The sequence below is a fragment of the Pseudomonas sp. ABFPK genome (genome assembly GCF_001586765.1).
Classification (GTDB): domain Bacteria; phylum Pseudomonadota; class Gammaproteobacteria; order Pseudomonadales; family Pseudomonadaceae; genus Aquipseudomonas; species Aquipseudomonas asiatica.
Window position 1 is genome coordinate 1 of record NZ_LQXW01000089.1, and the last position, 57,671, is coordinate 57,671.

The window sequence follows — 57,671 nt, forward strand, 5'->3', positions numbered from 1 at the left end:
ACATGCGGGTGGGGTTGAGTGGGCGTGTATCGCAAGAGCCTGTGCCGCGTCGGCTGGAAGACATGAGCGAGGCTTGATATTGCCGGGGCTGCTTCGCAGCCCATCGCCTGCAAGCCAGCTCCCACAGAGGTCACGCAGATCGTGAGATCTTCGTTGTACCTGTGGGAGCGGCTTTAGCCGCGAAGAATCCAACGCGGTGCATGGCACCGGCTGCGCCGGTGTTCGCGGCTAAAGCCGCTCCCACAGGTCCCCTGCTAATTCAATGAGTTATGTGCAGTTCGATGAGAGCTGGCTTGCCGGCGATGGGCCGCAAAGCGGCCCAAAATTGTTTGACTGACAGGCATTACGAGGGTGGTGTTTAAGCAGCCCTTTTCGTGTCAGGGCCGAGTCAGGGGTGCGCATTCATGGTTGTCGAAAGCCGGTTGCTCCCGCGCCCATGGACCATGCAATACAGCGCACCGGCCAGGATCAACCCCATCGCCCAACTGATATCCGCCCCCAGCCACTCGGCCACGAAGCCCGTGTAGAACGACAGTTTCATGAACGGGATGGTACCGATGATCGACACGGCGTACACCGCCAGGCTTCGACGATTGAAGCAGCCATAACGCCCCTTGGCGTCATACAGCGCCCCCACATCATAGTGGCCTCGGCATACCCAGTAGTAATCCACCAGGTTGATGGCGCTCCATGGGATCAACAGGTACAGCTGGCCGATCAGGATGTCGGCAAAGAACGTATCGAAATTGTACTGGGTGGCGATGGCGATCATCGTTGCCGCTGCGGTCAGCCCAGCCATTACCAAGGCCTTGGCCGTCGCGGTCACGCGCCGGATGGTCTTGAAGGCACCAAAGATCGTGACCGACGACATGTAGGCGCTGTACAGGCACAGCACGTTGTACTGGATCACCCCCAGCGCTATCACTGCCAGCGCCAACGGCGCCCACGGGCCGAACAAAGCGGCAATGGCTGTGGCCGGGTCATGCCCCAGTGCCGAGGGCAATTCCACCGCCACCAACGCGCCCAGTGCCATCATGGCGAAGGAGCCCAGCGCACAACCGCAATAGGTGGCCCAGAACGTGGCGCGTGGGTTGACGTTGGCCGGCAGGTAGCGCGAGTAATCGGCTACATAGGGGCCATACCCCAGCGTCCAGGAGGCCGACTGGGCCACGATCAGGTTGAAGGCGGTGAACGAGAAGCCGGTACTCACTGCCGTCGTGGTTGCCATGTCGCCGGGGTGCAGCAGGATCAGCACCAGGGCGCCGGCAAAAACCAGTGTGGACAACAGGCTCATCCACGCGCCCAGGCGGTGGATCAGCTCGTAGCCGACAAAGCCGATGACAAAGGTCAGCAAGCCGACCACCACGATCGCCTGGTCATCGCTCATGGGCACCAGCGCCTGCAAGGCATTGCGCATCAGCACGCCGCTGGCGGCGAGGAACAGGACTGCGGCCGTGACCATCACCAGCAGAGGGAGCGCGGCACCGTGGACACCGAACTGGGCCCGGCTCTGGATCATCTGTGGCACGCCCAGGTGAGGCCCTTGGGCAGAGTGCGCGGCCATGAACACGGTACCGATGAGGTTGCCGACCAACAGGGCCAACAAGGTCCAGCCAAGGCTTAGCCCCGATGCAATGCCCAGGGTGCCGACCATCAGCGCGGTTATCTGGAAGTTGGAGCTGAACCAGATAGTGAACAATCGTTTAGGCGTGCCATAACGCTCGGCGTGTGGGACAAATTCGATACTTCGCGTTTCTAGCTTCACGCCGGTCTCCCGATTTTGTTTTCCTGATTATCGGGTAGGTACCGGCGGGATTTGGGTTCAGTAACGAACGCGTCATAGCTGACTGCGCCATGGCTTGCTTGATAACGTCAGGGTACCCAGGCGGCTCATCCACACCGACGCCAGGATCACTGCCCCGCCGATGAACAGCCTGCCCAATGGCTCGTCCTGGTTCCAGATCAGCAAATTGAGCAGCAACCCTACTGGCACATGCAGGTTGTTCATCACCGCCAGCGTCCCGCCCGAAACCATGCAGGCGCCCTTGTTCCACCAGTACAGGCCCAGCGCCGTCGGGCATAGGCCCAGGAACAGCAGCACCAGCCACTGCACATCGGTGGTCGGCAGGTGCTGGGCGTTGCCAAACAGCAGGAAGGCCGGCAACACCACGATCAACGCGCCCAGGTAGAAGTAGCCAAAGCGCTTGTAGTGCGGCAAGTCGCTGGGGTGGCGTGCAACCAGGTGGCGGTACAGCACCTGGCCGGCGGCGTAGGTGAAGTTGGCCAGTTGCAGCAGCAGGAAGCCGATGAAGAACTCGCCGCTGATGGTGTCGAAGCGGATCACCGCCGCGCCGGCCACCGCCACCAGCGCTGCCAGCAGCGCCCACGGGTTGAAGCGCCGGTTCAAGGCGTCTTCGATCAGCGTCACGTGCAACGGCGTGAGAATGGTGAACAGCAGCACCTCCGGCACGGTGAGCACGCGAAAGCTCAGGTACAGGCAGACGTAGGTGATGCCGTACTGCAGCGCGCCGATCAGCAGCATCGAGCGCATGAAGCGCGGCTCGACCTGGCGCCAGCGGGTCAGCGGCAGGAACACCAGGCCAGCCAGCACCACGCGCGCGAGCACGGCAAAGTAGCTGTCGACGTGCCCGGCCAGGTACTCGCCGATCAGGCTGAAGGAAAACGCCTGGATCAGCGCGACGATTATCAGGTAGCCCATGGTTGTCTCTCGTGGATCAAGGCCGCGACCTTAGCGGGTTGCGGCAAATGAGTTCAACCATGAGGAATGTAAGGGCTGTGCCGGCCTCTTCGCGGGTAAACCCGCTCCCACAGGGACACCACAGGCCTCAGGTGCCGTGATATCCCTGTGGGAGCGGGTTTACCCGCGAAGAGGCCGGCACAGGCACCCATGAAATTCCAGGCATAAAAAAAAGCCCGGCCATGCAGGCCGGGCAGGTACACCCAAAGGAGCAAAAACAGGTGTCAGGGTTGGGAATTCGCTAAGCCTCAGGCCACCGCCGCCAGCTTGGCCTTGGCCTGGTTGACGCCCTTCTCGTGGAAGTCAGCGCTCATGTTCAGGCCTTCGGCATGGATGAAGTCGACATCGTGAATGCCGATGAAGGCCATTACCTGGCGCAGGTACGGTTCCTGGTGGTCGCTGGTGGCGCCGGCGTGGATGCCGCCACGGGCAGTCAGGACGATGGCGCGCTTGCCGGTCAGCAAGCCCTGCGGGCCGGTGGGGGTGTACTTGAAGGTGATGCCGGCACGCAGCACATGGTCCAGCCAGGCCTTCAGGGTGCTGGGGATGGTGAAGTTGTACATCGGCGCAGCCATCACCAGCACGTCGGCGGCGAGCAGTTCATCGGTCAGTTCGTTGGAGCGGGCCAAGGCGTCCAGTTCGGCAGCACTGCGCTGTTCTTCGGGCTTCATCCAGCCACCCAGCAGGTTGGCGTCCAGGTGCGGCACCGGGTTCACGGCCAGGTCGCGCACACTGATCTGATCGGCCGGGTGGGCGGCCTGCCACTGCTGGATGAAATCACGGGTCAGCTGACGGGAAACGGAATCCTGCTGGCGGGCGCTGCTTTCGATGATCAGTACGCGGGACATGGGGTGCCTCCATCGGCAAAAAGGGTTGCGATTCGATGGAGGTGAGATTACGGCTTGACCTATCGATAAAAAAGCGTAAAAAGTGGGTTCAATCTATCGATTTATCAGTTTATTCTGCACTGCAGTTCAAGGCGATCCGTAATTTGATGATCTGCCGGTTGAACTTGGCAGTGACATCGACGCTTTTACCGGCCGGTACGCTCACCCGGCGCACCCGTGGTGCCTCGGGGCCATTGCGGAAAGTCACCTTGCACGCGGCCGGTACCTGCCCATAGTTGTTGAGGGTGATGGCGCCAATGTCATAGGCCGTGTCATAGGCGGTGTAGTCGAGCTTTACCCCGGTCAGTTCCTTCTCAACGTCGATGGGATAAGCCATGACCCCGAGGGGCAGGCACATCAGTATTGCCGCACAACATTTCTTCATGGGCCGCTCTCCTTGAAAGAGCGCAGCTTAGGACAACAGGAGCGAAAGATGAAAGCGCCGCGCGTAACCCTTGACCAGTGGCGAACCCTGCAGGCAGTGGTCGATCACGGTGGGTTTGCCCAGGCCGCCGAGGCACTGCACCGCTCGCAGTCATCGGTCAGCTACACCGTGGCCCGCATGCAGGAGCAACTGGGCGTGCCGCTGCTGCGCATCGACGGCCGCAAGGCGGTGCTCACCGAGGCCGGCAATGTCCTGCTGCGCCGTTCGCGCCACCTGGTCAAGCAGGCCAGCCAGCTCGAAGACCTTGCCCACCACATGGAACAGGGCTGGGAGGCCGAGGTACGCCTGGTGGTCGATGCTGCCTACCCCAGTGCCCGCCTGGTACGCGCCCTGGCCGCGTTCATGCCGCAGAGCCGTGGCTGCCGGGTGCGCCTGCGTGAAGAAGTGCTGTCTGGCGTCGAGGAAGTGATGCACGAAGGCATCGCCGACCTGGCCATCAGCAGCTACAGCATCGGCGGCTACCTGGGCGCCGAACTGAGCGCGGTGGAGTTCGTCGCCGTCGCCCACCCCGAACACAGCCTGCACCGCCTGGGCCGCGAACTGACCTTCCAGGACCTGGAAAGCCAGTTGCAGGTGGTAATCCGCGACTCGGGCCGCGCCCAGCCGCGCGATGTCGGCTGGCTGGGTGCCGAGCAACGCTGGACCGTCGGCAGCCTGGGCACCGCCGCTACCTTTGTCAGCAGTGGCCTGGGCTTTGCCTGGCTGCCCCGCCACATGATCGAGCGCGAGCTACGCGAAGGCGTGCTCAAGCCGTTGCCGCTGGATCAGGGTGGCAGCCGCCACCCACTGTTCTACCTTTATTCGAGCAAAGAGAAGACCTTGGGCCCGGCTACGCAGATTCTCATCGACCTGCTGCGCAATTTCGACACCGCGCCACTGGACGTGCCCTTCGCAGCCCCCCCGCAAGCCTGAGAGGACCGCGCCCATGGCCTATTTCGAACACGAAGAATGCACACTGCATTACGAGGAATACGGCCAGGGCGAACCCCTGGTATTGCTGCATGGCCTGGGCTCCAGCTGCCAGGACTGGGAGCTGCAGGTGCCGGTGCTCAGCCGCCACTACCGGGTAATCCTCATGGACATCCGCGGCCACGGCCGCTCCGACAAGCCACGCGACGGTTACCAGATTGCCACCTTCAGTGCCGACCTGCTGGCCCTGCTCGAACACCTGCACACCGGCCCCGTGCACATCGTCGGCCTGTCCATGGGTGGCATGGTCGCCTTCCAGTTCGCTGTCGACCACCCGCAGTGGCTGCGCAGCCTGTGCATCGTCAACAGCGCCCCCGAGGTCAAGCGCCGCACTCGCAGTGACTGGGTATGGTGGCTCAAGCGCTGGGGCCTGGCGCGCCTGCTCAGTGTCAAAACGGTCGGCAAGGGCCTGGCCGAGCGGCTGTTCCCCAAACCGCAGCAGGCCGAACTGCGGCACAAGATGGCCCAGCGCTGGGCACGCAACGACAAGCGCGCCTACCTCAAGAGTTTCGACGCCATCGTCGACTGGGGCGTGCAGGAACGCATCGGCCAGGTTCACTGTCCTACCCTGGTGATCGCCGCCGACCACGATTACACCCCGATACAACTGAAAGAACGCTACGTCGCCCTGATGCCCCACGCCAGGCTGGTGGTCATCGACGATTCCCGGCACGCTACACCCCTCGACCAACCCGAGGTCTTCAACCAGACCCTGCTGCAGTTCCTTGCAGCCGCTTCCACCTCTCAAGGATCTTTGAGCCCATGCTGAAAAAACTCCTGCTCACCGCCTGCTCGGTCGCCTTCGCCACCAGCGTCATGGCCTCCGACAAGACCCCGCACGTACTGCTGGACACCAGCTTCGGCCAGGTCGAAATCGAGCTGAATGCCGAGAAGGCACCGATCAGTACCAAGAACTTCCTCGAATACGTCGACAGCGGCTTCTACAACAACACCATCTTCCACCGTGTAATCCCGGGCTTCATGGTCCAGGGCGGCGGCTTCACCGACCAGATGGTCCAAAAAGACACCAAGGACCCGATCAAGAACGAGGCCAGCAACGGCCTGCAGAACACCCGTGGCACGCTGTCGATGGCGCGTACCTCCAACCCGAACTCGGCCACCAGCCAGTTCTTCATCAACGTCGCCGACAACGATTTTCTCAATCCGGGCCGCGACGCCGGTTACGCCGTATTCGGCAAAGTGACCAAAGGCATGGAGGTGGTAGACCAGATCGTCAATTCACCGACCACCGTCAAGAAAGGCATGCGCGATGTGCCGGCCGATCCGGTCTACATCAAGTCCGCCAAACGCATCGACTGACCGCAGGTTTCACAGGGACGTGAAACCTTCCGGGGTCGGGTAGCACAGGAGTCTTGTCACCCATGCTGTACCGCCGTTTCGAGCAACTGATCGACATCTTCCGCGACGCGCCCAGCGAGTCGCCACCCGGCCAGGTCTGGCCGTTCTACCTGTACTACCTGCGCCAGGTGTGGCCGAGCTTTGTCGCCCTGCTGGTGGTGGGCCTGGTCGCCTCGCTGATCGAGGTGGCGATGTTCAGCTACCTCAGCCGCATCATCGATCTGGCACAGGGCACGCCCAATGCCAGTTTCTTCAGCGAACACAGCGGCGAACTGATCTGGATGCTGGTGGTGATCCTGCTGCTGCGCCCGGTGTTCTTCGGCCTGCACGACCTGCTCGTGCACCAGACCATCAACCCCGGCATGACCAGCATGATCCGCTGGCAGAACCACACCTATGTGCTCAAGCAGAGCCTGAACTTCTTCCAGAGCGACTTCGCCGGGCGCATCGCCCAGCGCATCATGCAGACCGGCAACTCACTGCGCGACTCTGCGGTGCAGGCGGTGGATGCGCTATGGCACGTGCTGATCTACGCCATTACCTCGCTGGTGCTGTTCGCCGAGGCCGACTGGCGCCTGATGTTGCCGCTGCTGCTATGGATCGCAGGCTACATCGCCGCGCTGTTCTACTTCGTCCCCCGGGTGAAGGAGCGTTCGGTGATTTCCTCCGATGCCCGCTCCAAGCTGATGGGTCGCATCGTCGACGGCTACACCAACATCGCCACCCTCAAGCTGTTCGCCCACACCGACTTCGAACAGCAGTACGCGCGCGAAGCGATCCGCGAACAGACAGAGAAAACCCAGCTGGCCGCACGCGTGGTCACCAGCATGGACGTGGTCATAACCACCCTCAATGGCTTGCTGGTGGTCGCCACCACAGGCCTGGCGCTGTGGCTGTGGAGCCAGTCGCTGATCACCGTCGGCGCCATCGCCCTGGCCACCGGCCTGGTGATCCGCATCGTCAACATGTCGGGCTGGATCATGTGGGTGGTCAACGGCATCTTCGAGAACATCGGCATGGTCCAGGACGGCCTGCAGACCATCGCCCAGCCGGTCACCGTCACCGACCAGCCCAACGCACCGGCGCTCAAGGTCAGCCGCGGTGCGGTGCGTTTCGATGATGTGGACTTCCATTACGGCAAGGCCGCCAACGTGATCGAAGGGCTCAGCCTGGACATACGCCCGGGCGAGAAGATCGGCCTGATCGGCCCGTCGGGGGCAGGCAAGTCGACCCTGGTGAACCTGCTGCTGAGGCTGTATGACGTGCAGGGCGGGCGCATTCTCATCGACGGCCAGGACATTGCCGAGGTAAGCCAGGCCAGCCTGCGCGCGCAGATCGGCATGATCACCCAGGACACCTCGCTGCTGCACCGCTCGATCCGTGACAACCTGCTGTATGGCCGCCCCGATGCCAGCGAGGCCGCGCTTCATGAAGCGGTGCGCCGGGCCCGCGCCGACGAGTTCATCCCGCAGCTGTCGGACGCTCAGGGGCGCACCGGTTTCGATGCCCATGTGGGCGAGCGCGGGGTCAAGCTGTCGGGTGGCCAGCGCCAGCGCATCGCCATTGCCCGGGTGCTGCTGAAGAATGCACCGATCCTGATCATGGACGAGGCCACTTCGGCGCTGGACTCGGAGGTAGAGGCAGCGATCCAGGAAAGCCTGGAGACGCTGATGCAGGGCAAGACGGTGATCGCGATTGCCCACCGGCTTTCCACCATCGCCCGGATGGACCGGCTGGTAGTGCTGGACAAGGGGCGGATTGTCGAGAGTGGCAGCCACAGTGAACTGCTGGAGCAGCAAGGCTTGTATGCCCGGTTGTGGCATCACCAGACCGGGGGGTTTGTCGGAGTGGATTGACCCCTGATCAGGCCTCACAGCCCCCTTGAAGCCTGTGCGGTCCATGTAGGAGCAGCCTTGTGCTGCGAAGAGTCCATCAGTGCCAAAGGAGATTTTTTGCCCTACCGGCCTCTTCGCAGCACAAGGCTGCTCCTACAGGTCCTGGATAGCCATTACAAATGGATCAGTCCCGGCGATAGGGCAACATTCCCCTGGCCTCCTCGGCATACGCCCGCACCCCTTCCCGTTCCTGCGTCAGAAAATCCTCCACCGCCCGCCGCAGCCCCGGGTGCAGCAGGTAGTGCCACGACCGCGTCAGCACCGGCTCGAACCCTCGAATCAGCTTGTGCTCCCCCTGTGCCCCGGCATCGAAACGCTGCAGCCCTTCGGCAATGGCAAAGTCCATGCCCTGGTAGAAACAGGTTTCGAAATGCAGCCGGTCGAATTCGTCCAGGCACCCCCAGTAGCGGCCAAACAGGCTGTCGCCCCCCACCAGGCTCAGGGCCATGGCCACATCACGGCCACCCTGCCGCGCCATCACCACGCGCAAGGCCTCGGGCATGCGCTCGGCCAGCAGGCTGAAGAACTCGCGTGTCAGGTAGGGCGCACGGCGGCGCACCGCGTAGGTATTGGCGTAGCAGCGGTAGACGAAATCCCACTGCGCCTCATCCAGTTCACCCCCACGGTACCAGCGGAATTCAATACCGTGCCCGGCCACCTGTTCACGCTCCTTGCGCATCTGCTTGCGCTTGCGCGAACTCAGGCTGTCGAGAAAATCCTGGAAGTCACGGTAGCCGTGGTTGCGCCAATGAAACTGGCAGCCCAGGCGCTCCATCCAGCCAGGCTGGCCTGCCAGTTGTTCGTCCAGCGCCGGCTCGGTGAAATTGATGTGCGCGCCAGACAGCCCGCCCTTGGCCAGGTACTCCGGCAACGCCTGCAGCACCAGCAGGCCATCGGCTGGGTCGGCGGCGAGCAGGCGCGGGCCGCTGACCGGGCTGAACGGCACAGCACCGAGCAGCTTGGGGTAGTAGGCAATGCCGGCCCGCTCACAGGCATCGGCCCAGCCATGGTCGAACACGTACTCGCCAAACGAGTGCCATTTGCGGTACGCCGGCAGCAGCGCCCGTACCCGCCCGTCACCTTCCAGCACCAAGTGCTCGGCGGCCCAGCCGGTGTTGCGCGCGACGCTGCCGCTGTCCTCCATGGCGCTGAGAAACGCATGGCGCAGGAACGGTTGGCCAGCGGGCACCAGGGCATCCCAGGTGGCCGCCGGAAGATCACGCAAATGAGCAAGGCTGTACAGGCTGGTCACGGTTTCGGCTCGCTGTTTCAAGGTACCCAGTATCCCCAAGGAAGGCCCGCCACTCAAATCACGATAGCCGGGACAGATCCTTTTATTCTCAATTACTTAACCGCAGTGCCACCAATTCGACATTAATCTGTCATTCGCCCCCGCAATACTTGCGCCTGTTTTCCGGAACCCCAGAACCTGTCTATTCAGGCCCTTTCCGAAGACATGCCAACACAGGGGCGGGCGCTTGAGCCTCCCCATCTTATTCAACAGGGAGAACCTTATGCGTCTTGTTTCTACACTTACCGGAGTGAGCCTCACCGGCATGATGCTGGCTCTGAGTACTCCGGCCAGTGCAGCTGTCGACGCCAAGCTGCTCGAAATGCTCCGCGCCAATGGCTCGATCAACCAGGCGCAGTACAACGAACTGCAGGCGGACCTGGCTCAAGAAACCAAGGAAAAGGCCGCTCAGAAAGCTCAGTCCGAACGGATGAGCTCCTTTGAACAGAAAGTGGCATGGGCCGCCAAGACCCAGGTCAAGGGTGATTTGCGCCTGCGTTACGAAGACGTCAACGTCGACGACCCGAACAGCAGCAGCGGCAACCAGGACCGCCAGCGCGTGCGTGCCCGTGTCGGCTTCTACAGCGAAATCAACCCGCAGGTCGACGCGGGCATCCGTATCGCCACCGGCAGCAGTGCCGACCGCCGTTCGACCAACCAGAGCTTCGACAACTACTTCGACAAGAAGTCGCTGTGGGTCGACCAGGCCTACCTCGACTGGCACCCGACTGCAGTTCCCAACCTGCACCTGATTGGCGGCAAGATGGCGCAGCCATGGGTGAGCATGGGCGACATCATCTGGGATAGCGACATCAACCCGGAAGGCGTGGCAGCCACCTACAAGACCGACCTGGGCGGGGCCGAAGTGTTCGCCAGCGCCGGTCAGTACACCCTCAAGGACAACGTCGATGGCGACGGCGTGCAATACAAGCATGACGCACAGGTCTATCACGGCCAGTTGGGCGCCAAATTCGCCCCGGCCGATGTGCTCAAGCTGACCGTAGGTGCCAGTATCTATGGCTACGACAACGACAAGGAAGCCACCATCCTGCAGTCGTTCGGCAACACCACCAACGAGTTCAACCTCGTGGAAGGCTTCGGCCAGCTGGACTTCACCGGCTTTGCCATCCCGCTCTCTGCTTACGGCCAGTATGTGAAAAACACCGAAAGCACCGATGGCGAAGACCAGGCCTGGTTGGCGGGCCTGAAAACCAAGGTCGGCGCCTGGAGCCTGGACTACAACTACCGCGACGTGCAGCGTAACGCCGTGGTCAGCCTGTTCACCGACTCTGACTTTGGCAACGGCTTCACCGGTTCGCGCGGGCACAAGTTCAAGGTCGGATATGAAATCGACAAGAACTTCTCCCTGGGCGCTGCCTACCTGATGGCCAAGACCGACCTGTCGCAGTTGCCCAACAGCGATGCCGATGTAGATACCCTGCAGGTAGACCTGGAAGCCAAGTTCTAAGCGAAACCCTGCACTGCTTCACCTGAAGCGGGAAATGCCGACCCCATCCGGCGTTTCCCGCTTTTTTTTGTGAGATTGCAGAGGGCTGCCTTGCAGCCCATTCGCAGCACAAGGCTGCTCCTACAGGGGAATGCGAACCCTGCAACCGGCGCGTTTTCCTGTAGGAGCAGCCTTGTGCTGCGAATGGGCCGCAAAGCGACCCCGATATTTCGAAGCAATCAGCGCTTGCGCAGGATCACGCTACCAATCGAATACCCCGCACCAAACGAGCTCAACACCCCCAGCGAGCCCTTGGCCAGGTCGTCCTGGTACAGGTGGAAGGCAATCACCGACCCTGCCGAACTGGTGTTGGCATAGCGATCGAGAATCACCGGTGCATCCTCTTCGGCCACTTCACGCCCAAGCAGCTTCTTGACGATCAGCTGGTTCATGCTGAGGTTGGCCTGGTGCAGCCAGAAGCGTTTCACATCGCTTGGTTGCAGCCCGTTTTCCAGCAGGTGCTCACCGATCAGCTCGGCCACCTTCGGACACACCTCGCGGAACACCTTGCGGCCTTCCTGGATGAACAGCTTGTCCGCCGCGCCCTCGCCCTCTTCCGCCGCGCGGTTGAGGAAGCCGAAGTTGTTACGGATGTTGTTGGAGAACTCGGTCCACAGCTTGCTGCTGACGATGTCGAACTGGTGCGCCGAGGTGGCCTTGTCAGCACGCTCGAGCAACACCGCAGTGGCAGCATCACCAAAGATGAAGTGGCTGTCGCGGTCACGGAAGTTCAGGTGGCCGGTGCACACCTCCGGGTTGACCATCAGCACCGCGCGCGCCTGGCCCAGGGCCACGCTGTTGGCGGCGGTCTGGATGCCGAAAGTGGCCGACGAGCAGGCCACGTTCATGTCGAAGGCAAAGCCCTGGATGCCCAGCGCCTGCTGCACTTCGATGGCGATGGCCGGGTACGGGCGCTGCAGGTTGGAGCAGGCGACGATCACCCCGTCGACATCGGCCGCCGTGCGACCGGCGCGCTCCAGGGCCTGGCGGGCAGCGGCCACGGCCATTTCGCAGAGCACCGACGGTTCGTCGTTGGAGCGCTCGGGCAGGCGCGGCTTCATGCGCTGCGGGTCGAGAATGCCGGCCTTGTCCATGACGAAGCGGCTCTTGATGCCCGAGGCCTTTTCGATGAACGCGGCATCGGACAGCGGCGCCGCCTCGACTTCACCGCGCTCGATGGCGGCGGCGTTGTCCTGGTTGAACTGCTGCGACCAGGTGTTGAAGGACGCCACCAGTTCTTCGTTGGAAATGCTCTGGGCCGGGGTGTACAGGCCGGTGCCGCTGATCACGACGTTATGCACGGTCGTTCCTCTGGTCAAAGGCCATCGCCACGGGGCGCTGGCTGGAAACATGACAGGTTAATGGCACTTTAGTGCCAATTTATAGGCGAGGGCTGCGCCCTCGTTCGCGGGCACGCCCGCTCCCACAGGGATGGCCGCTCCCGAGGATACCGCTTTACCTGTGGGAGCGGGTTTACCCGCGAAGGGGCCACCAGGCGGCCCCAAATTGCATCAATATTGCCACAACTGTGGAAGTTTAGCCCTCCACCTGGCTCCATTGCTTGCTCAATCGCTTGTCGGAAATCGGCACTTTTGTCCCCAACTGCTGGGCAAACAGCGAAACCCGATATTCCTCCAGCCACCAGCGGTACACCGTCAGTTGCTCATCGCGCTTGCCTTCCTGGGCATGCTTGTCGGCACGGGCCTTGTACTGCGCCCACAGGTTGGCCAGCTCACCGCTCCACACCCGGTCCTTCTGCACCTGCGAACCCAGCTTCTCCAGGCGCAGCTCCACCGCCTTGAGGTAACGCGGCAGCTCCTTGAACCAGGCCCCGGGGGTTTCACGCACGAAGCCTGGGTACACCAGGTTGCCGAGCTGTTGCTTGATGTCGTTAAGCGCCACTGCCTGGCTCAGGTCGATCTTGCCCTTGAAGCGCTTCTGCAGCCCATGCCACAGCTTCAGCACTTCCAGGGTCTGCCGTGCCAGGCGCTCGGCATGCTCGGCCCAGCTGCCGCGCTTGCGCTCGGCCAGGCCAGCCAGGGCCGCACCATCGCGTGGCAGCGGCTGTTCGCCTTCAAGGATGCAGCTGTCCAGGCTGGCCAGCAGAATGTCCTCGACCAGCGCCTCGACCCGGCCCATTTCACGGTACAGCAGGCCCAGCTCGGTCAGCCCCGGCAGCTTGCCGCGCAGGTACTTGGCCGGCTCGGCCAACTGCTGCAGCAACAGGCGCTGCAAAGCCCGGCGGTGCTGGAACTCGGCCTCGGCCTGGGTCGAGAAACGCCCTTCGCGCACGGTGCCGCCCTCTTCCACCAGTGCCGGGTACACGGTCATCGACAGGCCGGCAATTTTCTGCTGCGCGGTCTGCTTAACCTCGCTGAAAGCCTTGGCCTGCACCGGCTGCTCGCTCTTGGCGTCACGCGGCACGGCCAACGCTGCCTGGCTGGCTGCAGCAAAGCGTGCGGTCAGCTCGGCCAGGTCGCGGCCTTCACCCAGAAACTTGCCCTGGCCATCGACAACCTCGATGTTCATGCGCAGGTGGCCTTCGACCAGGTTGACCGACTCGTCCCATGCCTCGTCGGGCACACGGGCGCCGGTCATGCGCAGCAGTTCCTGGCCCAGGGCCTGCGGCAATGCGCCCTGGCCGAAGGTCATGCGCGCCAGAGAGGCCTTGACGAAGTCCGGCACCGGCACAAAGTTCTTGCGCAGCGCCTTGGGCAGGTTGCGCACCAGCGCCACGCACTTGGCTTCCAGCAGGCCGGGCACAAGCCATTCCAGGCGCTCGCCCGGCAAGCTCGGCAGCAGCGGCGCTGGTACCCGCACGGTCACGCCATCGCGGGGGTGCCCGGGCTCGAAGTGGTAACTCAGCGGCAGGCACAGCTCGCCCACCTGCAAGCTGTCGGGGTACTGCGCGGCGGTGACTTCGCTGGCCTCGCGGGCCAGCACGTCTTCCTCGCGCATGATCAGCAGGTTGGCGTCCTTCTGGCTGCCCATGCGGTACCAGCTGTCGAAGGTCGCCGTCTGGTGGATTTCCGCCGGCAGACGCGCTTCGTAGAAGGCATACAGCGTCTCTTCGTCGGCCAGGATGTCACGGCGGCGGGCCTTGGCCTCCAGCTCGTCGAGCTCCTCAAGCAGGCGCTTGTTGGCCGCCAGGCACTTGGCCCGCGACTGGATTTCGCCACCCACCAGGCCTTCGCGGATGAACAGATCGCGCGATGTGACCGGGTCGATCGGGCCGAAATGCACCGGCCGACGGCCGACCAGGATCAGGCCGTACAGAGTGATCTGCTCGTAGGCCACCACCTGCCCGCGCTTCTTCTCCCAATGCGGTTCGAAGTGGTTCTTCTTGACCAGGTGGCCGGCCAGCGGCTCGATCCAGTCCGGCTCGATCCTGGCCACCATGCGGGCGTACAGCTTGGTGGTTTCGACCAGCTCGGCAGCCATTACCCACTGTGGGCGCTTGCGCCCCAGGCCCGACGACGGGTGCACCCAGAAGCGCCGCTGGCGGGCGCCCTGGTAGTCGCCCTCTTCAGTCTTCTGGCCAATCTGGCTGAGCAGGCCACTGAGAATGGCCTTGTGCATTTTCGGGTAGTCGGACGGGTCCTTGTTCACTGTCAGCTGCAGGTCACGGCAGATCAGTGCCAGCTGGCGATGGGCATCGCGCCATTCGCGCAGGCGCAGGTAGTTCAGGAAGTTCTTGCGGCACCAGTTGCGCAGCGGGTTGGCGGTCAGCGCCTGGCGCTGTTCCTCGAAGCCACGCCACAGGTTGACCAACGCGGCGAAGTCGGAATCCACATCCTTCCATTGCGCGTGCGCCTGGTCGGCGGCCTGCTGGCGCTCCGGCGGGCGTTCGCGCGGGTCTTGCACCGACAGCGCACTGGTGACGATCAGCACTTCCTGCAGGCTGCCCAGGCGGGCGCCTTCGAGCAGCATGCGGCCCAGCCGCGGGTCGATCGGCAGGCGCGCCAGCTGGCGGCCGATCGGCGTCAGCTGGTTTTCGCGGTTGACCGCCGACAGCTCCTGCAGCAGGTTGAAACCATCGCTGATGGCCTTGCCATCCGGCGGCTCAATGAACGGGAAGGCGTCGATAGCGCCCAGGCGCAGGTGCAGCATCTGCAGGATCACAGCCGCCAGGTTGGTGCGCAGGATCTCCGGGTCGGTGAACGCCGGCCGGCTGTTGAAATCCTCTTCGCTGTACAGGCGCACGCAGATGCCCGGCTCGACCCGGCCGCAGCGGCCCTTGCGCTGGTTGGCACTGGCCTGCGACACGGCCTCGATGGGCAGGCGCTGGACCTTGGCGCGGTAGCTGTAGCGGCTGATGCGCGCGGTACCGGTGTCGATCACATAGCGGATGCCCGGCACGGTCAGCGAGGTTTCCGCAACGTTGGTGGCCAGCACCACACGGCGCCCGGTGTGTGGCTGGAAGATGCGCTGCTGCTCGGCCGGCGACAGGCGCGCGTACAACGGCAGGATCTCGGTGTGGCGCAGTTGCGCCTTGCGCAGGATCTCGGCGGCATCACGGATCTCGCGCTCGCCCGGCAGGAAGATCAGCACATCGCCGGGGCCCTTGCCCTCACTCCGCTCGTGGTGCGCCAACTCATCCAGCGTGGCGAGGATGGCCTGGTCGACGGTGAGGTCGTCCTCGATCTGGTTGCCCTCCTCGTCCTGCTCGCTGGTCAGTGGGCGATACCAGGTTTCCACCGGGAAGGTACGCCCGGACACCTCGATGATCGGCGCGCCGTCGAAGTGTTTGGAGAAGCGCTCCAGGTCAATGGTCGCCGAGGTGATGATCAGCTTCAGGTCCGGGCGGCGGTGCAGCAGGGTCTTCAGGTAGCCGAGCAGGAAGTCGATGTTCAGGCTGCGTTCGTGGGCTTCGTCGACGATGATCGTGTCGTAGCGCTCGAGGAAACGGTCGTGCTGGGTTTCGGCCAGCAGAATGCCGTCGGTCATCAGCTTGACCAGGGTGTTGGCGTCGCTCTGGTCTTCGAAACGCACCTGGTAGCCGACCAGCCCGCCCAGCGGCGTGCCCAGCTCTTCGGCGACCCGCGCGGCAACGCTGCGGGCGGCGATCCGGCGTGGCTGGGTGTGGGCGATCAGGCCATGGCTGCCACGGCCCAGTTCAAGGCAGATCTTCGGCAACTGAGTGGTCTTGCCCGAGCCGGTTTCGCCGGCGATCACCAGCACCTGGTGCTCGGCCAGGGCCTTCTTGATTTCGTCACGCTTGGCAGCGATGGGCAGGCTGTCGTCGTAGCGCACGGTCGGCACGCTCTGCTGGCGCGCGGTGACCTGGGCGCAGGACGCCTGGACCTTTTCCACCCACTGCGCCAGCTTCGCCTCGTCGGGGCGCTTGCGCAGTTCGTGCAATTGCCGGCGCAGGCGATGGCGGTCGGCGATCATGGCGTGGTCGAGGTTTTGCAGCAGTTTGTCGATGGCGTGGTCAGTCATGGGGCTTTTTAGTGATGCAGGTGAGCCTGCTTTTTCATGATCGGCATTCGAAGGATGCGCGATTGTCGCAGATTTGCCGGTTCTCTGCTGCCTGTGCCGGCCTCTTCGCGGGTAAACCCGCTCCCACAGGGACCGCACAACACCCAGCCTTGATGCAATCCTGTGGGAGCGGGTTTACCCGCGAAGAGGCCAGGTGCAACGGCACAAATGTTTAGCCAGGTGCGATGTAAAGGTTGCCATTCACTGCTTTAATCAACCTTACGCCGCATGTGAGTATCAAAGGCATGACTCCCGTCCAGCCCATCGCCCCACCGTCGTCCCGCCCTTCGCAAGCGAAGGCCCGGCGCCGTGCCGGTGAGAATCCGCTGGTCCACATCATCCTCGCCTTCTGGGCCCTGTGGCACTGCCGTCACGCACGCCCACCGGATTTCTCGCTCACGCCGTTGTGACCAGACCCGGCCGTCTTCCGGCCGTTTGACTCAGCCGGGCCGCCAGCATGCGCGGTGGCCCGTGCGCCCGTGAGCGAATCCATCATGCACTTTGCACCTGTAGAGCAGGCCAGCCGTTTTCTGGCCGACAACCCCGATATCGAACTGTTCGAACTGTTCATCCTCGACGCCAATGGCGTACCGCGCGGCAAGCTGCTGCACCGCGAGGAACTGTTGGCCGTGTACCAGACCGGCCGGCCGCTGCCCAGCACCATTCTCGGCCTGACCCTGAACGGCGACGACGTGGAAAACTCCGGCCTGGTGTGGGACGTGGGCGATATCGACTGCCGCGCCTACCCGCTTGAAGGCAGCCTGGTGCGCCTGCCCTGGCGCCGGGTGCCGACCGCCGCGGTGCAGGTGAGCATGCACCCGAACGAGGGCCTGCCGGCCAGCATCGCCGACCCGCGCCATGTGCTGCTGCGTACCATCGAGGCGTTGAAGGCCGACGGCTACCATCCGGTGATGGCCTGCGAGCTGGAGTTCTACCTGCTGGACCAGCAACCTGATGCCCAGGGCCGCCCGCAACCGGCACTGGACAATGACGGCGGCCGCCCACGCACCACCCAGGTGTATGGTCTGCGCGAACTGGAGCAGATCGAGCCGTTCCTTGCCGACCTCTACGCCGCCTGCAAGGCCCAGGGCATCCCGGCGCGCACGGCGATTTCGGAATACGCCCCCGGCCAGGTGGAAATCACCCTCGAGCACGGCGACGCTCTGCAGGCGATGGACCAGGCCGTGCGCTACAAGCGCCTGGTCAAAGGCATTGCCCATGCCCATGGCATGCAGGCCTGCTTCATGGCCAAGCCGTTCGCGCAACTGGCCGGCACCGGCATGCACATGCACCTGAGCCTGGCCGACAGCGCCGGCAACAACCTGTTCGCCAGTGAAGACAAAGCCGGTACCCCGCTGCTGCGCCAGGCCGTGGCAGGCATGCTGCGACACCTGCGCGACTCGCTGCTGCTGTTCTGCCCCAACGCCAACTCGTTCCGCCGCTTCCAGGCCAACAGCTATGCCCCGCTGGCGCCAACCTGGGGCGTCGACAACCGCACCGTGAGCTTGCGCATACCGGGCGGTCCGGCCAACAGCCGGCACGTGGAGCACCGCATCTGCGGCGCCGATGCCAACCCCTACCTGGCCGCTGCGGCGATCCTTGCCGCCAGCCACTGGGGCATTCGCCAACAGCTGGACCCGGGGGCACCGGTGGAAGGCAATGGCTATGCCCAGGCCACCGAACACCTGCCCACCGACTGGCTGACTGCCCTCGACGCCCTGCAGCATTCGAGCTGGGCTCGCGAAGCACTGGGCGAGGACTTCCTTGGCGTGTACCTGAAGGTCAAGCGCGCCGAGTACCGCCAGTTCATGGCCGAAGTCAGTGAGCAGGACTGGCGCTGGTACCTGCACCAGGCCTGATCCCCGGATAACAAGGAACACCCATGAATGCAGCATTGAACAAAGGGCCGGCGCAACGCGCGCCGTCCTACTACAGCGCCACCCTCAACGACCACACCGAGTACCCGCAGCTCAAGGGCACGGTACAGGTGGATGTGGCAATCATCGGCGGCGGCTTCACCGGCGTGGCCACGGCGGTGGAACTGGCCGAGCGTGGCCTGAAGGTGGCCATCGTCGAAACCAACCGCATCGGCTGGGGTGCCAGCGGGCGCAACGGCGGCCAGGTCACCGGCAGCCTGTCGGGTGACGAAGCCATGCGCACGCAGATGCGCAACCGCCTGGGTGCCGAGGTCGATGACTTCATCTGGCACTTGCGCTGGCGCGGGCACCAGGTGATCGAGCAGCGCGTGGCACGCTACAACATCGACTGCGACCTCAAGCGCGGCCACCTGCACGCGGCCATGAAGCCCTCGCACATGGACGAGCTGCGCGCATTCGAAGCCGAGGCCCGGCGGCGCGGCATGGGCGAGCAGGTGCAACTGCTGGACCGCAATGGCATGGCCGAGCACCTGCAAAGCCCGCTGTACCTGGGCGCGCTGAAAAACCTGCGCAACCTGCACCTGCACCCGCTCAACCTGTGCCTGGGCGAGGCCCGTGCCGCCCATGGCCTGGGGGCGCTGATTTTCGAAAACTCCGAAGTGCTGGACATCGTCCACGGCCCGCGCCCGGCGGTGGTCACTGCCCACGGGCGGGTCGAGGCGCGCCAGGTGATGCTGGCCGGCGATGTGTACCACAAACTGGAAAAGCGCCAGCTCAAGGGCAAGATCTTCCCGGCCATGGGTGGCATCGTCACCACCGCACCGCTGGGGGAACTGGCCGAACAGATCAACCCGCAGGACCTGGCGGTGTACGACTGCCGCTTCGTCCTCGATTACTACCGCCTGACCGCCGACAAGCGCCTGCTGTTCGGCGGTGGCGCCAACTATTCCGGCCGTGATTCACGGGATATCGAAGGCGAACTGCGCCCGTGCATCGAGCGCACCTTCCCGGCGTTGAAAGGCGTGCCGATTGAGTTCCAGTGGAGCTGCGCCATGGGCATCGTGGTCAACCGCATCCCGCAGCTGGGCAAGCTGTCGGACAACGTTTGGTATTGCCAGGGTTATTCGGGGCACGGCATTGCCACCAGCCACATCATGGGCGAGATCATGGCCGAGGCGTTGACCGGGACGCTGGAGAAGTTCGACACCTTCGCCCAGTGCAAGCATGTGCGGGTGCCGATGGGGGATTTGCTGGGCAATCCGCTGCTGGCGGCGGGGATGTGGTACTACCAGATGCTGGAGAAACTGCGCTGAACCTGAGGCCTGCGCAACCTCTGTAGGAGCGGCCTCGTGTCGCGATCGGGCCGCGAAGCGGCCCCAGCAATTTCAGCATCACGGCTGAAAACCTGGGGCCGCTTCGCGACCCGATCGCGACACAAGGCCGCTCCTACACAGACCGCGCTGGCTGGGCGTCAGGCGATCTTCTTCAAGCCCTGTTTCTTCAGCTCTTCATCGCGCAGTTCGCGGCGCAGGATCTTGCCAACGTTGGTGGTCGGCAGCGCGTCGCGGAACTCGATCTGGCGCGGGACCTTGTAGCCGGTGACGTTGGCGCGCATGTGCTCCATCACCTGTTCCTTGGTCAGGGTCATGCCCGGCTTGACCACGATGAACACCTTGATCACTTCACCGGACTTCTCGTCCGGCACGCCGATGGCCGCGCACTGAAGCACGCCCGGCAGGGCCGCCAGCACATCTTCCAGCTCGTTGGGGTAAACGTTGAAGCCCGAGACCAGGATCATGTCCTTCTTGCGGTCGACGATGCGCATGTAACCATCTGGCTGGATCACGGCGATGTCGCCGGTCTTCAGCCAGCCATCGCTGTCGAGAATCTCGGCAGTGGCCTCCTCACGCTGCCAGTAGCCCTTCATCACCTGCGGGCCCTTGACGCACAACTCGCCCACCTCGCCCAGCGGCAGCTCGTTGCCGTTGTCGTCGATGACCTTGCACAGGGTGGACGGCACCGGAATACCGATGGTGCCGACCTGGTTGGCCTCCGCCGGGTTCACCGCAGCCACCGGGCTGGTCTCGGTCATGCCATAGCCTTCGCAGATGGCGCAGCCGGTCACGGCCTTCCAGCGCTCGGCCACGCTCAGTTGCAGGGCCATGCCGCCAGAAAGGGTGATCTTCAGCGCCGAGAAGTCCAGGGCACGGAACGCCTCGTTGTTGCACAAGGCAACGAACAGGGTGTTGAGGCCGACGAAGCCGCTGAACTTCCACTTGCCCAGTTCCTTGACCATGGCTGGCAGGTCACGCGGGTTGCTGATCAGCACGTTGTGGTTGCCGATCAGCATCATTGCCATGCAATGGAAGGTAAAGGCGTAGATGTGGTACAGCGGCAGCGGGGTGATGAGGATTTCGCAGCCTTCATGCAGGTTGGAGCCCATCAGCGCCCGGCACTGCAGCATGTTGGCCACAAGGTTGCGGTGGGTAAGCATCGCGCCCTTGGCCACGCCGGTGGTGCCACCAGTGTACTGCAGCACCGCCACGTCGTTGGCCTGCGGGTTGGCCTCGGTCACCGGCTGGCCCTTGCCCTGCGCCAGAGCGTCGTTGAAGCGTACGGCACGCGGCAGGTTGTAGGCCGGCACCATCTTCTTCACGTACTTGATCACGCTGTTGATCAGCAGGCGCTTGAGCGGCGGCAGCAGGTCGGCCACTTCGGTGACGATGACGTGCCTGACCTGGGTCTTGGGCACTACCTTCTCGGCCAGGTGGGCCATGTTGGCCAGGCACACCAGGGCCTTGGCGCCGGAGTCGTTGAACTGGTGTTCCATTTCCCGTGCGGTGTACAGCGGGTTGGTGTTGACCACGATCAGCCCGGCACGCATGGCACCGAATACCGCTACCGGGTATTGCAGTACGTTAGGCAGCTGCACGGCAATGCGGTCACCCGGCTTGAGGTCGGTATGCTGCTGCAACCAGGCGGCAAACGCTCCCGACAGCGCATACAGCTCGCCATAAGTGATAGTCTTGCCCAGGTTGCTAAAGGCCGGTTTGTCGGCAAAGCGTTGGCAGGATTGCTTGAGTACCGCCTGGATATTGGGGAATTCGTCAGGATTGATTTCCGCCGTAATCCCGGCTGGGTACTTATCCTTCCAAAAATTTTCGATCATGGAAGCCCACTCCTTCAGCAACAGCGAAGTTCGATTCACGCGTCGATGCGCTTATTATTGATATGGGATGACGGCTCGTTGCAAACCGGATCATCTGAAAGCGGGCCGAGAGTAACAGCTTTGCCTGGGGTCGCCTAGAGGCCAAAACAGGCCTCACGGTCATAAAAATGACTCAATGAACAATACAGGTCATTTTTAGAGTAATTATCCAAAATGTCGCAGATCGGGCTGTGATCAGCCTGTTAGAGCGGCTTTAAGGCATTCGCGGGTGAACCCGCTCCTACACTGGACGGTGTAGGAGCGGGTTCACCCGCGAAGAAGCCAACCCGGTATCAAGCTATGTCCCGCAGCTCCCGCCGCAGGATCTTGCCCACCGGCGTCATCGGCAACGACTCGCGCAGCACGATGTGCTTGGGCACCTTGTAGCCGGTGAAGTTGGCCTTGCAGTAGGCCTTCAGCTCATCCACGCTCAGCCCGCCCTCGCGCGGCACAACGAACAGCTTCACCGCCTCGCCGGAGCGCTCGTCCGGTACGCCGATGGCCGCGCAGTTGGCGACCTTGGGATGGCCCATCACCACATCCTCGATCTCGTTGGGGTACACGTTGAAACCTGAGACGATGATCATGTCCTTCTTGCGGTCGACGATGCGGGTGAACCCGTCCGGGTCGATCACCGCGATGTCGCCGGTCTTGAACCAGCCCTCCGCATCCAGGGCCTGGGCCGTGGCCTCGGGCTGCTGCCAGTAGCCTTTCATCACCTGCGGGCCCTTGATGCACAGCTCGCCCCGCTCGCCCAGCGGCAGCTCGTTGCCGTCATCGTCGATCACCTTGAAGGCGGTGCCCGCCACCGGGATGCCCACCGTACCCAGACGCGCCAGCTGGCCATAGGGGTTGGTGCTGGCCACCGGCGAGGTTTCGGTCAGGCCGTAGCCTTCGACGATGCGGCAACCGGTAAGCGCCTCCCAGCGCTCGGCGGTGGCCTTCACCAGTGCGGTGCCGCCGGAGTTGGTGACCTTCAGCGCCGAAAAGTCGAGCTGGCGGAAGCCCGGGTGGTCCATCAGTGCGACGAACAGCGTGTTCAGGCCCAGCAAGGCGGAGAAACGCCATTTGCCCAGCTCCTTGATGAAGCCGGAAATATCACGCGGGTTGGTGATCAGCACGTTGTGGTTGCCGGTGACCATCATGCACATGCAATTCGCGGTAAAGGCATAGATGTGGTAAAGCGGCAGCGGCGCGATCATCACCTCCTGGCCGTCCTTGATCAGCTTCTGCCCGTCCGGCCCGTGCTGCGAGAAGCAGGCCAGCACCTGCAGCATGTTGGCCACCAGGTTGCCGTGGGTGAGCATGGCGCCCTTGGCCAGGCCGGTGGTGCCACCGGTGTATTGCAGCACGGCAGTGTCGTCCAGGCTGAGCGGCACCGGCTTGTGCGACAGCTCGCGGCCCTGGCGCAGCACCTGCTTGAACGACACAGCCTGGGGCAGCTGGTAGGCCGGCACCATCTTCTTGACCTTGTCGACCACGGTGTTGACCAGCCAGCCCTTGGCGGTGGGTAGCAGGTCGCCCATCCTCGCCTCGATCAGGTACTCGATGCCGGTATCGGGCAACACCTCCTGCACGCGCTTGCCGAACATGCTCAGGTACACCAGCGCACGCGCGCCGCTGTCCTTGAACTGGTGGCGCATCTCGCGCTCGGTGTACAGCGGGTTGGTGTTGACCACGATCAGGCCAGCGCGCAGGGCACCGAACACAGCGATGGGGTATTGCAGCACATTGGGCATCTGCACCGCGATGCGGTCGCCCGGCTTGAGGTCGGTGTGCTGCTGCAGCCAGGCGGCGAAGGCCGCCGAATGGCGTTCCAGGTCCGCGTAGGTCAGGGTCACGCCCAAATTGCTGAAGGCCGGGCGGTCGGCGAAGCGTTTGCAGGAGCGCTCGAACACCTCGACGACCGAGGTGTAGGCATTGATGTCGATGGTGGAAGGCACGCCCGCCGGGCGCTTGTCATTCCAGAAGTCGGCTTGCATTTATTATTGTTCCTCTGCCTGGACCTGCTGTGAGTCCTGTAATCCTTTCACCTGCCCGCCCGAAAGCGAAAAGGCGTTGATCCGACGTTAGCAGGTAAGCCCAAGGTGGCATATACGCCAAGTGCTGCCATTAACATTGTGAATCTTATTTGTGCCCTTCCTGCAATCCGGTCGGTTGTGCATACACTGTTCGGGTACCTGTGCGCACAAGGACCCGCCATGCCTCACGACGCCTTCTGGCTACCCGCCAGCGAGCACTGCAGCCTGTATGTGCACCAATGGTTGCCGGCCACACCGGTAAAAGCCGTGGTGCTGCTGGCCCATGGCATGGCCGAGCACGCCGGGCGCTACCAGCACCTGGGCCATGCCTTGAGCGAGGCCGGCTTCGCCCTGTTCGCCCCCGACCAGCGCGGCCATGGACGCACGGCCGAGCTGGGCAGCCTCGGCCTGTTCGCCCGCCATCATGGCTGGAATGCCGTGGTCAACGACATCGGGCTGCTGGCCCAGCACATTGGTCAGCAATTCCCGTGCACGCCGCTGTTCCTGTTCGGCCACAGCATGGGCAGCTACATCGCCCAGGCCTACCTGCTGCACCACAGTGGCAGCCTGCACGGGGCGATCCTTAGTGGTTCCAACTACCAACCGGCAGCGCTCTACCGTGTGGCGCGCCTGATTGCCCGGCTGGAGGCCTGGCGCCAAGGGCCGCTGGGAAAGAGCGCGCTCATAGAGTGGTTGTCGTTCGGCTCGTTCAACAAGGCTTTCAAGCCCAACCGCACGGCGTACGACTGGCTCAGCCGCGACCCGGCGCAGGTCGACCTGTATGTCAACGACCCGCTCTGCGGCTTTCGCTGCAGCAACCAGTTGTGGCTCGACCTGCTGCAAGGCTTGGCGCAGATCAGCCAGCCGAGTAACCTCGCGCAGATCGATCCTAACCTGCCGCTGCTGGTGATAGGTGGTGAATGTGATCCGGTCAGTGCCGGCAAGCGTCTCACCCATCTGGCCGACGCCCTGCGCGCGACCGGCAATCGACATGTACAGCTGCGCGTCTACCCTGAGGCGCGGCACGAAGTACTCAACGAAACCAACCGTGACGAGGTCACCAGCGATATCCTTGGCTGGCTTGAACAGGCGCTGGCTCTTGGCCGCCCTGTGCGCAGTGAATGATAGCCGCCCTCGCCTACCCCTTAAGGAAGCCCCGATGTCCCAGGTCACCAACACGCCTTACGAAGCCCTCGAAGTCGGCCAGAAGGCCGAGTACAAAAAGTCGGTCGAAGAACGCGACATCCAGTTGTTCGCCGCGATGTCCGGTGACCACAACCCTGTACACCTGGACGCCGAGTTCGCTGCCAAGAGCATGTTCCGCGAGCGCATTGCCCACGGCATGTTCAGCGGCGCGCTGATCAGTGCTGCAGTGGCCTGCACCCTGCCTGGCCCTGGCACCATCTACCTGGGCCAGCAGATGAGCTTCCAGAAGCCGGTGAAAATTGGCGATACCCTGACCGTGCGCCTGGAAATCCTGGAGAAGCTGCCCAAGTTCAAGGTACGTATCGCCACCAATGTCTACAACCAGAACGATGAGCTGGTGGTTCAGGGCGAGGCCGAGATCCTGGCACCGCGCAAGCAGCAGACCGTCGAGCTGGTGTCGCCGCCGAATTTTGTGGCTAGCTGAAGATTGATGCAGGCAGTACCGGCCCTTTCGCGGGTAAACCCGCTCCCACATGGACCTCACAGCATCAAGCCGTGACGCAATCCTGTGGGAGCGGGTTTACCCGCGAAGAGGCCGGCGCAGCCAACATCATTCAATAGCCTGCAACCGCCGCTCGATATGCCTGCGCTCCGGCTCCTGCCGGGTCAACGCCAGCGCCTGCCGCCAGGCCGCCCGGGCCTCTTCCATATGCCCCAGCTGGTAATGCAGCTCACCCCGCGTCGCATGCGCCAGGTGATAGTCCAGCAAATCTCCCCTCGCCAGAATCCCTTCGACTTCCCGCAGCCCAACCTCCGGCCCATCCCGCTTCGCCAGCGCCACGGCCCTGTTCAGTTCTACCACTGCTGACGGCCAATGCCGCTGCAGCACGTCATACAGCCCGACGATCTCCGCCCAGTCGGTCGCTTCGGCCGTAACCGCTTCGGCATGCACCGCCGCAATCGCCGCCTGCACGGTATAGGCACCGAACGCCCGGCTTTGCAGGGCCTGGCGCACCAGTTCGCAGCCTTCGGCAATGCGTTGCCGGTCCCACAGGCTACGGTCCTGCTGCTCGAGCAATACCAGGTTGCCCCGGCCATCGGTACGCGCGCGCTGCCGGGACGCCTGCAGCAACATCAGGGCCAGCAGGCCGACCGCCTCCGGGTCGGGCAGCAACTGCACCAGCAGCCGCGCCAGGCGTATGGCTTCATCGCTCAGTTCCTGCTGCAACAGCGCCTCGCCCGACGACGCCGAATAGCCCTCGTTGAACACCAGGTAGATCACCCGCAGCACACTCTCCAGGCGCTCGGGCAGTTCGTTCAGTTCCGGCACCTGGTAAGGGATGCCGGCATCGCGGATCTTGGCCTTGGCGCGCACGATACGCTGGGCGATGGTGGCCGGGCTCTGCAGGAAAGCACGGGCGATCTGCTCGGTGGTCAGGTCGCAGACTTCACGCAGGGTCAGCGGCACCTGGGCATCGGCGGACAAGGCCGGGTGGCAGCAGGTGAAGATCAGCCGCAAGCGGTCGTCGGCCAGCAGCTCTTCTTCGCTGGGGTCCTGCGCCTGGCCGTCGAGCAGCATGCTCAGGTCCGCCTGGGAACGGTCGAACCGGGCGCGCCGGCGCAGCGCATCGATGGCCTTGAAGCGGCCGGTGGACACCAGCCACGCCCGCGGGTTATCGGGGATACCGTCGCGCTGCCAGCGTTCGACGGCGATGAAGAAGGCATCGTGCATGGCCTCCTCGGCCAGGTCGAAATCACCCAGCAGGCGGATCAGCGTCGCCAGGATGCGCCGTGACTCGCTCCGGTAGACCGCCTCGACCTCGGCGCGCACCTGCGCCAGTGCCGTCATCAGTCGGGCATCCGCTGGGTCACCACCTCCACCAGGCGGTCCAGGCTTTCTCCCCAGCCCTGGTGGAAGCCCATTTCCTCATGGGCGCGGCAGTCGGCGGCATTCCAGTGCCAGGCGCGGGCGGTGTAGCGGGTTTTGCCTTGCTCCTCGTCAAAGCTGATCACGGCAGTCATGAACGCCTTGTCCGAAGGCACCCAGCCTGGGCCGAAGGCATCGGTGAACACCAGCCGTCGCGGCGCAGCAATCTCCAGGAATACGCCCTGGTTCGGGTAATCGCTGCCATCCGGCGCCCGCATAACGGTGCGGAACAGGCCACCGATCCACAACTGCATCTCACATTCCGGGGTGGTCATGCCGTGCGGCCCCCACCATTGCATCAGCCACTGAGGGTCGGTCCAGGCGCGGAACACCTTGGACGGCGGTGCGTCGATCAGGCGACTGATGGACAACTCGTGTTGCACTTGCGCGGGGTGTGCCAGGCTCATGCTGGGAAGTCTCCATTGCTGTCAGGGTTGCAGTTCGCGCACCGGCCGCACCTCGACACTGCCGACCCGTGCGGCGGGGATGCCCTTGGCGATGTTCAGCGCCTCGTTCAGGTCACGGGCTTCCACCAGGTAGAAGCCCGCCAACTGCTCCTTGGTCTCGGCGAACGGGCCGTCGGTCAGGCTCATGTGCCCGTTGCGCATGCGCACTGTGGTGGCGGTCTGCACCGGCTTCAGCGCCTCGGCCGCCAGCATTCGCCCGGAGCCTTGGATGGATTCGGCATACGCCATGCATTCGGCGTCTTCCGGGCTGTCGGGCAGGCTGTGCAACAGCCCCTCGTCACAATAGACCAGACACAGGTATTTCATGGTCGCCTCCAGGGCATTGGCAAAGTGCGATTGGCGATAACGGCTCAGGGCTTGAGATCGAACAGGGCTTTCTGGGTTTCCATGTCGAATGGCGCCGACCAGTGTTCGTGGATTACCCGCCACTGACCACCTTGACGACGATAGCCCACGGTGGCGCGCATGAAGCCGCACTGGCTTTCGTTGTCCGCGGGGCCACAGCGGTTAAGCCAGTGGGCCAGGGCCAGGTCGCCAGCGGCATGCACGGTGAATTCGGCGTATTCGAAAACCATGGGGCCGGGGCACATGCCCATGCACATTTCCCAGTGCGCCTGGTAGGTTGCCTTGCCCTTGAACTGCAGGGCCTGGATGGCATCGAAGGCGACGATGTCGTCGGCATAGGGAGCGATGATGTTGGGGATGTCGCGATCGCGCACGGCCTGCATCCAGCGCTCGATCAATAGGCGGATCTCGGTTTCGGCTGCGGTGCTCATCGGGGGTTCCTCCGACAGGTCATGGGTGATTGGGCACGGGGGGGCAACGTGCTCTCACCTATGGTCGAACGGGGGACGGAGGAATCGACAGGTCGAGGAAATTATTCCGGGTTGATTGTGGTTTGAGATGCATATCGCGCAATTGCATAGGGGCGACAAGGTGCATGCCTTGGGTGATGTGGCGCCTGTGAGACCGAGCGCCGCCCGCGCGGCGCTTCGCAGCACAAGGCTGCTCCTACATTTGTTTCGGGCCAATTAATCCTGAGGCAAAGGCGCGCGGTCCCTTGGCGTCCATCTCGATATCGTGTCGGACAAACAAGGAGTTCGCGTGCTCTGGCACAGGCGTTACTGGCCAGAAACAGATGTAGGAGCAGCCTTGTGCTGCGAAGCGCCGCGCGGGCGGCGCTCGGTCTCACAGGCGCTGAAAATGCTGTGGCAGGCCCTTGGCGGGCTCAACCCTGCTGGCACCCCTCACCCATGGCACGGTACTGGATGGTGTGCACCTGGCCCTGATGGTCTTCGTAGGTCATGGTCGCAGGTACCACTTCGCAGACGTTGGGGATGGTCGACAGGTTGATCACCCGCTTGATGTCCAGGTTCATGGAGTAGTCGTACTGCTGGGCGACGGGCTCGCTGGAGACGGGTCTGGCCTCATCGGCGAGGGCGAACGAGGACATACCGACCAATGCAAGAATCAGTAATGGTTTCATGTGAGTTTGCCTTTTGAGCATTCAAGCTGATCGATTGACTTCTATTGCCGTGCCCGGCGCGGAGAAGTTGCCATCTACGGTGAAGATGGCACGAAGTACCGATCCCGCTTCGTACTGCCAGTGGGGATGGCTAAAAGTCTACTCCCGGCCTGGAATAGTTGAACCCCGAACTCGGACATTCACCCTTGCCAGATATGCAACAATCTGCGACAAGTTCACCGCAAAACATCGGGCCAGAGCCTCTGGCCACCTTTCAGGGCAGGGCGCGCAATTTCTGAAAATTTGTACTGTTCGAAACTTTCGGCCCCGGAACGCCGGCTGCTGGACCACTTTTACCGCCAGCACGGCTCACGCATGCGTGCTGCGGGCGACGCTGAGCTATGGGTGGCGCGGGGTCCCGGCATCATCGCGGGCCTGAGCCTGAGCCCGGTCGGCGAAGGCTTCTGGCTGACCGGGTTATTCGTCGACCCGCAGCGGCGCAGCCAAGGGGTGGCCGGGCGGTTGGTCGAGGCGGCGCTGGCGCAGGCTGGCGGGCCCACCTGGCTGTTCTGCCACCCGGACCTTGCGCCCTTCTACCAGCGCTTGGGCTTCGACATCGCCCAGCAGCTGCCGGAAACCCTGGCTGGCCGCCTGCAGCGCTACCAGCGCAGCAAACGCCTGGTGGCACTGCAACGGGGTCAGTCGTCGCTGGCGTCGAGCCCGGGGAACAGCACCTCGGTGTAGCCGAACCGGGAAAAGTCCTGGATGCGTGACGGGTAAAGCCGGCCGATCAGGTGGTCGCATTCATGCTGCACCACCCGCGCATGGAAGCCGTCGGCAAAACGGTTGATCGGGTTGCCCTGGGGGTCGATGCCTTCATAGCAGATGTGCTTGAAACGCGGCACCACGCCGCGCAGGCCGGGCACCGACAGGCAGCCTTCCCAACCGTCCTCGATCTCGCTGGATGTGGGCGTGATGACCGGGTTGAGCAGGATAGTCTGCGGCACCGGTTCGGCATCCGGGTAACGCTCGCTGCGCTCGAAGCCGAAGATCACCAGCTGCAGGTCGATACCGATCTGTGGCGCGGCCAGGCCCACACCGCCCACATGGCGCATGGTTTCGAACATGTCGTCGATCAGTTGCTGCAGTTCGGCGCTGCCGAGCATGTGCTCGGGCACTGGCGGGGCGATGCGCAGCAGGCGTTCGTCGCCCATCTTGAGAATGTCACGGATCATCGGGGGTTCGGCTCTGAAGATGGGTGCTCGCTCGGAACGGGGTGCTCATGGCCCAGCACGGTAATGGTTTCGCGGGGTTTGTGCTCATCGACGTCCTTCTCGCCAGGGTTCTTGCCCTCGCTCGACATGTGCTCGATCACTGCGTTCATCTCCGCGCCCAGCAGCAAAACGGCGGCGGAGATATAGAAATACAGCAATAGCACGATGATTGCACCGATACTGCCGTACATCGCGTTGTAGTCGGCAAAAGTCTTCACGTAGTAGGCAAAGCCCAGCGATGCCAAGATCCACACCACCACCGCCAGCACCGAACCCGGGGTGATGAAGCGGAACTGCTGCTTGACATCGGGCATCACGTAGTAGATCAGCGCCACCGCCACCATCATCAGGATGATGATCGCCGGCCAGCGCAGGATGGTCCACACCGTGACGATCACCTCCTGCATGCCGACCTGGGCGGCAATCCACTCCATCACCTGCGGCCCCAGCACCATCAGCGCCGCTGCCACCAGCAACATGCCGGCAATGCCCACGGTATAGATGATCGACAACGGAATGCGCTTCCACACCGGGCGGCCCTCGGGCACATCGTAGGCGGCGTTCATCGCGCTCATCATCAGGCGCACACCGGCCGATGCGGTCCACAAGGCAATCACGATACCCACCGACAACAGCCCGCCCTTGGACTGCTGCAACTGGTCGATCACCGGGTTCACCTGCTCCAGCGCCTGGGGTGGCAGCACCAGTTCCGATTGCAGGCGCAGCCAGGAGAAGAAGTCCGGCAGGTGCAGGAAACCGATCAGGGCGATCAGGAACAGCAGGAACGGGAACAACGAGAACAGCATCTGGTAGGCCAGTGCGGAAGCGTAGGTCGACATCTCGTCGTCGAGGAATTCCTTGACGGTGCGTACCAGCACGCGGTGCAGGGGCAGGCCGCGCAGGTCGGGGAAAATCATAGCGTCTCCTTTCGCCGCTTGATTCGTGAGTACCACGGGTAAGTCTAATAGACCATGCCGCTGCTGTGCTGATCCCGGCCATGCTGCAAGAATTTGCTTACGCCAGTAGCGGCCTATTCGCGGGCACGCCCGCTCCCACAGGTACCGCACAGTGCTTGAAATCTGTTCAGTACCTGTGGGAACGGGCATGCCCGCGAAAAGGCCGGGACAGGCCACTCACATCAAGGCTTTTTCACCGCGTCCTTCACGTTGCCCTTTATCTGTTGCCCCTCGCCCTTGAGCTCCTGCGCTTCACCCTCGGCCCGCAGCCGCTCGTTGTCGGTAACTTTGCCGACACCCTGCTTGACGTTGCCGATCGCTTCGTTGGCCAGGCCTTTCGCTTTGTCTTTGGTACCGCTCATGGCAAAACTCCTGCAATTGGGGGCACGTGGACCGTGCCGACAGTCGGTGGACCCGACGCCTTCGCCAAGCGTTCCAACAGTTTTTTCGCCTTCGAACCGAGCGGCAAGGCGGTTGGCAAACCTTGCCCCCGCTACCCGCCACCCCTCACAATGCAGGCCTTCATAGCGTCAACCCGCAGGAACCTGCATGAAACTCGACAAACCCGCCGCCATCGCCCGGCGTAACGAAGCACTGGCCCGCCCGGTGCTGACCAGCAGCAACACCCTGTTCGCCATCCTCGACCGCAAGCGCAACCTGTGGTGGTTCGAGGTGCCGGTGGCGCTGCTGCGCAAGGGCCAGCCCGACTGGGTCAACCTGCTGCTGCACACCCCGGAAAGCGACGAGCTGCAGCACCTGAAGGTGCCGACCAACTTCCTGCGCGCTCACCAGGAGCAGATGGAAGTGCGCAACCCCGGCAAGCGCCGCTCGACCATCAGCCTGGCCCTCAGCGCCGACCGCGACTCGCTGCTGCGCGACACCCGCCCGGGTGGCGAGCAGCTGGACTTCCGTACCTTCGTGCAGGCCTGATCAGGCCTTTTCGATGCGATCGTCATGGATGACGATGCGGCCCTGCTTGAACAACCCGCCAATGGCCTTCTTGAAGTTGCCCTTGCTTACGTTGAACAGCTTGCTGATCAGCGCCGGGTCGCTCTTGTCGCACACCCCCAGCACCCCGCCTTCGGCCTCCAGGCGCGCCATGATCTGCTCCTGCAGGCTGTCGGCCAGGGCAGCACCCACCGGTTGCAGGCTCAAGGCGATCTTGCCGTCCGCGCGCACTTCCTTGATGAAGCCCTTCTCGTGCATGCCCGATCGCAGGAACTTGAACACCTCGTTCTTGTGGATCAGGCCCCAGTGGCGGTTGTTGATGATCGCCTTGAAGCCCATCGGTGTCTCGCCGGCCACCAGCAGCTCGACCGGCTGACCCACCTGGTAGTCCGCCGGGGTACGGTCCAGGTAGCGGTCCAGGCGCGAGGTGGCGGTGATGCGGCGGGTGCGCTTGTCGAGGTACACGTGCACCACGCAGTAGTCGCCGATTTTCAGCGGCCGCGCCTCTTCCGAGTACGGCATCAGCAGGTCCTTGGACAGGCCCCAGTCGAGGAAGATGCCGGCACCGTTGATATCCTTGACCTTGAGGCTGGCGAACTCGCCAACCTGCACCTTGGGCTTCTCGGTGGTGGCGATCAACTGGTCTTCGCTGTCCAGATAGATGAACACGTTCAGCCAGTCATCCACTTCGGTTTCGGCGTTTTTCGGGATGTAGCGCCCGGGCAGCAGGATCTCGCCGTCGGCGCCGCCGTCCAGGTACAGGCCGAAGTCCACGTGTTTCACGATTTGCAAACTGTTGTAACGCCCAAGCAGAGCCATTTCCGATGTTCCTCAAGACAAGGCGGCTATTCTACACCTGAAGCCAGCGCGCCGCCCGACCGCTGATGCAGTGGAACCGTCAGCGTCCCTCTTGCGTCTACCGACGGGCAAGCACCCGCAAGGAGCAGCCCATGCCGCTACGCCTGTCCAAAGCCCTGCTCGTCGCCATCGGCTGCGCCCTGGCCCTGGCCGCCTGCAGCCGTATCGACCTGGCCTACCGCAACCTCGACCGCCTGGTGCCATGGTCGCTGGGCGACTACCTGGCCATGAACAGCGAGCAGAAGGCCATGCTTGACGACCGCCTGCGGGAGCACCTGGCCTGGCATTGCAAGACCCAGCTGCCTGGTTACCTCGACTGGCTGGACCGGGTACGCGGCATGGTCGCCGACGACCAGGTGACCGACCAATCCCTGCAGCAGCGTACCCGCGAAGCCCGCGAGGCGATTGGCCGGGTAGCCGAGGAAATCACCCCTTCGGCCACCGAGCTGCTGCGCGGCATGAGCGATGCCCAGGTGGCGGAGATGCGCGAGGCGTTCCGCGAGGACATCAGCGAACGGCAGAAGAAGTATGTGGATACGCCGCTGGACAAGCAGATAGCCCGCCGTACCGAACGCATGGAGAAACGCCTGACGCCGTGGTTTGGCGAGCTGACCGCGGTACAGAAGCAGCGCGTGCAGGCCTGGTCCCAGGCGCTGGGCGACCAGAACCGCGAATGGATCGCCAACCGCGCGCACTGGCAGCAGCAATTGCTGCTGGCGATGAACCAGCGCAACGACGCCAGCTTCGAGCCGCGCCTGGCAACGCTGTTGCAGCGCAAGGAGAGTTTGTGGACGCCGGAGTACCGGGCGGCGTATCAGAATACCGAGCAGCAGGCGCGCAGCTTGCTGGTGGACCTGGTGCACCAGAGTACCCCGCAGCAGCGGCGGTACCTGCAGGAACGGTTGGGCAAGGTGCGCACCGATTTCAGTGAATTGAAGTGTTTGAAGGGGTAATTGGGAAAAGCAGGCCCGGCCTCTTCGCGGGTAAACCCCACAGGGACCTCACTGGTTTCGAATCCTGTGCCGTACCTGTGGGAGCGGGTTTACCCGCGAAGGGGCCAGGCCTGTTAAAGCACAGTCACCGCCCCTTGCGCCGATACGGAAACACATCAATCACCTTCCCGTCACGAATCGCCGCCTGCAGCCCCTTCCAGTAATCCGCGTCGTACAACTCCCCATGCAGGCGGCTGAACAAGCGCCGCTGGCCGATATCGGCAAACAGGAACGGCGGAAACTCCTCGGGGAACACGTCATGCGGCCCGATCGAGTACCACGGCTCGCCCGACATCTCGTCCTCCGGGTAACGCGGCGGCGGGATATGGCGGAAGTTCACCTCGGTCAGGAAGCTGATCTCGTCATAGTCATAGAACACCACCCGGCCATGGCGGGTTACGCCAAAGTTCTTCAGCAGCATGTCGCCAGGGAAGATATTCGCCGCCGCCAACTGCTTGATGGCCAGGCCGTAATCCTCCAGGGCCTCCAGCACCTGGCCCTCGCTGGCGTGTTCCAGGTACAGGTTCAGCGGCGTCATGCGCCGCTCGGTCCAGCAGTGGCGGATCAGCACCGTGTCACCCTCCAGCGCCACGGTCGAAGGCGCCACCTCCAGCAGTTCGGCCAGGCATTCCGGCTCGAACTTGCTGCGCGGGAAGCGAAAATCGGCGAACTCCTGGGTATCGGCCATGCGCCCGACGCGGTCGACGCTTTTCACCAGCCGGTACTTGTCTATCACCGTGGCACGGTCGACCGTCTTCGACGGTGAAAAACGGTCCTTGATGATCTTGAACACGGTGTTGAAGCCCGGCAGGGTGAACACGCTCATGACCATGCCGCGCACCCCGGGCGCCATGACGAAGCGGTCGTCGCTGCTGGCCAGGTGGTTGATCAGCGCCCGGTAGAACTCCGACTTGCCATGCTTGTAGAAACCGATGGAGGTATACAGCTCGGCAATGTGCTTGCCCGGCAAGATGCGTTTGAGGAAGTTGACGAACTCCGCCGGCACCGGCACATCGACCATGAAGTACGAGCGGGTGAAGGAAAAGATGATCGACACCTCGGCCTCGTCGGTGATCAGCGCATCGGCCTCGATACCGTGCCCTTCGCGGTGCAGCAGCGGGATTACCAGCGGCCATTGCTCATCGCTGTTGAACAGACGGCCGACCAGGTATGCGCCCTTGTTGCGGTAAAGCACCGGCACAAACAGCTCCAACGCCAAGGTCGGATCCTTGCACACCCAGTCCGGCAGGCAGTCGCGCAGCTGTTCCTCCAGGCGCACCAGGTCGCCCTCCAGGTCGCCGTACGGCACATCGAACGGGTAATCGCTGAACACCGCCCGCAGCAGGCCCTTGAGCCCACCGTCAGGCCGATAGGTACGGGTTTGCGCGGCGCGCTCACGGCTGCGCATGGACGGTCGGGTGGTGTGGATGAACATGCAGCCGTCGCTGATCAGGTCGTGGCTGAACAGGCTGCAGAACAGCGAGTTGTACCAGGTCTCGGACAGCTCGTCGTCCAGCCTTGGGTCGATCAGGTGGATATAGGCGTTCTTCACCAGAGGCCATTGTTCCACATCCAGCAGCACGTCCTCGGCAAAGCTCTGGCGCAGCCAGCCGTTGACCTCGGCGACCTTCTCTTCATAGAGATTGATACGGGCGGCGGCGGCACGCTGGATATCCTGCCAGCGCGCCTGCTCGAAGCGCTGGCGGGCACCGAGGGTGATGCGCTGGAAGTGGTCGCGGTAGTCGTCGAAGCCGGCAAGGATCGTCCGGGCGATTTCGACAGCGGGCCAGGGCTGGGGCATGCGAGGACCTCGGTGCAGGGGTGAGATACAGAGCTTAGTCTGCCTGTCCGGAATACGGCGCCTGTACCGGCCTCTTCGCGGGTAAACCCGCTCCCACAGGTTCTGTGCACTGCTCGACCCTGTGGTAATCCTGTGGGAGCGGGTTTACCCGCGAAGAGGCCGGCACAGGTTTACACCGCAAGAAAGCACAAGAATCCCCAGCCCCCCTGGCGTACACTCGCGCCCCTGCCCTGCCTCCGGAGACCGTTGTGAGCCCCATCGCCCTAGCCCGCCTGCTGACCCTTGCCGCCGTCTGGGGGGCGAGCTTTCTGTTCATGCGCATCATCGCCCCCGAACTGGGCACGGTGCCGACGGCGTTCTTCCGCGTGTCCATCGCTTGCCTGGGCCTGGTGGCACTGCTCGCTGCCGCCCGCGTGCGCTGGGACTTCCAGGGCAAGCTCGGGGCCTGCCTGGTGCTGGGCATGATCAACTCCGGTATCCCCGCGACGTTCTACTCCGTGGCCGCCCAGGTACTGCCTGCCGGCTACTCGGCAATCTTCAACGCCACCACGCCGCTGATGGGTGTGCTGGTCGGCGTGCTGTTCTTCCGCGAACCGATGACCCTGGCCAAGCTCTGCGGCATCTTCCTCGGCCTGTTCGGCGTCGGCATCCTCAGCGGTGCCGGCCCGGTGGCCCTGGACCTGGCCCTGCTGCAAGGCGCCCTCGCCTGCCTGGCGGCCACCACCTGCTACGGCTTTGCCGGCTTCCTCGCCCGCCGCTGGGTCAGCGGCCTGGACAGCCGCCTGTCGGCACTGGGCAGCATGCTCGGCGCCACCCTGATGCTGAGCCCGCTGTTCGCCTGGAGCGCGCTGAGCCAGCCACCCGCCAGCTGGGGCGGCTGGCAGGTGTGGCTGTCGCTGCTGGGCCTGGGCCTGTTGTGCACAGCGTTCGCCTACATCCTGTACTTCCGCCTGCTGGAGGAGATCGGCCCGGTCAAGGCCAGTACCGTGACCTTCCTGATCCCGGTATTCGGCGTATTGTGGGGGGCATGGCTGCTGGACGAGCCGCTGTCGATGGCGCACCTGTACGGTGGTCTGCTGATTGGCGTGGCATTGTGGCTGGTGCTGCGTCCGGCCCGCAGCTGAAGCGGGGTACACGATGAACGACGCGTACAAGAAGGTCCTGTTCCGCCTGGAGCAGGACGAAAACGGCTACCCGCCCGCCTCGGTCGAGGGCCTGTGGGCCAAGGCCGTGGAAGGCGGCTATGCCGTCGACAACATTCCCTTCCATGTCTACGGCATCGCCCCGGGCGACGTGATCGGCACCCGTGAGGAAGCCGGCGAAACCTGGTTCGCCGAACTGCGCCGCAGCAGCGGCAGCTCGGTGTTCCGGGTGATCGTCAAGCCCCCGGAAACCCTGGACCAGGTACACGCGGCCTTGCACGACTTCGGCTGCAACTGCGAAACCGAGCAGGCGGTGAAGATGCTGGCGGTCGAGGTCCCGCCGCAGCGCTCGCTCGACACCTTGCTCTACTACCTGCTCACCCAGCGCGAAGCCGGCCTGCTGGACTTCGAGGAAGGCGTACTGCGCCACGCCATCCCCGAAGAGTTCCGCTAGGGCCTATGCATCGGCCAGGCGCGCGGCGGGCTTGCGGAACACGAACAGCAAGCCCACCACGATCAGCCCCATGCCCAGCAGGCTGAGCGGCGCCAGGCGGTTGCCGAAGATCAGCAGGTCCATCACCGCGGTCACTGCCGGCACCAGGTAGAACAGGCTGGTGACATTGACCAGGTTACCCTTGGCGATCAGCCGGTAAAGCAGCAGGGTCGCCAGCAGCGAGACCACCAGCCCCATCCACAGCAGCGCGCCGACGAAACCGCCAGTCCACTCCACATGCAGCGGCTGCAGCGGCGCGAACAGCGCGCACATGGCAAAGCCGGCCAGGTACTGCAGCGGCAGCGTGCCCATGGGGTTGTCGGTGATGCGCTTCTGCAGGATCGAGCCGAAGGTCATGCTGCCCAGCGCCAGCAAGGCGAACAACATCCCCGCCAGCGATACCCCGCCCAGGTTGATGCCTTGGTAGACCACCATGATCAACCCGCCAAGCCCCAACCCGAGGCCGAACAAGCGGCTCCAGGAGCGCTGGCGCTCCATCAGCACCACGGTCAGGATCGGTTGTACCCCCATCACCGTGGCCATGATGCCGGGGGTGACATGGGTATCGAGCGCCAGCAGGTAGAAGATCTGGTAAGCGCCGAGCAGCACACAGCCAGTGCCCAGAGCCCGCAGGATGGCCCCGCGACTGCGCGGCCAGCGCAGCCCCAGCAACGGGCCGATCAACAGCAGCCCGGCCAGGGCCAGCGCCGAGCGCAACAGCAGGAAGGCAAACGGGCTGGCATGCGCCAGGCCGAGCTTGGAGACGATCGCCCCGCTGCTCCACAGCAGGACGAACAGGCTTGTAGTGGCCGCCGAGGCCACGGATGCTTTGCTAAAGACAGACATGTATTGCCACCTGATTCAAGGCGAATAAGCCAGACGGACGGCGTGCGCTTCAGCGTGGGAAGTCGCCGACCGTGTTCAGTAGGTTGCGTGTGCGAAGGGATGCGGCCAGAAGCCGATCAGCCCAGCACGACCACGCAAGGAGGCGGAGCTACGCCGCCTACGACGCCACTGACAGGTGGTGGTGGATAGTGACTGATCATCGCCGGCTGCTGGCAGCCACGCACGACCATGCCCGCGACTGGCGCGATGGCAAAGCTTGTGGTGGATGGGCTGGCTGGCATGAACAGGTCTTCGGGAAGAATGCAGTGGGCTGGACTATAGCCCGGTGCCAGGCAGCTGGCAACCAATGTCAGCTGCCTTAGTGAGCGCGACTTTTTGCGCAAGAGCGGCGCGACAGTCATTCCGTCAGGTCTGCCATGATTTAAGTGCTGTGCAGAATCCTGTGAGCGGGCGTGCCCGCTCCCACAGAGGCCCTGCTGAGCCAATCAGTTATGTGCAGTTGTATGAGACCGTGCTTGCTTGCGAAGCAGACAATTAGAGTAACCTGCCAGGGCAATGCACGTCCTCGAAAACAAAAAAATGCAACTGACAATTCTACCAGTTTACAAACTTACATCATCGAATAAAGTCCCATGCATACCACCGACGGACTCCCACGTGCACACCATTCATTTCTACGAGAACGACAGGTTAAGCCTGATTCTTGATCAAACCCCACGCCGCATCAAGCGAATCAGCAATTTTGCTCTTGCGGAAATAAACGCCTTTCAACAAGCGTTGCTTTTGACACAAGACGTGCAAGCCTCAGTTCTTTCCCTAACAGGAAAACATACTAGTTCCAAGCAAATCTACTCACCCTACGGCCATTGTTTCCATTCCGCTATTTGCCGAGCAACATTAGCATTCACAGGCGAATTTTTGGATACAGACACTAATACATACCCTTTGGGTAATGGCCATCGGGCGTACGCCCCGCTATTAATGCGATTCCTGTCACCTGACTCGATGAGCCCCTTTTTGAAAGGCGGCATCAATAGTTATGCCTATTGTGGCAACGACCCAATCAATTCGTCAGACCCTACAGGCCGTACCCACGGAAAAATTTTCAAAAACCGATATAACAACACCAATCTCAGGCAACTTTCGCAACGCGAGCTACTGAAGAGGCTATATACTCAGCACGAAACCAGGAAAATAATTTTCAAGCAATTAAAGGGCGCTTACCCTCCTATAAAAAAAATACTCGACCACTTGCCAGACCACGAAATGGCCTATATGCCAGCCTTCGAAACCCGTGCAAACCAAGTGGCCCAATCTGCTGACACAGCAGCCTCATTAGTTAAAATGTTCATGAAGACCGGACAGGCGAATGCAAAGCCTTTGTTGGGTTTGAATCCCGCTGACGAGAACACAGTCATGGCTGTCGAACTACGCCTTCAACCCCCTGCAGAAACCCTAAATATCCTTCAAAGGCGATCCGCTGGCTTACGAGCCGGAATGCCTGCCAGCTACTTCGAAGATGACATGAAAGTTTTATATCCTGGTTAACGTAGTCAGGATCTGTCCTAAGAAGGGAAGGAAATTGCGTCTAAGGGACAACATGGCTGTTGGTTAATTTTTCACCGCCCCGGCTCGTCTGAATGCGTAACGCAGCCCGCATTCACCCGTTTCGAGGACCACCGATGAACGTATCCGCCTGGCTCTACCGGCCAGCCCAGATCACCTGCCTGCTGCTGGTCAGCGCCTACGCCCATGCCGCCAAGCCCGGCGACGTGTTCAAGGATTGCAAGGACTGCCCCGAAATGGTCGTGCTGCCCGCCGGCAGCTACGTAATGGGGGCCCCCGACGATGAAGTCGGCCGCCAGCCCGACGAGGGCCCGCTGCACACCGTGACTTTCGCCAAGCCCTTCGCCATGAGCCGCTACCAAGTCACCGCCGGCGAACTGGACGCCTACATCAAGGCCACCGGCACCGTCATCAAGAGCGGCGACGACCGCCCCGGCCGCTGGTGCGAAGCCAGCAAGCCCAGCTACAAGCAAGGCCCCCGCCAGCCGGCGGTGTGTATCGACTACGAGGAGGTGCAGGCCTACACCCGATGGCTGGCGAAAACCACCGGCAAGCCGTACCGCATGGTCAGCGAAGCCGAACGCGAATATGCCGCCCGTGCTGGCTCCAGCGGCCCGTTCCCCTTCCCCTTCGACGAACCTGGCAAGTACGAGATCAGCAAGCACGCCAACACCTATGGCCCCAAGGACGGGCATACCTTCACCGCCCCGGTGGGCAGCTACCCGCCCAATGCCTTCGGCATGTACGACATGCACGGCAACGTCTACGAATGGGTCGCCGACTGCTACCACGACAGCTACGAAGGCGCCCCCACCGACGGCAGCGCCTGGATCCAGGACCCAAAGTGCATCCGCGCGCACATGCGCGGCAACGACTGGGGCGAGCCGCCGATCTTCTCCCGCTCGGCCAACCGCAACGACCGCCTCAAGACCACCCGCGGTGACTTCCTCGGCTTTCGCGTAGCACGCGAACTGTGAAGTTGTGACGCGGTTAACGCAGCACCGGCCAAAAAAATCGCCAATAAGAATCGTTCCGGTTTTTCGCAGGTGCTGCGTCCTATAGCTGACAAAGAAAAATCCCTCTGCCAACGAGACCGCAATAGATGTCCAAGTCCCTCCCCGGCTCGCTCAACCCGCTTGCCAAAGCACTACTGATCCGTCATTCCCTTCGTCCCCAGCGCGCGTTCACACGCATCGGCCTGGGCCTGGCGATATCCGCTGCGATGGTTGCCCAGGTGCAGGCGCAGGAGTGGACACTGGATATTCCCGCGCAGTCGATGAACTCGGCGTTGCAGGCACTGGCCAGGCAGACCGATACCCAGTTGCTGTACAGCCCGGAAGATATCGGTGGCCTGCGCTCCTCCGCACTCAAAGGGCGCCACGACCTCGCTTCGTCCCTGCGCATCCTGCTGGGCGGCAGCGGGCTGCGTTATCAGATCGACGGCAACACCGTGACGGTAACAGCGGGTTCGGCCGCAAAGGACGGCCAGGTCGAGCTTTCGGCGACCAACGTCAATAGCATGGGCCTGGGCGCCACTACCGAAGGCACGGGTTCCTACACTACCGGCGTGACCAGCACGGCCACCCGCATGAACCTGTCGATACGCGAAACACCGCAAAGCATCAGCGTCATCACCCGCCAGCAAATGGACGACCAGCACCTGGCGACCATTACCGACGTGCTGAAGCAGAACCCGGGTATCACCATGTCCCAGGACGGTGGCGAGCGCTTTCACATCTATTCGCGCGGCTCGGAAATCAGCACCTACCAGCTCGATGGCGTGAACACCGCGCAGGACTACCTGACGCGCAACATGCCCAACACCCTGATGGACATGGCCATGTTCGACCGCATCGAGATCGTCCGCGGCGCCACTGGCCTGATGACCGGTGCGGGCGAACCCAACGGTGTGGTCAACATGGTACGCAAGCGCCCCACGCGAGAATTCCAGTCGTATGTGCAGGCCGGTGTGGGCTCGTGGGACTACTATCGCACCGAGGCCGACGTGTCCGGCCCGCTGATCGAAAGCGGCAAGCTGCGTGGCCGCCTGGTGGCCGCCAAGCAGAGCAACCAGAGCTACATGGACTGGTACAGCCAGGACCGTGACCTGGTCTACGGCGTGCTCGAAGCAGACCTGACCGATACCACCACCGTGCGCTTCGGCATGGACTACCAGACCTACGACGCCAATGGCGCGCCAGGTGTGCCGCTGTTTTTCAGCAATGGCCAGCCCACCAACTTCTCCCGCTCGACCAGTTCCGGGCCGCGCTGGATGTATGAAGACTACACCACCAAGAACTACTCCTTCGGCCTGGACCAGGAGCTTGGCAATGGTTGGCAGTTGAAAATGGCCGGCAACTACATGGATGTCGATCGCGACTCGCTGTCGGCGTTCTATCGCACCGGTGCCGGGGTCTCTACCCTCGATCAAGCCACCGGCAACGCCAAGTCCGACCTGCTGCAAGTCGATGCCCACCAGGTTCAGCGGGGCATGAACATCACGCTGCAGGGGCCTTTCGAGCTGTTTGGCCAGACCCACGAACTGGTTACCGGCTTCGACTACATGGATTACGAGAACAACCACTTCACCGGCAAAGCTGGGGAAGCCACATTCAACTTCTACACCTGGGGCAACCGCATACCGCAACCTGGCAACTATTCGCCACTGCTGGACTACGACCTGACCATCCGCCAGACCGGTTACTTCATTGCCACCCGGCTCAACTTCACCGACGACCTGCACATGATTCTCGGTGCCCGTACAACCAACTACCGTTCGGACTCGAACCAGGTGGTATTGACCACTGGCACTGGCAACCCCACGCAACTTAAGGAGCACGGAGAGGTAACACCGTACGCCGGCCTGATCTATGACCTGACCGATGAGCAGTCGGTGTACGCCAGCTACACCGATATCTTCAAGCCCCAGACCAGCCGCGACCGTACCGGCAAGGTGCTGGACCCTGTGATCGGGCAGAACTATGAAATGGGCTGGAAAGGTGAGTTCTACGATGGTCGCCTGAACGCCAACGCGGCGATCTACCTCATCAAGCGCGACAACCTTGCAGAGGAAGACACCGGTTTCAGCGTACCGGGCGTGCCTAACTCCACCGCTTACCGCGCGGTCAGCGGCGCCGAAACCAAGGGCATTGATCTTGAACTGTCCGGCGAAGTGGCTCGCGGGCTTGAGGTTCATACCGGTTACAGCCACTCCCGCACGGAAGATGCCAATGGCGCTCGGCTGACGTCTCAACTGCCGCTGGATACATTCCGCCTGTGGACTACCTACCGCCTGCCCGGCGAATGGGAGCGCCTGACTGTTGGTGGTGGGGTCAACTGGAACTCCCAGCAATCCCTGGCCACCCGCTACAACACGCGCATCACCCAGGAAGACTACGCCGTGGCCAGCCTGATGGCCCGCTACAAGATCAGCGAGCACCTGGCCGCCACGCTGAACGTGGACAACCTGTTCGACAAGAAGTACTACGCAGGCCTGGCCGGCAACTATGGCCACTATGGCGCGCCGAGAAACGCGACGCTGAACCTGCGCTACGATTTCTGATCAGCAGAACGAAAAAAGGCGACCCTGGAGGTCGCCTTTTTCATGCCTGCATGGTGTTCGCTTCGGTAGGCGGTCCGTTGTAGGAGCTGCCTTGTGTCGCGAAAGGGCTGCAAGGCAGCCCCGGCAATTCCTGCATCACTGCTGAGCCCCTGGGGCCGCGTTGCGGCCCTTTCGCGACACAAGGCCGCTCCTGCAAAGAGTGAGCAGGTTTACTGGCTGATCGTATCTGCCAGCAACAGCCTGGCAATCACCCCCTCAAGGACATCCACCTGCTCAAGGATGTCATAGTGCCCGGCGTCAACAGCAATGTCCTGGCAGCTACCCGAGATGCCACCCACGTGCGCGCCCTCCCCCGCCCACCAGCAACTTGCCGCTGCCTCGGTAGACGGTAGCTGGCGCAACTGACGCGAAAGCGCCTTGAGTTTCATGGCCACGACAAAGGTCTGCGCCAGATCAGCGTTGCCGATTTCGGCATAGGCCGACTGTGCAACCTGTGCGGCCCGTGCCGTTTCGATCACGCGCTCCAGGGCATCCTGAGTACTGCCGACCGGCACGACCGGCAGCACCAGTGCATCGGCCGAAACCCCGAGAATCACCGCCAGGAAGCCACGCAGGTCAGCGCTCCAGTCACTTTCCTGCACGGCTTGCCTGGCCGAGGGTACGAAGCTGTCCACCAAGGCCAGCACCGCAACCCGCTGCCCCTGGCTTTCCAACTCCTTGGCCACCAACACCGCCAGGGTGCCGCCCAGCGACCAACCTGCCAGCTGATAAGGGCCTTCGGGTTGCTTCTGGCGAATGTACTGTGCGTAATCGATAGCCATCGTTTCCAGCGAATCATCCACCCAGGCGTGATCCAGCAGCATCCGGCATTGCAGGCCATAAACCGTGCAACGGCCTTCCAGCCGGCGCGCCAATGGCTCGTAATCGAACACCGTGCCAAACCCGGCATGCAGGCAGAACAGCGGTGTACTCGCGCTCACTCGGCTGTTCAGCAACAACAGCGGGTCCAGGCTGGCATCGTCGGAGGCATAACCCGACAACTCGGCGATGGTCGGCCGGGCAATCACATCACGCAGTTTCAGTTCGATCGGCAAATCCTCACGGGCACGGACCTTGGACAGCATCTTCAGCACGCGCAGCGAGTCACCACCCAGTTCGAAGAAGTTGTCATCGACACCGACCTGCTCGACTTGCAGCACTTCCTGCCAGATCGCTGCCAGCGCCTGCTCGATTGCATTACGCGGGGCAACCCATGCCCGGCCTGCGGCAAACTCGGGTGCCGGCAGGCCATTGCGGTCGATCTTGCCATTGGGTGTGAGCGGCAACGCCGGCATCAGTACAAGCTGTGCCGGCACCATGTGATCCGGCAGGTCGGCGCGCAGGGCATCACGTAATTGCTCGGCGCGGGTATCGGCATTGTCCGTCACCACGTAACCGATCAGTTGCTTGCCCGTGCTGATGTCACGCGCCACCACCACGGCATCGCGCACGCCAGCCAGGTTGCGCAGGCGTGCCTCGATTTCTCCCGGTTCGATGCGGAATCCGCGAATCTTCAGCTGGTTGTCCAGGCGCCCGAGGAAGTCGATGACGCCATCGGCGCGGCGACGCACCCGGTCACCGGTGCGGTACAGGCGGCCACCCGGGGCAAACGGGTCGGCCACGAAGCGCTCGGCCGTGAGTGCGGCCCGCTGGTGATAGCCACGCGCCACGCCCTCTCCGCCGATGTAAAGCTCACCGGCCACACCATCGGGCAGCGGGTTGAGGTGCGGGTCCAGTACGTGCAGCGTGCGCTCGCCCACGCGGTCACCAATCGGCGCGTACACAGCCTCACAGGTTCGTTGCACCGGCACTTTCCACAGCAAAGGCGTAACCACGGTTTCCGTCGGCCCATAGCCGTTGGTCAACCAGCGCGGACGCAGCGTGCGCTTGACGTGCTCGAACAGGGCGTCCGGTACCGCATCGCCGCCAAAGCAGTACACCCGCACCGCTGGCGCGGGCTGCTGCTGGCTATCGGCGAATTCGGCCAACTGTTGCAGGTAGGCCGGCGGGAAGCAGGCGATATCGATACGCTGGGCATGCAAGGTCTGCCAGGTTTCTTCTGCCGTCCATAGCCGGTTGTCACGCACCACCAGGCAACCACCCGAGGACAACGTCGACAGCCAGCGCTCCTGGGCCCCGTCGAAGGCGAACGACATGAACAGCAGCTCGCGGGTCTGCAGGTCCATCTCGTACAGCCCGACTATGGCCTGGCAGTGCATGCGAATCTGGCCGTGGCTCACCGCCACACCTTTGGGCTTGCCGGTAGAACCAGACGTGTAGATCAGATAAGCCAGGTTATCCGCGCACGCGCGCTGTTCAGGTGCAGTAGCAGGCAGATGGTCCAGCGCTTGCTGGTCGAGCTCGACGCACCGCGCTACCTGGGTAAAGCGCTGGCGCAAGCCACTGCTGGTGACCAGCAGGTGCATTGCCGAGTCCTCGACGATCCACTGCAGGCGCTCTTGTGGGTAGTCGATATCCAATGGCACATAAGCTGCGCCGGTCTTCATCACCGCCAGGAAGGCCACGATCACCTCCACCGACCGCTCCAGGGCAATACCCACGCAGCTTTCCGGGCGCACGCCCTGCGCGATCAGATGGTGAGCAAGGCGGTTGGCGCGCGCATCCAGCTGGGCATAGGTCAACTGTTGGCCGCCGCAGACTACCGCCATGGCCTCGCCACGCTCACGGGCATGCCCGGCGACACGCTCGGCGAGCAGCGGCTGCTCGCGCCCAGGTGCCGCAAGCTGGTTGCGCAGGTCGGCGTGCCTTGCCTGCGCCGGCGTCAGCATGCCCAGGCTGCCCAGCGTGGCCTGGGGATTGTCCAGCATGGCGCTCAGCAGGCTTTCGAAACTGCCGCGCAGGCACTCGACAGCGGCTTCGGTAAAGCGGTTGCGCAGGTACAGGAACTCTACCGAAAAGGTTTCGCCCAATTGCACGGCCAGGTCCATGGCATAGTTGGTGACGTCGCGGTTACGTACTTCGCCAAAGCGCAACGTTCCGCCGCCGCCCTCGCGCAGGCGGTCGTCAACCGGGTAGTTCTCGAACACCACAATGCTGTCGAACAGCGCCTGCCCTGGCCGCCCGGCCCAGCGTTGCACATCGGCCAGCGCTGCATGCTCGTGGTCGCGCAGTTCCAGGTTGTAGTGCTGCAGCTGGTGCAGCCAGTCGCTGACAATGTGCTGGGGTTGCGGCGCCTGCACCACCGGTAGCGTGTTGATGAACAGCCCCAGCATCTCGCCTGCACCGGCCAGGCTGCTGGGGCGCCCGGCCACTGTGGCGCCGAAGCACACGCTGGCCTGGCCGGTGTAGCGTTGCAGCAGCAACAGCCAGGTGGCCTGGACCAGGGTATTGGGCGTAACCCTCAGGCGCCGGGCCTGGTCACGCAGGTGTTGCGTGCGCTGCGCATCCCAATGCAGGTACAGCGCATGGTGCCCGACAAGCTTGCCGTCCGCCTGCGGTGCAACACTGTCGGCCAACAGCGTCGGCCCCTCCAGGGCACGCAGCTTCTCGCTCCAGAACTGCTCCAGCTTGCCCATCGGCTGCTCGGCGAGCCAACGGATGTAGTCACCGAAGCGCCCCCCCGCATGGCTGGCGGGCCGGCCGTGATAAACCTGCAACACCTCGCCCAGCAACCGTGAATTGCTCCAGCCATCCATGAGGATGTGGTGGCGCGACCAGATCAGGTGCAGGCGTTGCTCATCCACTCGAACCAGTGTCAGGCGCATCAGGGGGGCACACGCCAGGTCGAAGCCTTCGGCGGCCTCTTCGGCTGCCAGCGCCTGCAAGGCGTCGCTGGTCACCTCACGCCCACGCCAGTCGAGCACGCGCAGCGGCAGGCTGGCCTGACGCTGAACCACCTGCAAGGGCTCCGCCCACCGGGCCGATGACAGGAAGACCGTGCGCAGGATGTCGTGGCTGGCGATCACCTGGTTCCAGGCCGCGACGAAGCGGTCTATGTCCAGGCCGTGCACATCGACCGCAGTCTGGTTGATGTACAGCGCGGCGTCGCTCTCCTGCAGGGTATGGAACAGCATGCCCTGTTGCATCGGCGACAGCGGGTAGATATCGGCAATCTGAGCAGCAGGTACCGGCACGTCGTCCAGTTGCGCCTGGTTCAGACGGGCCAAGGGGAAGTCCGATGGCGTGAGGCCTTGGGTGTCATCCTGGCAGCAATGGTTGATCAAGGCCTTGAGTTCTTCTGCATAGGCATCGGCCAGTTGCTGGATGGTCGAGGTATCGAAGACTTCACGGCTGAACGTCCAGCCCAGTGTCAGCTCGCCGCCGTACACCTGGCCATTGAGCGCCAGCAGGCTGCTCAATGGCGCATCCTCATCCTGGTTCAGCCCGGCATTCTCGCTGGCCGGTCTGAACAGGCTCGCCTGCTGGTCGAAGCTGCCATCGAACTGCCCCAGGTAGTTGAAGATGATCGCCCCCTGGGCCAGCGCCGCCAACGTCTGCCGAGCTTCACCAGCCCCCAGGTAACGCAGCACACCATAGCCAAGACCCTTGTGGGGCACCGCGCGCAGTTGCTCCTTGATGGTCTTGATCGAGCTGGCCAGCTCGGGCTGAGGGCTGAGGTTGACCGGGTACATGCTGGTGAACCAACCCACCGTGCGGCTCAGGTCGATACCGTCGAACAGTTCCTCGCGGCCATGGCCTTCCAGGCGCACCAGTACCCGCGGCTGCGCGGTCCAACGGCTGACCACACGGGCCAATGCCGTCAACAACAGGTCGTTGATCTGCGTGCGATAGGCTGCCGGTGCCTGCTGCAACAGCTTGCGGGTCCAGAGCGGGTCCAGGCGAGTGCTGACCGACGTTGCATGCTTCTGCAGGTTTTCGCCCTGGGGATGATCGCAAGGCAAAGCATCGCTGGCGCCTTGCAGTTGATCACGCCAGTAGTGCAGTTCATGTTGCAGTGCCTGGCTGCTGGCATAGGCCTGCAGCTGTTCGGCCCAGACCTTGAACGCGCTGGTCTTGGCCGGCAACTTCAACGGCTGGCCGAGGGCAAGCGCCTGGTAGGCCTGTTGCAGGTCTTCCAGCAGGATCCGCCATGACACGCCATCGACCACCAGATGATGAATGATCAGCAGCAGCCGCTGGCTGCCGTCTGCCAGCGTTGCCAGCACGGCGCGCAACAGCGGCCCCTGAGCCAGGTTCAGGCTGCGCTGGGCCTGATCGGCCAAGCGTTCCAGCGCCTCGGCATCAACGCATTCGCGTACCCACAGCAGCTCGGTCGATACCGGCGCGCCGATCGTGGCCTGCCAGCGCCCGGCACTCTGCCAGGCATTGAGCCGCAGCAGGTCGTGATGGGCATGCAGGTTGCCCAGCGCCATGCTCAACAGCTGCGCATCCAGTGCCTCACCGGGCTCGAGCAACACCGACTGGTTCCAGTGGTCACGTGCTACAAGCGCTTGCTCGAAGAACCAGTGCTGCACCGGAACAAGTGGCAGAGGCCCGGTGACCACGCCCTGCTCCAGCGCTTGTGCTTCGCTGCGCCGGGCAACCGAGGCCAGCCCCTGCACGGTCTGATGCTGCAGCAACTCCTTGGGCGTGAACTGGATATCCACCTGGCGCGCACGGCTGACCACCTGCAACGAGATGATCGAATCGCCGCCCAGTTCGAAGAAGTTGTCGGTCAGGCCCACCTTTTCCAGCTTCAACACATCCGCCCAGATCGCCGCGATCTGCTGTTCCAGATCGCTCCGCGGCGCAACGTACTCGCTCTGCAACTGGCTGGCATCCGGCTGCGGCAGGGCCTTGCGGTCCAACTTGCCGTTCGGCGTCACCGGCAGCTTGCCGAGCAGCAGCAGGTGCGCCGGCACCATGTAATCCGGCAAACCGGCCTTGAGCGCCTCGCGCAGGCTATCGCGCAATGCGCCTTCGTCTTGCGTGCTGTCGGCAGGCACCACATAACCCACCAGCTGCTTGCCGCTTGGCCCGTCCTGGGCCAGCACCACGGCTTCCTGCACACTCGGCAGCTCCAATAGACGCGCCTCGATCTCGCCCAGCTCGATGCGCAGGCCGCGGATCTTCACCTGGTGGTCGATGCGCCCGGCGTAGTCGATCACCCCATCGGCGCGGTAGCGCGCCAGGTCGCCGGTGCGGTACAGGCGCCCGCCGCTGTCGCTGAACGGGTCCGGCACGAAGCGTTCGGCGGTCAGCGCCGGGCGTTGGTGGTAACCACGGGCCAGGCCGACACCACCGAGGTACAGCTCGCCGGCACTGCCGCGCACCGCCGGTTGCAGGCTGCCTTCGAGGATGTGGGTCTTGAGGTTGTCGATCGGCTGGCCGATCGGCACGCTGATGCTTTCGTCCGGCTGGCAGGTCCAGTGGGTCACGTCGATCGCCGCTTCGGTCGGGCCGTACAGGTTGTACAGGCCCGCCGCCGGCAGGCGTTGCAGGGTCTGGCGGGCCAGTTCGGCCGGCAACGCTTCACCGCTGCACACCACGCGCTTGAGGCTGACGCAGCTTTCGACCGCTTCATGGGTCATGAACGCCTGCAGCATCGACGGCACGAAGTGCAGCGTGCTGATGCCGTGGTGGTTGATGGTTTCGACCAGCAGCTGCGGGTCGCGGTGTGCGCCGGGCTGGGCCATGACCAGGCGCGCGCCGGTCATCAGCGGCCAGAAGAACTCCCACACCGACACGTCGAAGCTGAACGGGGTTTTCTGCAGCACGCTGTCGCTGGCGTCCAGCCCGTAGGCCTTCTGCATCCAGCACAGGCGGTTGACCAGCGCCTGATGGCTGTTGCCAGCGCCCTTCGGGCGACCAGTGGAGCCGGAGGTGTAGATCACGTAGGCGAGGTTCAGCGGGGCCACGTCGATGTTCGGGTTGGCATCGCTGTAGCCATCGAAGTTCTCGGTGTCCAGGTCCAGGCTGCGCAGGCCGGCCGGGATCGGCAGGGCTTCATGCAGGTGCGACTGGGTCAGCAGCAAGGCGATGCCGCTGTCCTCGAACATGTAGCTCAGGCGATCCTGGGGGTATTCCGGGTCCAGCGGCACATAGGCGCCGCCGGCCTTCACGATGCCGAGCAAACCGATGACCATCTCCAGGCTGCGCTCCATGGCGATGCCCACCAGCACATCCGGCCCCACGCCCTGCTCGCGCAGCTTGTGCGCCAGCCGGTTGCTACGGCGGTTGAGCTCGGCATAGCTCAGGGTCTGCTGGCCAAAGGTCAGCGCCGGGGCATCCGGGGTGGCGAGTACCTGGGCTTCGACCAGCTGGTGGATGCTGGTTTCGCCTGGGTAATCGGTTTGCGTGGCATTCCAGCCATGCACGATCTGCTGCCGCTCCCCGTCATCCAGCAATGGCAGCTCAGCCACTCGCTGGCCTGGGTTGCCGACGATGCCCTGTAGCAGGTTCAGCCAGTGCCGCGCCATCTGCTGTATGGTCGAGGCATCGAACAGGTCGGTTGCAAAGGTCAGCGTGGCGCTGATGCCCAGCTCATGTTCGAAGCTGTCCAGCGTGAGGTCGAACTGCGCCGCGTGCACGTTCCATTGCAGGCTCTCCACCTCCAGGCCGGGCAAGCTGCGGCGCTCGCCCTTGCCCCGGGTCTGGTGGTTGTACATCACCTGGAACAACGGGCTGTGGCTCAGGCTGCGTTCAGGCTGCAAGGCATCGACCAGCTGTTCGAATGGCAGGTCCTGATGCACCTGCGCGCCCAAGGCTCGTTGCCGCACTTGCGCCAACAGCTCGGTGAAGGTCAGCTGCGTATCGAACTCGGCACGCATCACCTGGGTATTGACGAAAAAGCCGATCAGCCGCTCGGTCTCTACGCGGTTACGGTTGGCGATGGGCACGCCCACGCGCACATCGGCCTGCCCAGAGTAGCGGTGCAACAGTACCTGGAAACTCGCCAGCAGCAGCATGAAGGGTGTCGCCCCCTGGTGCTGCGCCAGCTGTTTGAGTGACTGGCTCAACGCTTCGCCCAGGTCAACGTCGATCCGCTCACCGCGGTAGCTTTGCAGCGCCGGGCGTGGCCTGTCGGTGGTCAGTTCCAGCACCGGGTGGTCGTCGCCCAGCTGCGCCATCCAGTACGCCAGCTGACGCTCACGCTCGCCGGCGTCCATCCAGGCACGCTGCCAGATCGCATAATCGGCGTACTGGATCGGCAGTTCGGCCAGCGCCACCTCCCGACCTTGGCTATAGCCCTCATAAAGCTGCACCAACTCATCGATGAGCAAGGGCATCGACCAGCCATCGGCGACGATATGGTGCAAGGTGAGCACCAGCACGTGCTCGTCCTGCGCCAGTTCCAGCAGTTTCACCCGCAGCAGCGGCCCATGGACCAGATCGAACGGCTGCTGGACCTCAAGCGCGACCTGCGCCTGCAGAACATGCTCCTCCACGGCCCCCAAGGCCTGGCGGGCCAGCTGGAAAGGCTGGTTCGGGTGGATGACCTGCATCAGCTGGCCATCTTCCTCGGCAATGGTCGTGCGCAAGGCTTCATGACGCTGGATCAGCGTCGCGAAGCTGCGCTGCAGGGCTGCCAGGTCGAGCTGCCCCCTGAACCTGAGCGCGGTCGGAATGTTGTAGGCCGAGCCGGTGGGCTCCAGCTGCCAGAGAAACCACTGGCGTTGCTGGGCATAGGACAGCACAGGGCGTTCGACATCGTGCCTGGCCACCGGGATGGGCAGTTGCGCGAGCGTGACGCCCTTGGACGCCAGTTTTTCGAGAAACAGCTTCTGCTGCGCCAGGGGCAGACGGATAAAGCGATAAACCAGGTCTGCGTTTCTGTTGTCCATGTGCATCTCAAACCGCCTCGAGCTCTGCCATGAAGTCCTGGAGCTCATCCAGGTCTCCGTCGTTTCGGGTACCGAGACTGCCGACCTCTTGTGCAAAGGCCTTCAGGTTCTCTGTCTGGAACAACAACGCGAGTGGCAGGTTCGTACCCAGTTCGATCTGCAGTCGTGCTACCGCCTGGGTTGCCAGCAAGGAGTGGCCCCCCAGCTCGAAGAAGTTGTCGGTAAGAGATACGTTTTCCAGGCCAAGAACTTCAGCCCATACCGCTGCGATCCGCCGCTCCAGCTCCGTTTCCGGCGCCACATGGGCCGCCCGGCGCGGGTTGCCGTCAGGCTGTGGCAAGGCCTTGCGGTCCAGCTTGCCGTTCGGTGTCAGTGGCAGGCGTTCCAACAGCAACAGGTGCGCGGGCACCATGTAGTCCGGCAGGCTGGCCTTCAGCCTGGCGCGAAGGGTGTCAAGCAACGCCGCCCGGGCTTCCTTGCTGGCAACCGACGCTGCATCGGCTGGCACCACGTAGCCCAGCAGTTGCTTGCCGCCCGGCGCATCCAGTGCCAGTACCACGGCTTCGCGGACTGCGTCCTGTTGTTGCAGGCGCGCCTCGATCTCGCCGAGTTCGATACGGAAGCCGCGAATCTTCACCTGATGGTCGATACGCCCGGCATATTCGATGACCCCGTCGGCGTCATAGCGCGCCAGGTCGCCGGTGCGATACAGCCGGCCACCCTGCCCACCGAACGGGTCGGGGATGAAGCGTTCGGCGGTAAGCACAGGGCGCGCCAGGTAACCACGCGCCAGGCCCGCACCCGCCATGTACAGCTCCCCCACCACCCCTACCGGCAGCGGCGTTCCGTCCTCGCTCAACAGGTACACGGCACTGTTGGAAAGCGGCCGGCCGATATTGGCCTGGCCACCTTGGGTGCGCAGGGTGAAGGTCGAGTAGGTGGTGTCCTCCGAAGGCCCGTACAGGTCGTACACCTTGAGCACATGGCCAGTGCCGTACAGCGCGTCGACCAGCCCCTGCTTGAGGGCCTCCCCCGCCAGGTTGATGATGCGTACACCGGACGGCAGCTGGCCGGTTTCATGCAGCACCTTGATGGCCGATGGCACCGTGTTGACCAGGCGTACCTGGTCTTTGGCCGGCAGGTGCGGCAGCTCCAGGGCATTGGCCGCCAGTACCGCATAGCCACCCGAGCCCAGGGTCACGAACAGCTCCCAGACCGACAGGTCGAAACAGATCGATGTGGACGCCAACACGCCGCACAGGTCCTGCTGGCTGTACACCGACTGCGCCCAGCCGATCATTGCCACGGCATTGCGATGCTCGATCTGGACGCCCTTGGGTTTGCCGGTGGAGCCTGAGGTGTAGATGCAGTACGCCAGGTTGTCCGGCGTGCTCACGCACACCGGGTCGGCCGCTTCGTAGCCGTCGAGCAGCAATTGGTCCACCAGCAGCGTGCGCGCCTGGAAGCTGGCCGGCACACGCTCCAGCAGGTGCGACTGCGACAGCAGCAGGATCGACTGGCTGTCTTCGAGCATGTACACCAGGCGGTCCTGCGGGTAGCCAGGATCGAGCGGCACGTAAGCGCCGCCCGCCTTGAGAATGGCCATCAGCGCGACCACCATGTCCAGGCCACGCTCCATGGCGACACCTACCAGCACCTCCGGGCCCACGCCAGCCTCGCGCAGTTTGTGGGCAAGCTGGTTGGCCCGTACATTGAGCGCGGCATACGTGAGCGTCTGCTCGCCGTGGATAAGTGCCACTGCACCTGGCGCAGCAACCACCTGCGCCTCGAACAGCTGATGGATACAGCGGTCGGCCGGGTAACTGGCCGCCGTGCGGTTCCATTCCTGCACGATACGCTGATGCTGCGCGGTATCGAGCAGCGGCAGGTCGCCGAGTGCAGCACACGGGTCACTCACCAGGGCGTCAAGCAGCGTTCCGAAGTGATGGGCCAACTGCTCGATCGCCTCGCTGCTCCAGTGCGCACGGTCATGCCGGTACTGGATAGCCAGGCTGTCGCCAAGGCTCACCAGCACGGTCAGCGGATAGTTGGTCTGCTCGCGCACCTGCACTGGGCCAAACTGCAAGCCACTCGGTGCACCCTGCCGAAGGGCCTCGGACACCGGGTAACTTTCGAACACCACCAGGCTGTCGAACAGGGCTTCACCGCCAAGCCCGGCCCAGCGCTGCACATCGTACAGCGGCGTATGTTCGTATTCACGCATGGCCAGGTTGCTGGCCTGCACCTGCCCGATCCATTGCGCGACGCTCTGTTCGCCTTGCGGTGTTCCCACCACCGGCAGGGTGTTGATGAACAAGCCAATCTGCGCCTCCACGCCCGCCAGCTCCGCTGGCCGGCCGGCGACCGTGGCCCCGAAGCAGACCGACGACTGCCCGGTATAGCGCTGCAACAGCAACAGCCAGGTAGCCTGTACCAAGGTGTTGACGGTGACACGCTGGGCACGGGCAAAGGCTTCGACCCGCTCGGTACGCCCTGCATCGAATACCTGGTGATGAACGTGATGGCCATGGCCATCAGGCTCACCATTGCGCACGGCCTGGGCCAGGCGCGTCGGCTCGTTGAAGCTGGCCATCTGGCCCTGCCAGAACCGTTCTGCCGCCGCCCCATCCTGGCGCTGCAACCAGGCGATGTAGTCACGGTAGCTGCCCGCCGCTGCCACCACAGGTTTACCGGCATGACGCTGCAACACCTCACCCAGCAACTGCGAGGTGCTCCAGCCATCCATCAGGATGTGATGGCAGGTGAAGATCAGGTGGTGACGTGCCTGCGCCGTACGCACCAGCGCCAGGCGCAACAAGGGTGCCTCGACCAGGTCGAAGCCACGCTGCCGGTCGGCATCCGCCAGGCTGTCCAGCGCCCGCGCCAGCTCATCCTCGGTACGCCAGTCATATTCGCTGAACGGCAGTGTCACCTGCTTGCGCACGACCTGCACCGCCTGGCCCAGGTCCCCCTGCCAGATGAAGCTGCTGCGCAGGATTTCGTGGGTCTGCAAGGCAGCATCCCAGGCCTGCCGGAAGGCTTGTACATCCAGGCCATCCACATCCACGCGCATCTGGTTGATGTAGTTGCCGCTGCCTTGCTCGTAGATGCTGTGGAACAGCATGCCCTGCTGCATCGGCGACAGCGGGTAGACGTCGGCGATCTGCGACACGGCAACCGGCAGCTGGTCGAGCTGCGCCTGGGTCAGGTCGGCCAACGGGAAGTCGGACGGGGTCAGGCCGCGATGTCCACCCTCACAGCAATGCTCGATTATTTCAGCCAAGACCTGCTGGTAAGCCTGCGCCAGCAGCTCGATGGTTTCGCGGCAATGAATGTCCTGGCTGAAGGTCCACTCCAGGCGTAGCTCGCCGCCATATACCTGACCGTTGACGGTCAACAGGCTGGCCAACGGTGCTTCGGCATCCTGCCTGGCGCCATCGTTCTCCATGGCGGGGGTGAACAGACCTGCTTCGCCATCGAAGCTGCCGTCGAACTGCCCGAGGTAGTTGAAGACGATCTGGCCTTCAGGCAATGCTGCAAGGGCCTCGCGGCTCGCGGCATCACCGAGGTAGCGCAGCACGCCATAGCCCAGGCCTTTGTCAGGCACGGCGCGCAGCTGTTCCTTGATGGTCTTGATCGAACTTGCCAGGTCTGCCTGCGGGCTCAGCTTTACCGGGTACAGGCTGGTGAACCAGCCCACCGTACGCGTCAGGTCGATACCCGCGAACAGGTCTTCACGGCCATGCCCTTCCAGGCGCACCAGCACTTCGGGCTGGCCGCTCCAGCGGCCAACTGCTTGCGCCAGGGCCGTCAGCAGCAGGTCCATGATCTGCGTGCGATAAGCCACCGAGCAATCCTGCAACAGCCGTCGGGTGCTTGCCACGTCGAGGCGCGTGCTGACCGAAGCCGCATGCTTCAGTTGCCGGCTGCCTTGCGGGTTGTCGCAGGGCAGCATTTCGCTGGCCCCTTGCAACTGCCCCTGCCAGTAGCCCAGTTGCTGTTGCAATGCGGGCGCGGCGGCATAGGTTTGCAAACGCTCGGCCCAGGCTTTGTACGAAGTGGTCTTGGCCGGAAGCTGCAGTGGCTGCCCGGCAGCAAGGGTCTGGTAGGCCTGCTGCAGGTCTTCCAGCAGCACACGCCACGACACACCGTCTACCGCCAGGTGATGGATGACCAAAAGCAGTCGCTGGCTACCGTCAGGCAGCGCAGCGAGCATGGCACGCATCAACGGCCCGTGCTCGAGGTCAAGGCTGCGCTGGGCTTCAGTGGCGGCTTGCTGCAACTGCTCGACGCTGGCGAAATCGCGATGCCACAGCAACTGGGAGTAGCCCGCATCGGCAAATTCAGCCTGCCAGCCCACCCCATGGCCGAACACGCGCAAACGCAGGGCATCGTGATGTTCGAGCAATGCCTGCAATGCCGCATCGAGCGTCGCCGGGTCCAGCGTTTCACCCGGCGTGAGCAGCACCGACTGGTTCCAGTGATGGCGCACGACAACGGGCTGCTCGAAGAACCAGTGCTGGATCGGCGTGAGCGGCGTCACGCCCGTTACCGCACCCTGATCGATCGATACACTGCCGCCGCGGTTGGCGAGCCGGGCCAGTGCCTGCACCGTCTGGGCCTCGAACAGGTCCTTGGGCGTGAACTGGATATCCACCTGGCGCGCACGGCTGACCACCTGCAACGAGATGATCGAATCGCCGCCCAGTTCGAAGAAGTTATCGGTCAGGCCGACCTTCTCCAGCTTCAGCACATCCGCCCAGATCGCCGCGATCTGCTGTTCCAGATCACTCTGCGGCGCGATGTACTCGCCCTGCGACTGGCTGACATCCGGCTGCGGCAGGGCCTTGCGGTCCAGCTTGCCGTTCGGCGTCACCGGCAGCTTGCCGAGCAGCAGCAGGTGCGCCGGCACCATGTAATCCGGCAAACCGGCCTTGAGCGCCTCGCGCAGGCTGTCGCGCAATGCGCCTTCGTCTTGCGTACTGTCGGCGGGCACCACATAGCCCACCAGCTGCTTGCCGCTTGGCCCGTCCTGGGCCAGCACCACGGCTTCCTGCACACTCGGCAGCTCCAATAGACGCGCCTCAATCTCGCCCAGCTCGATGCGCAGGCCGCGGATCTTCACCTGGTGGTCGATGCGCCCGGCGTAGTCGATCACGCCATCGGCGCGGTAGCGCGCCAGGTCGCCGGTGCGGTACAGGCGCCCGCCGTTGTCGCTGAACGGGTCCGGCACGAAGCGTTCGGCGGTCAGCGCCGGGCGTTGGTAGTAACCACGGGCCAGGCCGACACCACCGAGGTACAGCTCGCCGGCACTGCCGCGCACCGCCGGTTGCAGGCTGCCTTCGAGGATATGGGTCTTGAGGTTGTCGATCGGCTGGCCGATCGGCACGCTGATGCTTTCGTCCGGCTGGCAGGTCCAGTGGGTCACGTCGATCGCCGCTTCGGTCGGGCCGTACAGGTTGTACAGGCCCGCCGCCGGCAGGCGTTGCAGGGCCTGGCGGGCCAGTTCGGCCGGCAACGCTTCACCGCTGCACACCACGCGCTTGAGGCTGACGCAGCTTTCGACCGCTTCGTGGGTCATGAACGCCTGCAGCATCGACGGCACGAAGTGCAGCGTGCTGATGCCGTGGTGGTTGATGGTTTCGACCAGCAACTGCGGGTCGCGGTGTGCGCCGGGCTGGGCCATGACCAGGCGTGCGCCGGTCATCAGCGGCCAGAAGAACTCCCACACCGACACGTCGAAGCTG

General features: G+C 63.4%; 40 protein-coding genes (1 of these 40 running past the window's edge). 17 read left to right on the plus strand and 23 right to left on the minus strand.

Translation table 11 applies throughout. The features are described 5' to 3' along the window. Positions 1-388: 388 nt before the first annotated feature. The 4 genes from WM94_RS27725 to WM94_RS27740 all read right to left on the minus strand — a co-directional run bounded on the left by WM94_RS27725 (position 389) and on the right by WM94_RS27740 (position 4,030). On the minus strand, positions 389-1,765 hold the full coding sequence (locus tag WM94_RS27725) for a cytosine permease (RefSeq protein ID WP_061552632.1): 1,377 nt from the start codon (positions 1,763-1,765) through the stop codon (positions 389-391). A gap of 72 nt (positions 1,766-1,837) precedes the next feature. Further along, positions 1,838-2,719, minus strand: a complete 882-nt coding sequence (locus tag WM94_RS27730) for a carboxylate/amino acid/amine transporter (protein ID WP_061552633.1) — start codon at positions 2,717-2,719, stop codon at positions 1,838-1,840. A 287-nt stretch (positions 2,720-3,006) separates the two neighbouring features. Beyond that, positions 3,007-3,606 (minus strand): FMN-dependent NADH-azoreductase, encoded by a 600-nt coding sequence (locus WM94_RS27735; RefSeq protein ID WP_013973705.1) that lies wholly within the window; start codon positions 3,604-3,606, stop codon positions 3,007-3,009. Positions 3,607-3,715: 109 nt separating this feature from the next. Further along, positions 3,716-4,030, minus strand: a complete 315-nt coding sequence (locus tag WM94_RS27740) for a hypothetical protein (protein WP_061552634.1) — start codon at positions 4,028-4,030, stop codon at positions 3,716-3,718. A 48-nt stretch (positions 4,031-4,078) separates the two neighbouring features. Between WM94_RS27740 and WM94_RS27745 the strand changes: the two genes are divergently transcribed. The 4 genes from WM94_RS27745 (at position 4,079) to WM94_RS27760 (ending at position 8,274) form a co-directional block, all read left to right on the plus strand. Next, the gene (locus tag WM94_RS27745) at positions 4,079-5,002 is read left to right on the plus strand and encodes a LysR family transcriptional regulator (protein WP_012273620.1); all 924 of its coding nucleotides are present in this window, start codon (positions 4,079-4,081) and stop codon (positions 5,000-5,002) included. 13 nt (positions 5,003-5,015) lie between these two features. After that, on the plus strand, positions 5,016-5,828 hold the full coding sequence (locus WM94_RS27750) for an alpha/beta fold hydrolase (RefSeq protein ID WP_061552635.1): 813 nt from the start codon (positions 5,016-5,018) through the stop codon (positions 5,826-5,828). After that, positions 5,822-6,379: a peptidylprolyl isomerase gene (locus tag WM94_RS27755; RefSeq protein WP_061552636.1), complete on the plus strand. Its 558-nt coding sequence runs from the start codon at positions 5,822-5,824 to the stop codon at positions 6,377-6,379. Before WM94_RS27750 ends, WM94_RS27755 begins: the two co-directional genes overlap by 7 nt. 62 nt (positions 6,380-6,441) lie before the next feature. Further along, a complete protein-coding gene (locus WM94_RS27760) occupies positions 6,442-8,274 on the plus strand; it encodes an ABC transporter ATP-binding protein (protein WP_061552637.1) in 1,833 nt (610 codons plus the stop codon). 163 nt (positions 8,275-8,437) lie between these two features. Here WM94_RS27760 and WM94_RS27765 read toward each other — a convergent pair whose 3' ends face one another. Then, the gene (locus WM94_RS27765; RefSeq protein ID WP_061552728.1) at positions 8,438-9,565 is read right to left on the minus strand and encodes a GNAT family N-acetyltransferase; all 1,128 of its coding nucleotides are present in this window, start codon (positions 9,563-9,565) and stop codon (positions 8,438-8,440) included. 262 nt (positions 9,566-9,827) lie between these two features. On the opposite strand from WM94_RS27765, the gene WM94_RS27770 reads away from it, so the two are divergent. Further along, positions 9,828-11,072 (plus strand): putative porin, encoded by a 1,245-nt coding sequence (locus WM94_RS27770; RefSeq protein WP_023660852.1) that lies wholly within the window; start codon positions 9,828-9,830, stop codon positions 11,070-11,072. 218 nt (positions 11,073-11,290) lie between these two features. Here WM94_RS27770 and WM94_RS27775 read toward each other — a convergent pair whose 3' ends face one another. Together WM94_RS27775 and hrpA are read right to left on the minus strand one after the other, a co-directional pair. Next, positions 11,291-12,412 (minus strand): beta-ketoacyl-ACP synthase III, encoded by a 1,122-nt coding sequence (locus WM94_RS27775; protein ID WP_061552638.1) that lies wholly within the window; start codon positions 12,410-12,412, stop codon positions 11,291-11,293. A gap of 235 nt (positions 12,413-12,647) precedes the next feature. Continuing rightward, a complete protein-coding gene (hrpA, locus tag WM94_RS27780) occupies positions 12,648-16,553 on the minus strand; it encodes an ATP-dependent RNA helicase HrpA (RefSeq protein ID WP_061552639.1) in 3,906 nt (1,301 codons plus the stop codon). A gap of 533 nt (positions 16,554-17,086) precedes the next feature. On the opposite strand from hrpA, the gene WM94_RS27785 reads away from it, so the two are divergent. Together WM94_RS27785 and WM94_RS27790 are read left to right on the plus strand one after the other, a co-directional pair. Next, positions 17,087-18,451, plus strand: coding sequence for a glutamine synthetase family protein (locus WM94_RS27785; protein WP_061552729.1), 1,365 nt, complete (start codon positions 17,087-17,089; stop codon positions 18,449-18,451). Positions 18,452-18,474: 23 nt separating this feature from the next. Then, the gene (locus WM94_RS27790) at positions 18,475-19,782 is read left to right on the plus strand and encodes an FAD-binding oxidoreductase (RefSeq protein WP_061552640.1); all 1,308 of its coding nucleotides are present in this window, start codon (positions 18,475-18,477) and stop codon (positions 19,780-19,782) included. 158 nt (positions 19,783-19,940) lie between these two features. On the opposite strand, the gene fadD1 is transcribed toward WM94_RS27790, so the two are convergent. Beyond that, positions 19,941-21,638 (minus strand): long-chain-fatty-acid--CoA ligase FadD1, encoded by a 1,698-nt coding sequence (fadD1, locus tag WM94_RS27795; RefSeq protein ID WP_023663600.1) that lies wholly within the window; start codon positions 21,636-21,638, stop codon positions 19,941-19,943. A gap of 332 nt (positions 21,639-21,970) precedes the next feature. Next, positions 21,971-23,659: a long-chain-fatty-acid--CoA ligase FadD2 gene (fadD2, locus tag WM94_RS27800; protein ID WP_061552641.1), complete on the minus strand. Its 1,689-nt coding sequence runs from the start codon at positions 23,657-23,659 to the stop codon at positions 21,971-21,973. Between the two features lie 219 nt (positions 23,660-23,878). Here fadD2 and WM94_RS27805 point away from each other — a divergent pair, with 219 nt between their 5' ends. Together WM94_RS27805 and WM94_RS27810 are read left to right on the plus strand one after the other, a co-directional pair. Next, a complete protein-coding gene (locus WM94_RS27805; RefSeq protein ID WP_061552642.1) occupies positions 23,879-24,823 on the plus strand; it encodes an alpha/beta hydrolase in 945 nt (314 codons plus the stop codon). Between the two features lie 34 nt (positions 24,824-24,857). Beyond that, complete coding sequence (locus WM94_RS27810) at positions 24,858-25,328, plus strand: MaoC family dehydratase (protein ID WP_012273633.1); 471 nt, start codon at positions 24,858-24,860, stop codon at positions 25,326-25,328. Between the two features lie 126 nt (positions 25,329-25,454). On the opposite strand, the gene WM94_RS27815 is transcribed toward WM94_RS27810, so the two are convergent. The 5 genes from WM94_RS27815 to WM94_RS27835 form a co-directional block, all read right to left on the minus strand. Beyond that, entirely contained in the window at positions 25,455-26,693 is a 1,239-nt protein-coding gene (locus tag WM94_RS27815) for an RNA polymerase sigma factor (protein ID WP_061552643.1), read from the minus strand. Continuing rightward, positions 26,693-27,178 (minus strand): SRPBCC family protein, encoded by a 486-nt coding sequence (locus WM94_RS27820; protein ID WP_013973720.1) that lies wholly within the window; start codon positions 27,176-27,178, stop codon positions 26,693-26,695. The genes WM94_RS27815 and WM94_RS27820 overlap by 1 nt, the downstream gene beginning before the upstream one ends. Positions 27,179-27,199: 21 nt before the next feature. Continuing rightward, a complete protein-coding gene (locus tag WM94_RS27825; RefSeq protein ID WP_013973721.1) occupies positions 27,200-27,544 on the minus strand; it encodes a YciI family protein in 345 nt (114 codons plus the stop codon). Between the two features lie 44 nt (positions 27,545-27,588). Beyond that, entirely contained in the window at positions 27,589-28,014 is a 426-nt protein-coding gene (locus WM94_RS27830) for a nuclear transport factor 2 family protein (RefSeq protein ID WP_061552644.1), read from the minus strand. A 452-nt stretch (positions 28,015-28,466) separates the two neighbouring features. Further along, on the minus strand, positions 28,467-28,724 hold the full coding sequence (locus WM94_RS27835; protein ID WP_004375752.1) for a DUF2790 domain-containing protein: 258 nt from the start codon (positions 28,722-28,724) through the stop codon (positions 28,467-28,469). Between the two features lie 354 nt (positions 28,725-29,078). Between WM94_RS27835 and WM94_RS27840 the strand changes: the two genes are divergently transcribed. Then, positions 29,079-29,447, plus strand: coding sequence for a GNAT family N-acetyltransferase (locus WM94_RS27840; RefSeq protein WP_061552645.1), 369 nt, complete (start codon positions 29,079-29,081; stop codon positions 29,445-29,447). Here the strand turns inward: WM94_RS27840 and def are convergent. The 3 genes from def to WM94_RS27855 form a co-directional block, all read right to left on the minus strand. Beyond that, positions 29,402-29,938 (minus strand): peptide deformylase, encoded by a 537-nt coding sequence (gene def, locus WM94_RS27845; RefSeq protein WP_013973724.1) that lies wholly within the window; start codon positions 29,936-29,938, stop codon positions 29,402-29,404. The two genes, WM94_RS27840 and def, sit on opposite strands and share 46 nt — an antisense overlap. Next, the gene (locus WM94_RS27850; protein ID WP_061552646.1) at positions 29,935-30,894 is read right to left on the minus strand and encodes a YihY/virulence factor BrkB family protein; all 960 of its coding nucleotides are present in this window, start codon (positions 30,892-30,894) and stop codon (positions 29,935-29,937) included. Before WM94_RS27850 ends, def begins: the two co-directional genes overlap by 4 nt. 221 nt (positions 30,895-31,115) lie before the next feature. Beyond that, the gene (locus WM94_RS27855) at positions 31,116-31,295 is read right to left on the minus strand and encodes a CsbD family protein (RefSeq protein ID WP_015271319.1); all 180 of its coding nucleotides are present in this window, start codon (positions 31,293-31,295) and stop codon (positions 31,116-31,118) included. A gap of 187 nt (positions 31,296-31,482) precedes the next feature. Here WM94_RS27855 and WM94_RS27860 point away from each other — a divergent pair, with 187 nt between their 5' ends. Then, entirely contained in the window at positions 31,483-31,863 is a 381-nt protein-coding gene (locus WM94_RS27860; RefSeq protein ID WP_013973727.1) for a hypothetical protein, read from the plus strand. Here the strand turns inward: WM94_RS27860 and WM94_RS27865 are convergent, their stop codons facing one another. Further along, positions 31,864-32,700: a S1 RNA-binding domain-containing protein gene (locus WM94_RS27865; RefSeq protein ID WP_013973728.1), complete on the minus strand. Its 837-nt coding sequence runs from the start codon at positions 32,698-32,700 to the stop codon at positions 31,864-31,866. A gap of 131 nt (positions 32,701-32,831) precedes the next feature. Here WM94_RS27865 and WM94_RS27870 point away from each other — a divergent pair, with 131 nt between their 5' ends. Further along, positions 32,832-33,692, plus strand: a complete 861-nt coding sequence (locus WM94_RS27870; protein WP_013973729.1) for a DUF6279 family lipoprotein — start codon at positions 32,832-32,834, stop codon at positions 33,690-33,692. 124 nt (positions 33,693-33,816) lie between these two features. On the opposite strand, the gene aceK is transcribed toward WM94_RS27870, so the two are convergent. Then, positions 33,817-35,532, minus strand: a complete 1,716-nt coding sequence (gene aceK / locus WM94_RS27875; protein WP_061552647.1) for a bifunctional isocitrate dehydrogenase kinase/phosphatase — start codon at positions 35,530-35,532, stop codon at positions 33,817-33,819. 248 nt (positions 35,533-35,780) lie between these two features. On the opposite strand from aceK, the gene WM94_RS27880 reads away from it, so the two are divergent. Continuing rightward, a complete protein-coding gene (locus WM94_RS27880) occupies positions 35,781-36,656 on the plus strand; it encodes a DMT family transporter (RefSeq protein ID WP_015271321.1) in 876 nt (291 codons plus the stop codon). Positions 36,657-36,669: 13 nt separating this feature from the next. After that, positions 36,670-37,128 carry a DUF4265 domain-containing protein gene (locus tag WM94_RS27885; protein ID WP_061552648.1) on the plus strand — a complete coding sequence of 153 codons (459 nt, stop codon included), beginning with the start codon at positions 36,670-36,672 and terminating at the stop codon, positions 37,126-37,128. A gap of 3 nt (positions 37,129-37,131) precedes the next feature. Here the strand turns inward: WM94_RS27885 and WM94_RS27890 are convergent, their stop codons facing one another. Then, complete coding sequence (locus WM94_RS27890) at positions 37,132-38,013, minus strand: DMT family transporter (protein WP_061552649.1); 882 nt, start codon at positions 38,011-38,013, stop codon at positions 37,132-37,134. Positions 38,014-38,129: 116 nt separating this feature from the next. Next, the gene (locus WM94_RS30580; protein ID WP_170304001.1) at positions 38,130-38,294 is read right to left on the minus strand and encodes a hypothetical protein; all 165 of its coding nucleotides are present in this window, start codon (positions 38,292-38,294) and stop codon (positions 38,130-38,132) included. A gap of 376 nt (positions 38,295-38,670) precedes the next feature. Here WM94_RS30580 and WM94_RS29990 point away from each other — a divergent pair, with 376 nt between their 5' ends. The 3 genes from WM94_RS29990 (at position 38,671) to WM94_RS27900 (ending at position 43,141) form a co-directional block, all read left to right on the plus strand. Beyond that, positions 38,671-39,561 carry an RHS repeat-associated core domain-containing protein gene (locus WM94_RS29990; protein ID WP_256207070.1) on the plus strand — a complete coding sequence of 297 codons (891 nt, stop codon included), beginning with the start codon at positions 38,671-38,673 and terminating at the stop codon, positions 39,559-39,561. Positions 39,562-39,695: 134 nt separating this feature from the next. Then, positions 39,696-40,556, plus strand: a complete 861-nt coding sequence (locus tag WM94_RS27895; RefSeq protein ID WP_177342440.1) for a formylglycine-generating enzyme family protein — start codon at positions 39,696-39,698, stop codon at positions 40,554-40,556. Between the two features lie 125 nt (positions 40,557-40,681). Next, positions 40,682-43,141, plus strand: coding sequence for a TonB-dependent receptor (locus WM94_RS27900; protein ID WP_061552650.1), 2,460 nt, complete (start codon positions 40,682-40,684; stop codon positions 43,139-43,141). A gap of 209 nt (positions 43,142-43,350) precedes the next feature. Here the strand turns inward: WM94_RS27900 and WM94_RS27905 are convergent, their stop codons facing one another. Together WM94_RS27905 and WM94_RS27910 are read right to left on the minus strand one after the other, a co-directional pair. Then, complete coding sequence (locus tag WM94_RS27905; RefSeq protein ID WP_371264054.1) at positions 43,351-51,903, minus strand: amino acid adenylation domain-containing protein; 8,553 nt, start codon at positions 51,901-51,903, stop codon at positions 43,351-43,353. A gap of 28 nt (positions 51,904-51,931) precedes the next feature. After that, positions 51,932-57,671 carry the 3' end of a non-ribosomal peptide synthetase gene (locus WM94_RS27910; RefSeq protein ID WP_061552651.1) on the minus strand. Its footprint extends 6,587 nt past the window's final position, so 5,740 of the gene's 12,327 nt are visible here — the last part of the coding sequence; the start codon falls outside the window, past its right edge; the stop codon is at positions 51,932-51,934.

What these genes read in the sequence shown, in the direction of transcription:
- WM94_RS27730 (WP_061552633.1), bottom strand. Translation starts at nt 2,719, where the DNA reads ATGGGCTACCTGATAATCGTCGCGCTGATCCAGGCGTTTTCCTTCAGC.
- WM94_RS27735 (WP_013973705.1), bottom strand. Translation starts at nt 3,606, where the DNA reads ATGTCCCGCGTACTGATCATCGAAAGCAGCGCCCGCCAGCAGGATTCC.
- WM94_RS27740 (WP_061552634.1), bottom strand. Translation starts at nt 4,030, where the DNA reads ATGAAGAAATGTTGTGCGGCAATACTGATGTGCCTGCCCCTCGGGGTC.
- WM94_RS27745 (WP_012273620.1), top strand. Translation starts at nt 4,079, where the DNA reads ATGAAAGCGCCGCGCGTAACCCTTGACCAGTGGCGAACCCTGCAGGCA.
- WM94_RS27750 (WP_061552635.1), top strand. Translation starts at nt 5,016, where the DNA reads ATGGCCTATTTCGAACACGAAGAATGCACACTGCATTACGAGGAATAC.
- WM94_RS27755 (WP_061552636.1), top strand. Translation starts at nt 5,822, where the DNA reads ATGCTGAAAAAACTCCTGCTCACCGCCTGCTCGGTCGCCTTCGCCACC.
- WM94_RS27760 (WP_061552637.1), top strand. Translation starts at nt 6,442, where the DNA reads ATGCTGTACCGCCGTTTCGAGCAACTGATCGACATCTTCCGCGACGCG.
- WM94_RS27770 (WP_023660852.1), top strand. Translation starts at nt 9,828, where the DNA reads ATGCGTCTTGTTTCTACACTTACCGGAGTGAGCCTCACCGGCATGATG.
- hrpA (WP_061552639.1), bottom strand. Translation starts at nt 16,553, where the DNA reads ATGACTGACCACGCCATCGACAAACTGCTGCAAAACCTCGACCACGCC.
- WM94_RS27785 (WP_061552729.1), top strand. Translation starts at nt 17,087, where the DNA reads ATGCACTTTGCACCTGTAGAGCAGGCCAGCCGTTTTCTGGCCGACAAC.
- WM94_RS27790 (WP_061552640.1), top strand. Translation starts at nt 18,475, where the DNA reads ATGAATGCAGCATTGAACAAAGGGCCGGCGCAACGCGCGCCGTCCTAC.
- fadD1 (WP_023663600.1), bottom strand. Translation starts at nt 21,638, where the DNA reads ATGATCGAAAATTTTTGGAAGGATAAGTACCCAGCCGGGATTACGGCG.
- fadD2 (WP_061552641.1), bottom strand. Translation starts at nt 23,659, where the DNA reads ATGCAAGCCGACTTCTGGAATGACAAGCGCCCGGCGGGCGTGCCTTCC.
- WM94_RS27805 (WP_061552642.1), top strand. Translation starts at nt 23,879, where the DNA reads ATGCCTCACGACGCCTTCTGGCTACCCGCCAGCGAGCACTGCAGCCTG.
- WM94_RS27810 (WP_012273633.1), top strand. Translation starts at nt 24,858, where the DNA reads ATGTCCCAGGTCACCAACACGCCTTACGAAGCCCTCGAAGTCGGCCAG.
- WM94_RS27815 (WP_061552643.1), bottom strand. Translation starts at nt 26,693, where the DNA reads ATGACGGCACTGGCGCAGGTGCGCGCCGAGGTCGAGGCGGTCTACCGG.
- WM94_RS27820 (WP_013973720.1), bottom strand. Translation starts at nt 27,178, where the DNA reads ATGAGCCTGGCACACCCCGCGCAAGTGCAACACGAGTTGTCCATCAGT.
- WM94_RS27825 (WP_013973721.1), bottom strand. Translation starts at nt 27,544, where the DNA reads ATGAAATACCTGTGTCTGGTCTATTGTGACGAGGGGCTGTTGCACAGC.
- WM94_RS27830 (WP_061552644.1), bottom strand. Translation starts at nt 28,014, where the DNA reads ATGAGCACCGCAGCCGAAACCGAGATCCGCCTATTGATCGAGCGCTGG.
- WM94_RS27835 (WP_004375752.1), bottom strand. Translation starts at nt 28,724, where the DNA reads ATGAAACCATTACTGATTCTTGCATTGGTCGGTATGTCCTCGTTCGCC.
- WM94_RS27840 (WP_061552645.1), top strand. Translation starts at nt 29,079, where the DNA reads ATGCGTGCTGCGGGCGACGCTGAGCTATGGGTGGCGCGGGGTCCCGGC.
- def (WP_013973724.1), bottom strand. Translation starts at nt 29,938, where the DNA reads ATGATCCGTGACATTCTCAAGATGGGCGACGAACGCCTGCTGCGCATC.
- WM94_RS27850 (WP_061552646.1), bottom strand. Translation starts at nt 30,894, where the DNA reads ATGATTTTCCCCGACCTGCGCGGCCTGCCCCTGCACCGCGTGCTGGTA.
- WM94_RS27855 (WP_015271319.1), bottom strand. Translation starts at nt 31,295, where the DNA reads ATGAGCGGTACCAAAGACAAAGCGAAAGGCCTGGCCAACGAAGCGATC.
- WM94_RS27860 (WP_013973727.1), top strand. Translation starts at nt 31,483, where the DNA reads ATGAAACTCGACAAACCCGCCGCCATCGCCCGGCGTAACGAAGCACTG.
- WM94_RS27865 (WP_013973728.1), bottom strand. Translation starts at nt 32,700, where the DNA reads ATGGCTCTGCTTGGGCGTTACAACAGTTTGCAAATCGTGAAACACGTG.
- WM94_RS27870 (WP_013973729.1), top strand. Translation starts at nt 32,832, where the DNA reads ATGCCGCTACGCCTGTCCAAAGCCCTGCTCGTCGCCATCGGCTGCGCC.
- aceK (WP_061552647.1), bottom strand. Translation starts at nt 35,532, where the DNA reads ATGCCCCAGCCCTGGCCCGCTGTCGAAATCGCCCGGACGATCCTTGCC.
- WM94_RS27885 (WP_061552648.1), top strand. Translation starts at nt 36,670, where the DNA reads ATGAACGACGCGTACAAGAAGGTCCTGTTCCGCCTGGAGCAGGACGAA.
- WM94_RS27890 (WP_061552649.1), bottom strand. Translation starts at nt 38,013, where the DNA reads ATGTCTGTCTTTAGCAAAGCATCCGTGGCCTCGGCGGCCACTACAAGC.
- WM94_RS30580 (WP_170304001.1), bottom strand. Translation starts at nt 38,294, where the DNA reads ATGCCAGCCAGCCCATCCACCACAAGCTTTGCCATCGCGCCAGTCGCG.
- WM94_RS27895 (WP_177342440.1), top strand. Translation starts at nt 39,696, where the DNA reads ATGAACGTATCCGCCTGGCTCTACCGGCCAGCCCAGATCACCTGCCTG.
- WM94_RS27900 (WP_061552650.1), top strand. Translation starts at nt 40,682, where the DNA reads ATGTCCAAGTCCCTCCCCGGCTCGCTCAACCCGCTTGCCAAAGCACTA.